The 56,317-nt window shown below is 60.4% G+C and carries 57 protein-coding genes and 2 tRNA genes (1 of these 59 cut by a window edge); 29 read left to right on the top strand and 30 right to left on the bottom strand.

From position 1 onward, the window contains the following. Nucleotides 1-742, top strand: partial view of a 30S ribosomal protein S2 gene (gene rpsB, locus U1A24_RS17985; RefSeq protein WP_322323359.1) — the 3' portion only. It extends 17 nt beyond the left edge of the window; only the last 742 of its 759 coding nucleotides appear in the window; its start codon lies beyond the left edge, outside the window; the stop codon is at nt 740-742. 88 nt (nt 743-830) lie between these two features. Continuing rightward, nucleotides 831-1,727, top strand: coding sequence for a translation elongation factor Ts (gene tsf, locus U1A24_RS17980; protein WP_322323358.1), 897 nt, complete (start codon nt 831-833; stop codon nt 1,725-1,727). A 442-nt stretch (nt 1,728-2,169) separates the two neighbouring features. Here tsf and U1A24_RS17975 read toward each other — a convergent pair whose 3' ends face one another. The 13 genes from U1A24_RS17975 to U1A24_RS17915 form a co-directional block, all read right to left on the bottom strand. Beyond that, nucleotides 2,170-2,961 (bottom strand): helix-turn-helix transcriptional regulator, encoded by a 792-nt coding sequence (locus U1A24_RS17975; RefSeq protein ID WP_322323357.1) that lies wholly within the window; start codon nt 2,959-2,961, stop codon nt 2,170-2,172. A gap of 88 nt (nt 2,962-3,049) precedes the next feature. Beyond that, a complete protein-coding gene (rpe, locus tag U1A24_RS17970; protein ID WP_322323356.1) occupies nt 3,050-3,733 on the bottom strand; it encodes a ribulose-phosphate 3-epimerase in 684 nt (227 codons plus the stop codon). 158 nt (nt 3,734-3,891) lie between these two features. Next, nucleotides 3,892-3,968: transfer RNA gene (locus U1A24_RS17965), tRNA-Arg, on the bottom strand. 44 nt (nt 3,969-4,012) lie between these two features. Continuing rightward, nucleotides 4,013-5,233 carry a cysteine desulfurase gene (locus tag U1A24_RS17960; protein WP_322323355.1) on the bottom strand — a complete coding sequence of 407 codons (1,221 nt, stop codon included), beginning with the start codon at nt 5,231-5,233 and terminating at the stop codon, nt 4,013-4,015. 2 nt (nt 5,234-5,235) lie between these two features. Then, nucleotides 5,236-5,811: a Yip1 family protein gene (locus U1A24_RS17955; RefSeq protein WP_322323354.1), complete on the bottom strand. Its 576-nt coding sequence runs from the start codon at nt 5,809-5,811 to the stop codon at nt 5,236-5,238. Beyond that, nucleotides 5,801-6,289, bottom strand: a complete 489-nt coding sequence (locus U1A24_RS17950; RefSeq protein ID WP_322323353.1) for a Yip1 family protein — start codon at nt 6,287-6,289, stop codon at nt 5,801-5,803. The genes U1A24_RS17955 and U1A24_RS17950 overlap by 11 nt, the downstream gene beginning before the upstream one ends. After that, nucleotides 6,290-7,576, bottom strand: a complete 1,287-nt coding sequence (gene sufD / locus U1A24_RS17945; RefSeq protein ID WP_322323352.1) for a Fe-S cluster assembly protein SufD — start codon at nt 7,574-7,576, stop codon at nt 6,290-6,292. Next, a complete protein-coding gene (gene sufC / locus U1A24_RS17940; protein WP_322323351.1) occupies nt 7,576-8,331 on the bottom strand; it encodes a Fe-S cluster assembly ATPase SufC in 756 nt (251 codons plus the stop codon). The genes sufD and sufC overlap by 1 nt, the downstream gene beginning before the upstream one ends. Nucleotides 8,332-8,355: 24 nt before the next feature. After that, complete coding sequence (locus U1A24_RS17935) at nt 8,356-8,952, bottom strand: hypothetical protein (RefSeq protein WP_322323350.1); 597 nt, start codon at nt 8,950-8,952, stop codon at nt 8,356-8,358. After that, the gene (locus U1A24_RS17930; protein ID WP_322323349.1) at nt 8,949-9,722 is read right to left on the bottom strand and encodes an FkbM family methyltransferase; all 774 of its coding nucleotides are present in this window, start codon (nt 9,720-9,722) and stop codon (nt 8,949-8,951) included. Before U1A24_RS17930 ends, U1A24_RS17935 begins: the two co-directional genes overlap by 4 nt. Beyond that, complete coding sequence (gene sufB, locus U1A24_RS17925) at nt 9,719-11,233, bottom strand: Fe-S cluster assembly protein SufB (protein WP_416173504.1); 1,515 nt, start codon at nt 11,231-11,233, stop codon at nt 9,719-9,721. Before sufB ends, U1A24_RS17930 begins: the two co-directional genes overlap by 4 nt. 40 nt (nt 11,234-11,273) lie before the next feature. Further along, nucleotides 11,274-12,317 (bottom strand): cysteine desulfurase family protein, encoded by a 1,044-nt coding sequence (locus U1A24_RS17920; RefSeq protein ID WP_322323347.1) that lies wholly within the window; start codon nt 12,315-12,317, stop codon nt 11,274-11,276. Next, a complete protein-coding gene (locus U1A24_RS17915; RefSeq protein WP_322323346.1) occupies nt 12,314-12,790 on the bottom strand; it encodes an Rrf2 family transcriptional regulator in 477 nt (158 codons plus the stop codon). The genes U1A24_RS17920 and U1A24_RS17915 overlap by 4 nt, the downstream gene beginning before the upstream one ends. A gap of 160 nt (nt 12,791-12,950) precedes the next feature. Here U1A24_RS17915 and U1A24_RS17910 point away from each other — a divergent pair, with 160 nt between their 5' ends. The 7 genes from U1A24_RS17910 to U1A24_RS17880 all read left to right on the top strand — a co-directional run bounded on the left by U1A24_RS17910 (nt 12,951) and on the right by U1A24_RS17880 (nt 19,341). Next, a complete protein-coding gene (locus U1A24_RS17910; RefSeq protein WP_322323345.1) occupies nt 12,951-13,610 on the top strand; it encodes an alpha/beta hydrolase in 660 nt (219 codons plus the stop codon). Next, entirely contained in the window at nt 13,611-13,871 is a 261-nt protein-coding gene (locus U1A24_RS17905) for a hypothetical protein (RefSeq protein WP_322323344.1), read from the top strand. Beyond that, on the top strand, nt 13,868-14,467 hold the full coding sequence (locus U1A24_RS17900) for an HD domain-containing protein (RefSeq protein WP_322323343.1): 600 nt from the start codon (nt 13,868-13,870) through the stop codon (nt 14,465-14,467). Before U1A24_RS17905 ends, U1A24_RS17900 begins: the two co-directional genes overlap by 4 nt. A gap of 96 nt (nt 14,468-14,563) precedes the next feature. Continuing rightward, a complete protein-coding gene (locus U1A24_RS17895; protein ID WP_322323342.1) occupies nt 14,564-15,778 on the top strand; it encodes an NADP-dependent isocitrate dehydrogenase in 1,215 nt (404 codons plus the stop codon). A gap of 97 nt (nt 15,779-15,875) precedes the next feature. After that, a complete protein-coding gene (locus U1A24_RS17890; RefSeq protein ID WP_322323341.1) occupies nt 15,876-16,478 on the top strand; it encodes a YitT family protein in 603 nt (200 codons plus the stop codon). 75 nt (nt 16,479-16,553) lie between these two features. After that, nucleotides 16,554-18,371, top strand: a complete 1,818-nt coding sequence (gene typA, locus U1A24_RS17885; protein WP_322323340.1) for a translational GTPase TypA — start codon at nt 16,554-16,556, stop codon at nt 18,369-18,371. A gap of 121 nt (nt 18,372-18,492) precedes the next feature. Further along, nucleotides 18,493-19,341 carry a glycosyltransferase family 2 protein gene (locus tag U1A24_RS17880; protein WP_322323339.1) on the top strand — a complete coding sequence of 283 codons (849 nt, stop codon included), beginning with the start codon at nt 18,493-18,495 and terminating at the stop codon, nt 19,339-19,341. 9 nt (nt 19,342-19,350) lie between these two features. On the opposite strand, the gene U1A24_RS17875 is transcribed toward U1A24_RS17880, so the two are convergent. The 6 genes from U1A24_RS17875 to U1A24_RS17850 all read right to left on the bottom strand — a co-directional run bounded on the left by U1A24_RS17875 (nt 19,351) and on the right by U1A24_RS17850 (nt 28,209). Further along, on the bottom strand, nt 19,351-20,178 hold the full coding sequence (locus U1A24_RS17875) for a class II glutamine amidotransferase (RefSeq protein ID WP_322323338.1): 828 nt from the start codon (nt 20,176-20,178) through the stop codon (nt 19,351-19,353). A gap of 106 nt (nt 20,179-20,284) precedes the next feature. Continuing rightward, nucleotides 20,285-20,578 carry a DUF1330 domain-containing protein gene (locus tag U1A24_RS17870; RefSeq protein WP_322323337.1) on the bottom strand — a complete coding sequence of 98 codons (294 nt, stop codon included), beginning with the start codon at nt 20,576-20,578 and terminating at the stop codon, nt 20,285-20,287. Between the two features lies 1 nt (nt 20,579). Beyond that, nucleotides 20,580-23,234, bottom strand: coding sequence for an alanine--tRNA ligase (gene alaS, locus U1A24_RS17865; RefSeq protein ID WP_322323336.1), 2,655 nt, complete (start codon nt 23,232-23,234; stop codon nt 20,580-20,582). A 136-nt stretch (nt 23,235-23,370) separates the two neighbouring features. Then, nucleotides 23,371-24,438, bottom strand: a complete 1,068-nt coding sequence (gene recA, locus U1A24_RS17860) for a recombinase RecA (protein ID WP_322323335.1) — start codon at nt 24,436-24,438, stop codon at nt 23,371-23,373. Between the two features lie 205 nt (nt 24,439-24,643). Next, nucleotides 24,644-26,833: an ATP-binding protein gene (locus tag U1A24_RS17855; protein ID WP_322323334.1), complete on the bottom strand. Its 2,190-nt coding sequence runs from the start codon at nt 26,831-26,833 to the stop codon at nt 24,644-24,646. Nucleotides 26,834-27,054: 221 nt separating this feature from the next. Continuing rightward, on the bottom strand, nt 27,055-28,209 hold the full coding sequence (locus U1A24_RS17850) for an RsmB/NOP family class I SAM-dependent RNA methyltransferase (RefSeq protein WP_322323333.1): 1,155 nt from the start codon (nt 28,207-28,209) through the stop codon (nt 27,055-27,057). A gap of 124 nt (nt 28,210-28,333) precedes the next feature. Between U1A24_RS17850 and U1A24_RS17845 the strand changes: the two genes are divergently transcribed. Further along, the gene (locus tag U1A24_RS17845) at nt 28,334-28,942 is read left to right on the top strand and encodes an exopolysaccharide biosynthesis protein (protein ID WP_322323332.1); all 609 of its coding nucleotides are present in this window, start codon (nt 28,334-28,336) and stop codon (nt 28,940-28,942) included. A 47-nt stretch (nt 28,943-28,989) separates the two neighbouring features. Here U1A24_RS17845 and guaB read toward each other — a convergent pair whose 3' ends face one another. Then, entirely contained in the window at nt 28,990-30,438 is a 1,449-nt protein-coding gene (gene guaB / locus U1A24_RS17840; protein WP_322323331.1) for an IMP dehydrogenase, read from the bottom strand. 139 nt (nt 30,439-30,577) lie between these two features. On the opposite strand from guaB, the gene U1A24_RS17835 reads away from it, so the two are divergent. Next, nucleotides 30,578-31,273 carry a type 1 glutamine amidotransferase gene (locus U1A24_RS17835; protein WP_322323330.1) on the top strand — a complete coding sequence of 232 codons (696 nt, stop codon included), beginning with the start codon at nt 30,578-30,580 and terminating at the stop codon, nt 31,271-31,273. A 214-nt stretch (nt 31,274-31,487) separates the two neighbouring features. On the opposite strand, the gene U1A24_RS17830 is transcribed toward U1A24_RS17835, so the two are convergent. Then, the gene (locus tag U1A24_RS17830) at nt 31,488-32,492 is read right to left on the bottom strand and encodes a tellurium resistance protein (RefSeq protein ID WP_322323329.1); all 1,005 of its coding nucleotides are present in this window, start codon (nt 32,490-32,492) and stop codon (nt 31,488-31,490) included. A 165-nt stretch (nt 32,493-32,657) separates the two neighbouring features. Next, nucleotides 32,658-33,443, bottom strand: coding sequence for a phytanoyl-CoA dioxygenase family protein (locus U1A24_RS17825; RefSeq protein ID WP_322323328.1), 786 nt, complete (start codon nt 33,441-33,443; stop codon nt 32,658-32,660). A gap of 87 nt (nt 33,444-33,530) precedes the next feature. Between U1A24_RS17825 and U1A24_RS17820 the strand changes: the two genes are divergently transcribed. The 3 genes from U1A24_RS17820 (at nt 33,531) to U1A24_RS17810 (ending at nt 36,651) form a co-directional block, all read left to right on the top strand. After that, nucleotides 33,531-34,442 (top strand): LysR family transcriptional regulator, encoded by a 912-nt coding sequence (locus tag U1A24_RS17820; protein ID WP_322323327.1) that lies wholly within the window; start codon nt 33,531-33,533, stop codon nt 34,440-34,442. A 162-nt stretch (nt 34,443-34,604) separates the two neighbouring features. Then, nucleotides 34,605-35,633 (top strand): LacI family DNA-binding transcriptional regulator, encoded by a 1,029-nt coding sequence (locus U1A24_RS17815; RefSeq protein ID WP_322323326.1) that lies wholly within the window; start codon nt 34,605-34,607, stop codon nt 35,631-35,633. Between the two features lie 49 nt (nt 35,634-35,682). Further along, a complete protein-coding gene (locus tag U1A24_RS17810) occupies nt 35,683-36,651 on the top strand; it encodes an ROK family protein (RefSeq protein WP_416173503.1) in 969 nt (322 codons plus the stop codon). Here the strand turns inward: U1A24_RS17810 and U1A24_RS17805 are convergent. After that, on the bottom strand, nt 36,648-37,307 hold the full coding sequence (locus U1A24_RS17805; protein WP_322323325.1) for an alpha/beta hydrolase: 660 nt from the start codon (nt 37,305-37,307) through the stop codon (nt 36,648-36,650). The genes U1A24_RS17810 and U1A24_RS17805 overlap by 4 nt on opposite strands. Continuing rightward, on the bottom strand, nt 37,304-37,933 hold the full coding sequence (locus tag U1A24_RS17800) for a DNA-3-methyladenine glycosylase 2 family protein (protein WP_322323324.1): 630 nt from the start codon (nt 37,931-37,933) through the stop codon (nt 37,304-37,306). The genes U1A24_RS17805 and U1A24_RS17800 overlap by 4 nt, the downstream gene beginning before the upstream one ends. Nucleotides 37,934-38,014: 81 nt before the next feature. Here U1A24_RS17800 and U1A24_RS17795 point away from each other — a divergent pair, with 81 nt between their 5' ends. Both U1A24_RS17795 and U1A24_RS17790 read left to right on the top strand, forming a co-directional pair. Beyond that, the gene (locus U1A24_RS17795; protein ID WP_322323323.1) at nt 38,015-39,223 is read left to right on the top strand and encodes an MFS transporter; all 1,209 of its coding nucleotides are present in this window, start codon (nt 38,015-38,017) and stop codon (nt 39,221-39,223) included. A 3-nt stretch (nt 39,224-39,226) separates the two neighbouring features. Next, nucleotides 39,227-39,679, top strand: coding sequence for a GNAT family N-acetyltransferase (locus U1A24_RS17790; protein WP_322323322.1), 453 nt, complete (start codon nt 39,227-39,229; stop codon nt 39,677-39,679). Between the two features lie 69 nt (nt 39,680-39,748). Here the strand turns inward: U1A24_RS17790 and U1A24_RS17785 are convergent, their stop codons facing one another. The 3 genes from U1A24_RS17785 to cysS are packed head-to-tail and all read right to left on the bottom strand — an operon-like array spanning nt 39,749 to nt 43,592. Continuing rightward, nucleotides 39,749-40,510, bottom strand: a complete 762-nt coding sequence (locus U1A24_RS17785; RefSeq protein ID WP_322323321.1) for a squalene/phytoene synthase family protein — start codon at nt 40,508-40,510, stop codon at nt 39,749-39,751. After that, the gene (gene cimA / locus U1A24_RS17780) at nt 40,507-42,129 is read right to left on the bottom strand and encodes a citramalate synthase (RefSeq protein ID WP_322323320.1); all 1,623 of its coding nucleotides are present in this window, start codon (nt 42,127-42,129) and stop codon (nt 40,507-40,509) included. Before cimA ends, U1A24_RS17785 begins: the two co-directional genes overlap by 4 nt. Further along, a complete protein-coding gene (cysS, locus tag U1A24_RS17775; protein ID WP_322323319.1) occupies nt 42,126-43,592 on the bottom strand; it encodes a cysteine--tRNA ligase in 1,467 nt (488 codons plus the stop codon). The genes cimA and cysS overlap by 4 nt, the downstream gene beginning before the upstream one ends. 228 nt (nt 43,593-43,820) lie before the next feature. On the opposite strand from cysS, the gene U1A24_RS17770 reads away from it, so the two are divergent. The 3 genes from U1A24_RS17770 to U1A24_RS17760 are packed head-to-tail and all read left to right on the top strand — an operon-like array spanning nt 43,821 to nt 46,560. Further along, entirely contained in the window at nt 43,821-45,206 is a 1,386-nt protein-coding gene (locus U1A24_RS17770) for a pyridoxal phosphate-dependent decarboxylase family protein (protein ID WP_322323318.1), read from the top strand. Beyond that, nucleotides 45,207-46,064, top strand: a complete 858-nt coding sequence (locus U1A24_RS17765) for a TPM domain-containing protein (RefSeq protein WP_322323317.1) — start codon at nt 45,207-45,209, stop codon at nt 46,062-46,064. A 25-nt stretch (nt 46,065-46,089) separates the two neighbouring features. Further along, entirely contained in the window at nt 46,090-46,560 is a 471-nt protein-coding gene (locus U1A24_RS17760; protein WP_322323316.1) for a hypothetical protein, read from the top strand. On the opposite strand, the gene U1A24_RS17755 is transcribed toward U1A24_RS17760, so the two are convergent. From U1A24_RS17755 to U1A24_RS17745, 3 genes are all read right to left on the bottom strand, one after another. After that, complete coding sequence (locus tag U1A24_RS17755) at nt 46,557-48,368, bottom strand: ABC-F family ATP-binding cassette domain-containing protein (RefSeq protein WP_322323315.1); 1,812 nt, start codon at nt 48,366-48,368, stop codon at nt 46,557-46,559. The two genes, U1A24_RS17760 and U1A24_RS17755, sit on opposite strands and share 4 nt — an antisense overlap. A 99-nt stretch (nt 48,369-48,467) precedes the next feature. After that, nucleotides 48,468-49,217 carry a GNAT family N-acetyltransferase gene (locus tag U1A24_RS17750; protein ID WP_322323314.1) on the bottom strand — a complete coding sequence of 250 codons (750 nt, stop codon included), beginning with the start codon at nt 49,215-49,217 and terminating at the stop codon, nt 48,468-48,470. A 61-nt stretch (nt 49,218-49,278) separates the two neighbouring features. Beyond that, nucleotides 49,279-49,791 carry an outer membrane protein assembly factor BamE gene (locus U1A24_RS17745; protein ID WP_416136332.1) on the bottom strand — a complete coding sequence of 171 codons (513 nt, stop codon included), beginning with the start codon at nt 49,789-49,791 and terminating at the stop codon, nt 49,279-49,281. Nucleotides 49,792-50,026: 235 nt separating this feature from the next. Between U1A24_RS17745 and U1A24_RS17740 the strand changes: the two genes are divergently transcribed. The 10 genes from U1A24_RS17740 to U1A24_RS17695 form a co-directional block, all read left to right on the top strand. Beyond that, a complete protein-coding gene (locus U1A24_RS17740; protein WP_322323313.1) occupies nt 50,027-50,599 on the top strand; it encodes a DUF177 domain-containing protein in 573 nt (190 codons plus the stop codon). A 174-nt stretch (nt 50,600-50,773) separates the two neighbouring features. Beyond that, on the top strand, nt 50,774-50,977 hold the full coding sequence (rpmF, locus tag U1A24_RS17735) for a 50S ribosomal protein L32 (RefSeq protein ID WP_054006057.1): 204 nt from the start codon (nt 50,774-50,776) through the stop codon (nt 50,975-50,977). A gap of 24 nt (nt 50,978-51,001) precedes the next feature. After that, on the top strand, nt 51,002-52,123 hold the full coding sequence (gene plsX, locus U1A24_RS17730) for a phosphate acyltransferase PlsX (RefSeq protein WP_322323312.1): 1,122 nt from the start codon (nt 51,002-51,004) through the stop codon (nt 52,121-52,123). Beyond that, nucleotides 52,120-53,091 carry a beta-ketoacyl-ACP synthase III gene (locus tag U1A24_RS17725; protein WP_322323311.1) on the top strand — a complete coding sequence of 324 codons (972 nt, stop codon included), beginning with the start codon at nt 52,120-52,122 and terminating at the stop codon, nt 53,089-53,091. Before plsX ends, U1A24_RS17725 begins: the two co-directional genes overlap by 4 nt. 101 nt (nt 53,092-53,192) lie before the next feature. After that, entirely contained in the window at nt 53,193-53,492 is a 300-nt protein-coding gene (gene ihfA, locus U1A24_RS17720) for an integration host factor subunit alpha (RefSeq protein ID WP_054006177.1), read from the top strand. A 12-nt stretch (nt 53,493-53,504) separates the two neighbouring features. Next, nucleotides 53,505-54,278 (top strand): MerR family transcriptional regulator, encoded by a 774-nt coding sequence (locus U1A24_RS17715; RefSeq protein ID WP_322323310.1) that lies wholly within the window; start codon nt 53,505-53,507, stop codon nt 54,276-54,278. A gap of 63 nt (nt 54,279-54,341) precedes the next feature. Further along, a tRNA-Pro gene (locus U1A24_RS17710) sits at nt 54,342-54,419 on the top strand. Nucleotides 54,420-54,480: 61 nt separating this feature from the next. Further along, on the top strand, nt 54,481-55,563 hold the full coding sequence (locus U1A24_RS17705) for a 2'-deoxycytidine 5'-triphosphate deaminase (protein ID WP_322323309.1): 1,083 nt from the start codon (nt 54,481-54,483) through the stop codon (nt 55,561-55,563). Between the two features lie 2 nt (nt 55,564-55,565). After that, a complete protein-coding gene (locus U1A24_RS17700; RefSeq protein WP_322323308.1) occupies nt 55,566-56,015 on the top strand; it encodes a hypothetical protein in 450 nt (149 codons plus the stop codon). A gap of 27 nt (nt 56,016-56,042) precedes the next feature. Further along, nucleotides 56,043-56,317, top strand: a 275-nt coding sequence (locus U1A24_RS17695) for a CoA transferase (RefSeq protein WP_322323307.1), incomplete at its 3' end; no start/stop codon positions are given.

The following is a 56,317-nucleotide window of genomic DNA, read 5'->3' as shown; positions in this document are numbered from 1 at the left end:
CTCCATGCGTCAGCTGCTTGAAGCAGGCGTTCACTACGGCCACCAGACCGCACGCTGGAACCCCAAAATGGGCCCGTATATCTACGGCGACCGCAATGGCATCCACATTCTCGACCTGACGCAGACCGTCCCGTTGCTGGATCAGGCGCTGAAAGTCGTGCGCGATACCGTCGCTAAAGGCGGCCGTATCCTGTTCGTCGGCACCAAGCGTCAGGCACAAAAGCCGGTCGCAGAGGCCGCTGAGCGTTGCGCACAATTCTACATGAACCACCGCTGGCTGGGCGGCACGCTGACCAACTGGAAAACCGTTTCCCAGTCGATCGCGCGTCTGAAAACCATCGACGAACTCTTGGGCGCAGGCGGCGAAGGCCTGACCAAGAAAGAGCGTCTGATGATGGAACGCGACCAGTCCAAACTGCAAGCCTCGCTTGGCGGCATCCGTGAAATGGGTGGCACCCCGGATCTGATCGTTGTCATTGATGTTGGCAAAGAAGATTTGGCGATCCTTGAAGCGCAGAAACTGGGCATCCCGGTCGTCGGCATCGTCGACACCAACAACTCGCCCAAAGGCGTGGATTACGTGATCCCCGGCAACGATGACGCGGCGCGCGCGATCCAGCTTTATTGCGAGCTGATTGCTAAGGCAGCTTTGGACGGTATGTCGGCACAAATGGGCGCCGCTGGTATCGACCTTGGCGCTTTGGAAACCGCACCGGAAGAAGAAGCCATCGCTGACGCCTAAGCGGCTGTTACGCGACTGATATACGGCGGGGATACGGCTTTGGCCCGGTTCCCGCCGCACTCATTTCTTGAATTTCAGGAGACACGACATGACCGTCACCGCACAAATGGTGAAAGAACTGCGCGACAGCACCGGCGCAGGCATGATGGACGCGAAAAAGGCCTTGGTGGAAACCGAAGGCAACATGGAAGCCGCCGTCGATTGGCTGCGCACCAAGGGTCTGGCGAAAGCCGCCAAGAAAGCTGACCGTGTGGCCGCTGAAGGTCTGGTTGGCGTCGCCGTTTCCGGTGGCCGTGGCGTGGCTGTCGAAATCAACTCGGAAACCGACTTCGTTGGCAAAAACGCTGACTTCCAGGCGATGGTGCACAACATCACCAAAACCGCCTTCCGCGCGCATACCGTGGAAGAGCTGAAAAACGCTGACCTCGCTGGCCAGCCGGTGCATGTCGTGATCGCGGAAGCTGTGGCTACCATCGGCGAGAACATGAACCTGCGCCGCATGGCTGCGATCGAAGGCGATCACGTTGCAGCTTACGTTCACAACTCGGTTGCTGACGGCCTGGGCCGCATCGGCGTTCTGGTTGCGATCAAAGGCAGCGAGCATACCTTCGCCAAGCAAGTCGCGATGCACGTTGCAGCAACCAACCCGCTGGCACTGTCCGAAGCTGATCTTGACCCGGTTGTGGTCGAACGTGAATTGGCTGTGCAAACCTCGAAAGCACTGGAAGAAAACGCAGCCTCGGCCAAGCCGAAGCCCGATGCGGTGATCCAGAACAACATCATTCCCGGCCGGATGAAGAAATTCCTCGCCGAGAACACCCTGATGGGCCAGATGTTCGTGATGAACCCGGAAATCACCGTCGCCGAAGCTGCAAAGCAGGCTGGCGTTGAGATCCTCGGCTTCGTCCGTATGGGCGTCGGCGAAGGCATTGAGAAGAAAGAAGAAGATTTCGCAGCAGAAGTTGCGAAGATGGTTTCGGCCTGATCTTCTGACGATCTTTAGGGCAGGGGGCTGGTGGCAACACCGGCCCCTTTGCTTTTTTGGATGATTCTGCGGGCTGGCTAACACCGCTTTCGCGCCGCTTGGCGCAGCACAACATAGGCACGCAAACATAGGGGGCAATATGGCCCCTCACAGTGGTAAACCCTCATTTTTATATGACTTAAAAGAAAAGACGGCACAGCTCCGGGGGCTGTGCCGTCTTGCGCCGCACCACGGGGATGAGGATCAGCGCAACTCGTGACACCACAGCCTGAATAAGCCGCAGCGCCAGTCTCGGGCCGGGGGAGGGGCCCCCAATCTGTGCAGGGATGTCCTGTCTGAAAATGCAAACCGACATCGCCTGCTGTCCCAAAGGCTTAAGCCTCCACTCACGGAACAACACTAGAATGTCAGGTTACGCAGCGTCAGCCTAGTCGGGGAATCCTTACCTTGCGGCGACGGGAATATGGCTGGCGTCTTGCGGATTACGCTGAAAAATCAAATTCATAAGCGCCGCCTTCGCGACGGCCTGAGCCGTTGTATCCACCGACAAGGTTTCCCGTGCCAGTCGCAAATGCTTTTCGACCATCGCCGCAGAAACTCCCATCAACAGGGCGACATCCTGACTGGTCTTGCCATCCGCAACCCATTCCAACGCCTCGCGCTGCCGGGTGGTCAGCGCGCGCCTGCGGTTGGAAAACGGCAGTTGGATCAAGCGCAAATGCAACATGTGCGCGACCGCCAGCAGCTCATCGCGGCGGTCGGCAAACAGCTGATCAACCGCCTCAGAGCTGATCCCGGCATCCGCGATCAAGCCAAGCGCCCCCTTGGCCCGCGCCGAAGTTTCTGGGAAACTGACGGAAATTCCAGCGGTTATTCCCATCGCGATGTTGTGCTTGACCGTCTCAACTTCCTCAGCGCTCAGCTTGCCTGCCAGCATCGCCTCACGCACCCAAGACCAGGTGCAAGCGCCTTCGTTGTTCTGTGCCCAGCGAAACGCCGGCGTCTTGGCATAGAATCCATTGCGAAAGTAGCTGGTGGCATAGGCTTCAGACCCGGTGGTCAAAAACAGCGCATCATCCGGGTCGCCAATCGTGCGGGTGGACCGGAAGCGGGTGAAGCCATAGTTCACCAGCCCAAAGCCCAGCGAGGCAAAGTATCGCGTCGACAGCCGCCAGACATCGTCAGCACTGGTGCTTTGCGCAATATTCACCAACAGCGGATAAACTGCTGTCACGATCTGTCCCTGTTTTTCTATATCCCCGCTGTGATCCATAGGCGCGAATCCGCCGCAAGTCGAGAAGAATACAGGGCAGGGTTGTAGCCTAGCGCGCTGCCGCGGCCCGGATCGCCGCGATATTCACGCCGTAAGGTGCAGGATTGTCCACCGAGCCACCCTTGAACACCGCAGAGCCCGCGACCAATACATCCGCGCCCGCCGCCACAACCAGCGGAGCGGTCTCCACAGTCACGCCGCCGTCAATCTCGATATGGATCGGCCGATCGCCGATCATCTGGCGCAACGACCGCACTTTATCCAGTTGCGAGTGGATAAACTTCTGCCCGCCAAAACCCGGATTGACCGTCATCACGCAGACCAGATCCACCAGATCCAGCAGATGCGCCACAGCGTCAATCCCAGTGCCCGGATTGATCGCAAGACCAGCCTTTTTTCCCGTGGCGCGAATGGCTTGCAGCGTGCGGTGAATGTGCGGCCCAGCCTCCAGATGCGCCGAGATCAGATCGGCGCCAGCCTCGGCAAAGGCCTCAATATAGCTGTCGACCGGAGCGATCATCAGATGCACATCCATGAAGCCCTTGATATGCGGCCGGATCGCAGCACAGGTCGCAGGCCCAAAGGTGATGTTCGGCACGAAATGCCCATCCATCACATCGACATGCACCCAATCCGCACCTTGGGCCTCAATGGCGCGACATTCCGCACCAAAGTTGGCAAAGTCGGCCGCAAGGATAGAGGGCGCAATCTTGATCTGGCGGCTGAAGGTCATCGCAGGTTCCATCTGTGGCAATTTGCGGGTTCATAGGCGGTTTGCCAGCTTTGGTCCAGTCCTACATCGCATTAATATTACATAATATTGATTATAGGATATATGGCATAGCACTACAGACCCGCACCCTGCCCAATAAAATCATTATTCTAGGGAAATGGTGCACCCAGCACGATTCGAACGTGCGACCTTCGCCTTCGGAGGGCGACACTCTATCCAGCTGAGCTATGGGTGCCTGCGACTGCTATAACGGTTACCGCCTTGGGCTGCAACGCGAAATCAACCGAAAAGTTCGTGACATAGCTCCAAAGCCGAGATCAGCGCGTCAACTTCCTCACGCGTGTTGTAAAGCCCGAACGAGGCCCGGCACGTCGCCCCGACGCCAACGTGCTGCATCAGCGGCATCGCACAATGCGTGCCCGCCCGCACCGCAATGCCGCGCTTGTCGAGCACGGTAGAGATATCATGCGCATGTGCTTGACCTTGCAGCGTAAAAGAGAAAATCGCACCCTTGGTTTCTGAAGTTCCCTGCACCGTCAGCCAGTTCAATCCCGCCAGTTTCGCACCGGCATAATCGCGCAAACCGCGCTCATGAGCGGCAATATTGGTCATCCCGAGACCTGTCAGATAGTCCAGCGCCACGCCCAACCCGATCTGCTGCACGATGCCCGGTGTGCCAGCCTCAAACTTCATCGGCGGATCGTTGTAGGTGACGGTATCGCGGGTCACTTCGCGGATCATATCACCGCCACCCAGGAACGGCCGCATCTCGGCCATGCGGTCGGCCTTGATGAAGATCGCGCCGGAACCACTTGGCCCGTATAGCTTATGTCCAGTGATCGCATAGAAATCGCAGCCAATCGCCTGCACATCCACCGGGCCATGCACAGCCGCCTGACTGCCATCAACCAGCACCGGAACCCCCCGCGCCTGCGCACCCCGGCAGATCGCTGTCACATCAACAACGGTGCCCAACACATTGGACATATGGGTGATTGCAATCAGCTTCGTGCGCGGCGTGATCGCATCCAACACCGCTTGCGGATCCAGATCGCCCTTGGCATTAACCTCGACCCATTTCAACACCACTCCCAGCCGTTCGCGCAGAAAATGCCACGGCACGATATTGGCGTGATGCTCCATGATCGACAGCACGATCTCATCCCCGGCCTGAAATCGCGGTGCCGCCCAAGCGTAAGAGATCAGATTGATGGCTTCTGTGGTCCCGGTGCTAAAGACAATCTCATGCTCGGAACCCGCATTCAGAAACCGTGCAATCTTGCCGCGTGTGGCCTCATACTTGTCAGTCGCAAGGTTGGAAAGGTAGTGCAAGCCACGGTGAACATTGGCATATTCCATCGAATAGGCTTGGTTCACTGCATCAATCACCACTTGCGGCTTTTGCGCAGACGCCCCGTTATCAAGGTAAACCAGCGGCTTGCCGTTGACCTGCCGCGACAGGATCGGGAAATCGCTGCGAATTTTTGCAACATCATACATGATCAGCCTTTCATTCCCACCAGCGCAACCGTCGCCACTGCCATAACAAATGCCACGGCGAGCACCGTCGCGATGATGCCAACCAGCACCTTTCCCGCCGAGGCAAAGCGGTGCATCTCGGCGACAAAGTTCGATAGAATCCACAGAAACAACACGATACCAAACATACCCAAGGCTGCGGCCAAAGATGGTGACAGCAGCACCAACACGATTTGCCCAAGCTGTAGCAGGCTCAGCAGCGCCTCGGTCCAGGCGATCAGCACCAGCGCGTCCGCAAACCTGCCGCTGCCGCCGAACATCCGTCCCACGCCCTGCGCCAACATGGCCATGACCACCATCGCCACACCTTGCAGCACCGCGACTTGCAGCGGATTCTTGAACATGGCCAAGAAGTTAGGCTCTACCTGATCTGGCGCGATCTGCATCGACACCCCGGTCAGTGCGGCAGAAACCACCGCCATCAAAGCCAGCGCCAGCAAAATGGTGGAAAGCGGCAATTGCCGATCCAGCAGATGCCGGGCCGCCGCGCGCGGATTTTGCAACGTCAGTTGCAGCACATGTGTCAGTTCAGCTTGCATCGCCGCGCTCTGCCTCCCGCAGCATCGAAAGCCAGATCCACAGAAATCCCAAACCCACCAGCGCCGCCACCAGATTGGCTTGCAGGCCCGGCCCGATCATCCCCGCAACCAAGCCTTGCAGCAGCATCCCTGGCGTCACCGCCAAAAGCGCCGCAAACAGCGCCAACCGCGAGGCGTAGTAACTGCCCTGCCCGCCCATTGCCTTTGCAATCCAACGACTTACGCCTGCCAGCAGATACCAGAACGGGATCGACGCCAGCAGCGCCAATCCTGCCGCCACCAACCGCTGCACCATCGGCACCTCGGGTTGCAGCACGGTTTGGCGCGACAGGAACGGCCAGAGTGACACGAAAGCCAGCACCAGAAATGCCACCAGCAGGCTGAACGCAAACGGCTCAGACTTCGGCCGCTGCAGATGCCGCCGCATCACCGCTTTCGGCTGCCGCCACGCCTGCACGATATCGGTTGTGACTGACATTCAACGCTCGTGACGCGCCAGCCAGCTTTGTAGACGCTGCCGGATGTCTTCGGAAATCACCTCATTCTCGATCTCCGTGATCGCCTCGGCCAGGAATGCCAGCACCAGCAAGGATTGCGCTTCCCGTAACGGCACCCCGCGCGAGCGCAGATAGAACAAAGCGGTTTCATCAATCGCGCCCGAGGTCGAGCCGTGGCTGCATTTCACGTCATCGGCGTAGATTTCCAGCTCGGGCTTGGCCAGGAACTGGCTGTCGCCGTCCAGCATCAGCGCTTGGCTGATCTGATAGCCATCGGTCTTTTGCGCGCCCTGTTTCACCAGAATCTTGCCCTGAAACACCCCGACCGCGCCGTTTTTCAGCACTTTCTTGAACACCTGACGGCTTTCGCAGCGTTCGGCGGCATGGGTGATGAACACGGTGTCATCATGGTGGAAATCGCCGTCGCCCAAAGCTGCACCCGCGATATGCGCCACAGAATCTGCGCCCAGCAGTTCCAGTACCGCGTCGTTGCGGGTCAGGCGGCCATTGGCGGTCAGCGTGAAGGATTTGAACGCGGCATTGCGACCAATACGGGCAAACAGATGGGTGGCGGCTTGCCGTGTATGCGCCCGCCCCTGCGCCCGGATGTGGTGAAAGCGCGCGCCATCGGCGACCTCGATCTCCATCACATGGTTAAACCGCGCAGCCGCGGCACCGTTCTCCAGAATGGTGACTTCAGCACCCGACTCAATCTTGATGCAGTTGTGCAAGATAACGTCAGAACTCTCTGATTTATGATGATAAATCAGAGAAATCGGCATCGACGGCGTCTGCGTCACGCGGATCAGCACGCCCTCATCGGCAAAGGCCGAATTCAGCGCAGCCAGTGGCCGCTGCACCGGATTTTGCCCACGCGCTTCCAGCACACCATAAAGCCCGCTCGCCCAGTGAATATCGGCAGCAGCCGCATCAGTCAGCCGCTCGATTTGCACGCCTTCCAACGTCAGCGCGTCAGACTGGCTGGCATCAAAAACCCCATCGACGAAGACGATCTTCAACCGGTCCAGACCATTGAACGGCGCAGGCTCGTCACCCGGATCAAACAGGCTGACCGGAGCGGCCTCAACCGCAGTCAACCCGGTCGGATCGGTGTAGCGCCAGTATTCATCGCGCTTGCCGGGCAGACCCATCGTGGTCAGCCGCGCCAAAGCTTCGGTGCGGGCGGCACCCAACCAGCCCTGCGGGTCGAATGCCAACCCGGCAATCCGCGCCTGCAACGCATCTTGCTTTGATTGCAGAACGGCCATCAGACATCCTCCGCCAAAAGATCCGCATAGCCGTTGTTTTCCACTTCAAGCGCCAATTCCGGCCCGCCGGTCTTGATGATGCGACCGGCTGCCATGATATGCACGAAATCAGGTTTGATATGGTCCAGAAGCCGTTGATAATGCGTGATAACCAAGAACGAACGCCCTGCCCCGCGCAAAGCATTCACGCCCTCCGCAACCAGCTTCATCGCATCAACGTCCAGCCCGGAATCGGTCTCATCCAGAATGCACATCTTCGGTTCCAGCATCGCCATTTGCAGGATTTCGTTGCGCTTTTTCTCACCGCCCGAGAAGCCGACATTGACCGGACGCTTCAGCATCTCAGCGTCGATTTTCAGGGTTTTCGCCTTTTCCCGCACCAGTTTCAGGAAGTCACCGGCCGAGATTTCCGCCTCACCGCGCGCCTTGCGCTGCGCATTCACCGCCGTGCGCAGGAAGGTCATGTTGCCGACACCCGGGATCTCCACCGGGTATTGGAACGCCAGAAACAGCCCGGCAGCAGCCCGCGCTTCGGGCTCCATCTCCAGCAGTTCTGCGCCCTCCAGCTTGGCGGAACCATCGGTTACCTCATAGCCATCGCGGCCCGACAGCACATAAGACAACGTCGACTTGCCCGAGCCATTCGGCCCCATGATCGCATGCACTTCACCGGCACCAATCGACAGGTTTACACCGCGCAGGATCACCTTGTCTTCTTCTTCAAGTTTCACATGCAGGTTGTTGATTTCCAGCATTTTTTTTCCTTCAGGCAGGGCGCGTCAATTGACGCGCAAATAGGTTTGCAAAATCCACAACAGCCGATCGGCTGGAATGGGTGTCGGGGTCAGCTCAAAACGCGCCATGCGACCGATCATTTCAAACGGTTTGGCCAGCGCTTCGACCTCGTGATAGGCGGGTCTGTCGATGTAATCATCCCACAACACGGTGGTGGGTTGAGTGATTTTGAACAGCACAGACAGGAAGCAGGCCGCACGGAAACGGCCGTCAATCAGAACGACATTCGGATGAACAAATTCGGGCAAGTCCCAGACAGACAAAGGATATCTCGGCCACTTCCGGAAATGTTCTTCGCTTTGAGGAAAGCCCCAGGCCTTGGTTCGCCCGACCTTGCCGTGGTGCATGACCACGGGCGAAGCGGTCTTGTTGGTGTCAAAATAGCTCTGCATCCCTGCCAACCATTTCACATCGCTTTCCACCGAAAAAATCCGCTTGCCCGGCAGTTCCGCTGCGATCACGGTGGAGCCGCCCGAGCCATATTCCAAGATCACCCGCGCCCGGCCATAGTGCTGCCGCACCGCCGCTTCTTCATCAGCGGGCAGAGTCAGAACGGGACGGGTGATGGTAGTTTGGGTCATCTTGGCGTTTCGGTGTCTTGGTGCGCCTTTTCAGACGGCACCAGCAGGAAGTTTTCATTCACCGCATAACGGCGATAGGTGGCGCGCACGGCATAGCCTGCCTCAGCGACCCAAGCGAGGAATTCGGCGCGATTTGCTTCATCGACTTCGATGAAAAACACCGGTCGGCTGGCCGCGATGGTCTGCGCAAGGCCGCGCAGCACACGCATTTCCATGCCCTCAACGTCGATCTTGATGAAATCGACATGGGTTCCGGCCAAAGCATCATCGCCCCGGATCACCGCCAGATCGCCGCCCTCAACCAAGCGCCCGCCGCCAAGGTTTTTGTTGGGTTGATCCAACTCAATCTGCAATCCGGCCTGCGCCATATCCGAAAGACCAAAGCCCAGATGCGTCAGATCACAGCGGTGCAACTCGCCGTTCAGCGCCAGATTCGAGGTCAGGATATCAATCGCCACCGGGTTCGGCTCGAACGGGATCAGTCGCGCGACATGTAGGAATTTCAGCGCGAAAAGCGAGTGATTACCTATGTTTGCGCCAATATCAGCGAATACTGCGCCCGGCGGGCACCAGCGCCGAATGATCTCAAGCTCTTCAGGCTCGTAGAATTCGCCGCTTTGGTGTTTGCGCTGAATCACGTCTTTTGGATTGGTCAGGGTGAAATACACCGGCTGCCCCCAGATCACCGTGCGCACAACCCGGCAATCCGGCGTGATTGTGACCGAACCAAGGTACTGCCCCGGCTCTGCGTTGCGCCGATTGTTCTTCACCCAACCGATCCTTCCAGTGAAATCGCGACCAGACTCTGCGCTTCCATCGCAAATTCCATCGGCAGCGCCTGCAGCACTTCTTTGCAGAAGCCGTTCACCACCAAAGCCACCGCTTCTTCCTCATCCATCCCGCGCGAGCGGCAATAGAACAGTTGATCGTCGTCCACTTTGCTGGTCGTCGCCTCGTGCTCCACCCGGCTGGAATTGTTCTTCACCTCGATATACGGCACCGTATGCGCGCCGCATTTATCGCCGATCAGCAGGCTGTCGCACTGGGTATAGTTGCGGCTGTCGGTGGCTTTTGGGTGCATCGACACCAGCCCACGATAGGTATTCTGCGCCCTGCCCGCCGATATACCCTTGGAAACAATACGCGATTTCGTGCGCTTGCCCAAATGCACCATCTTGGTGCCGGTATCCGCCTGCTGCGCGTTGTTGGCAATCGCGATCGAGTAGAACTCACCTTGGCTGTCATCGCCACGCAGAATGCAGGATGGGTACTTCCAGGTGATGGCGCTTCCGGTTTCCACCTGCGTCCACATCACCTTCGCCCGATCACCCCGACAATCGGCGCGTTTGGTCACGAAGTTATAGATCCCGCCAAGGCCGTTCTCATCGCCCGGATACCAGTTCTGCACCGTCGAGTATTTCACCTCGGCATCTTCCAAAATCACCAGTTCGACCACCGCCGCATGCAACTGATTGGTGTCACGTTTTGGGGCAGTGCAGCCCTCCAAGTAGCTGACATAGCTGCCTTTATCGGCAATGATCAGCGTGCGCTCAAACTGCCCGGTGTTCTCGGCATTGATACGGAAATAGGTCGAAAGCTCCATCGGGCAGCGGGTGCCCGGCGGGATGTAGACAAACGAGCCATCGGAAAACACCGCTGAATTCAGCGTCGCAAAGAAGTTATCCGACTGCGGCACCACCGATCCGATGTATTTCTTCACCAGATCCGGGTGATCCTTGATCGCTTCGGAAATCGAGCAGAAAATCACCCCGGCTTTCGCCAGTTCCGCCTTGAACGTGGTGCCCACCGACACAGAATCGAACACCGCATCAACCGCAACCTTGCGCTCGCCCATGGTTTCAGCACCTTCGACGCCAGCCAGAATAAGCTGCTCTTTCAAAGGGATGCCAAGCTTTTTATAGGTCGCCAGAATCTTCGGATCGACCTCGTCCAAAGACTTCGGCTTTACCGCCATGCTTTTCGGTTTGGCGTAGTAATACTGATCCTGATAGTCGATCTTGGGGTAGTTCAGCATCGCCCAACGCGGTTCTTCCATCTGCACCCAGCGGCGATAGGCCGCCAGACGCCATTCCAGCATCCACTCGGGTTCCTCGTTTTTCGAGGAAATCAGCCGCACGATGTCTTCCGATACGCCTTTCGGCGCATAATCCATCTCGATCTCGGTCGACCAGCCGTATTTATAGGTGCCAGACATCGCGTGGACGGTCTCAATGGTCTCGCGGTCCACGCCGTCGCGCACTTCCAGATCCTGTTCGGCCATCGTCATATTCCTTATATCCCAAGGCGTTGCCGCCAAAAGTTCACGCAACGCGCGAACGTATCCGCTTATAATCCCGCGCCCACGCTTCAGCAAAGCGCAGCACTTGGGTCTCTGTCACATCTGGCCCCAGCGAGATGCGGATCGCCTGACCCGCCGCCTCGTCACCGTAGCCCATCGCCTTCAGCACCCGACTGGCCCGCACCTTGCCGCTGGAACAAGCCGAGCCTGCTGAGATCGCAAATCCCGCCAGATCCATCGCCATCACCTGCGTCTCACCCTTCCAGCCGGGGGCAATCAGGTTCAGCGTGTTCGGCAAACGTTTCACTTTATTCCCGACTGAAATAATCTCAAATCCCATGGCGGACAATGCTGAATCTAGAATATTTCTAATTTCAGCCACACGGTCCCAAACCCCATCCGCCAGATCGCGTGCCGCAGCCTCTGCCGCCGCCGCAAACCCGGCGATGCCGATCAAATTTTCGGTGCCCGCCCGCCGCCCCATTTCCTGCCCGCCGCCCTTCAACTGCGAGGCCACATCCAGCCCCCGCCGCAGCACCAAGGCGCCCACGCCCTTCGGCCCACCCAGCTTGTGCGCCGCGATCAGCCCCATCTCGCAGCCGAGCCAGTTGAACGCCAACGGCAGCTTGCCAAAGCCTTGCGTCAGATCAGAAACTGCCAGACCGGCTGGCAAATCCTGCACCACCCCGGTTTCCGAATTGGCCAGTTGTAGCGCGCTGCGCGCCGGATCCATCACCGTCACCCGACCATCCGCATCCACCGCCAAACCATCCTCACACCAAGCCGAAACCGCCTCATGTTCCACCGCCGCACATCTCAGCCCACGCCCGGCGCAGGCCAAAGCCGCCGCTTCGGTGGCACCCGAGGTGAACACGATATCCGCACCCTCGGCCCCGAGTGCGCTTGCGATCTTGCTGCGCGCCCGTTCCATCATTGCCTTGGCCGCCCTCCCCTCGGCATGCACCGAAGACGGGTTGCCCACTACCTCCATCGCCGCAATCATCGCCGCGCGCGATTCAGGGCGCAGCGGCGTGGTCGCGTTCCAATCGAGGTAAATCCGGCTCATTCGTCCACCACATCCACCACACGGAACAGCGCGGGCACCGCAGGGCATGGCGTCATCACGTTGCCGATCACATCCGACAGCCGGGTCTGGTGCAAAAACACATAAACATGCGCCGAAAGCCCCTCCCACAGCCGATTGGTCAGGCTTTGCGCCCGGCTGCCCGACACGCCACCAGACGCCCCGGCGCCCGAATGCATCGCATCGACGTTCTCCTCAACCGCTTCCATTACCTCGGAAATCCGGATCGAATCCGGGCTGCGAGCCAAGCGATAGCCGCCGCCCGGCCCGCGCACCGCTTCGACCAGCCCGGCGCGGCGCAGTTTGACGAACAACTGCTCCAGATAGGGCAACGACAGATCCTGCCGCTTGGCAATCGCCGCCAGTGACATCAATTCAGCGGTCGATTTTGCCTCTGCCAGCGCCAGATCGGCCAGCGCCACCATCGCGTAACGTCCCTTGGTCGATAGTTTCATACGCAGCACCCACCCAATTGCGTGACTTTCCATTGACGTCGGGGGTGCGTCCGCTTAACTCAACCCCAGTCCATGAGCGGCTTCAACCGCTTTAGAATGGTTCTAGTATATCCGAGCGAATTCGTCAACAATTCGTTCAGAAAACAGGCACGGAGCTTACATGCCCGAAGTTATTTTCGCCGGCCCAGAAGGCCGCCTCGAAGGCCGTTACCATCCGCAGAAAGAGCGCGATGCCCCCATCGCCATCGTGCTGCACCCGCATCCGGCTTACGGCGGCACGATGAACAACAAGGTTGTCTATAACCTGCACTATGCGTTCTATAACCTTGGCTTCACCGTGATGCGGTTCAACTTCCGCGGTGTCGGGCGTTCGCAGGGCGAATATGACATGGGCATTGGCGAGCTGTCGGATGCGGCCTCTGCGCTCGACTATCTGCAATCGATGAACCAGAACGCCAAGCATTGCTGGGTGGCCGGGTTTAGCTTTGGCGCGTGGATCGGCATGCAACTGCTGATGCGCCGCCCGGAAATCACTGGCTTCATCTCGGTCGCCCCTCCGGCGAACCTGTATGATTTCAGCTTCCTCGCACCCTGCCCGGCTTCCGGTCTAATCATCAACGGCACCGCAGACAAGGTGGCACCGCCGAAAGATACCATCAACCTCGTGAACAAACTGCACGAGCAGAAGGGCATCACCATTACCCACACGCAAGTGGAAGGCGCCGATCACTTCTTTAAGGATGAAGAAGCGCATATGAAGCCGATGATCAACACCGTCTCGGGCTATGTGAAGCGTCGTCTGACGGAAGTGACCCGCTAAATGGGCGTCGTCGAGGATATGGGCGATGCGCTGGCGCGTGACGTGATCGCCGCAATGGAAGAACTCGACGACCACCGCTTGCCGGATAAGGTCTCCAAAGTGCTGCTGGATGCCTCGCCCACCATGCAAGAGGCGTTCTTGACCGCCTACCGCGTCCGTGTTGCCGAGCAGCGCGGGCGCAAATTCGTCGAGGCTTTGCTGAAAGCCAAGCGCGACGGCACCGCCCCACCGCCCGGCCCGCATATGCAGAGCGGCCATTGAGCGCCAATGCCAGGGATGCGCGGCTGGAAGCGCAATTTGCGTTTCTGAATGAGGCAGATCGCCTGAAATCCGTGCTGCGCGCCACCACCTTGTGCGATGGCTCGCGGGTTGAGAATTCTGGTGAACATAGCTGGCATCTGGCGCTTTACGCGCTGGTGCTGGCCGATCAAGCCGCCCCCGGCGTCGACATTTCCCGCGTGATCAAGATGCTGCTGGTGCACGATCTGGTGGAAATCGACGTTGGCGACGTGCCGATCCATTCTGCCAACGGTCTGGCGCACGCCAGCACCGACACCCAAGCCGCCGAATCCCGCGCCGCGGATCGGATCTTCGGCCTGCTCCCCGATGACCTCCGCTCTGATCTCCGCGCGATTTGGGACGAATTTGAAGCGGCCGAAACCCCCGACGCCATCTTCGCCAAATCCCTCGACCGCGTGCAGCCCGTGATGGCCAACCTGCAATCCGGCGGCGGCACTTGGATCACCTACAACGTCACGCCTGAGCAGCTGGAATCTCGTGTTGGCAGCAAAATCGCCAAGGGTGCGCCGCGCCTGTGGGATTGGGTGCGCGAAAAGACGCACAGCTTCTTCAAATAAGCCGCGACATTTCGGTATACCGTCGCATACCATCTTCCCTTTCACACGAATTTCACCTAAACCCTGCACAAGCACAACCAACCATAAGGGGCCGACATGACCAAGATTAAGGTAGCGAACCCCGTCGTCGAACTCGACGGCGACGAGATGACCCGGATCATCTGGGACTTCATCAAGCAAAAGCTGATCCTGCCCTACCTCGACATTGATCTGAAATATTACGATCTGGGCATCGAAGAGCGTGATCGCACCAATGACCAGATCACCATCGATTCCGCCCATGCGATCCAGAAATACGGTGTCGGCGTCAAATGCGCCACGATCACCCCGGATGAGCAGCGGGTTGAGGAATTCAACCTCAAGCAAATGTGGAAATCGCCGAACGGCACCATCCGCAACATCCTTGGCGGCGTGATCTTCCGCGAGCCGATCATCTGCAAAAACGTCCCCCGTCTGGTCCCCGGCTGGACCCAGCCGATTGTGGTTGGCCGTCATGCCTTTGGCGATCAATACAAAGCCACCGATTTCCGCTTCCCCGGTGCTGGCAAACTGACGATGAAATTCGTCGGCGACGATGGCACAGTGATCGAGAAAGAAGTCTATAACGCGCCGTCCTCGGGCGTTTACATGGGCATGTATAACCTTGACGACTCTATCCACGACTTCGCGCGCTCATCGTTCAACTATGGCTTGCTGAAAGGCTGGCCGGTGTATCTGTCGACCAAGAACACCATCCTGAAAGCCTATGACGGCCGCTTCAAAGACATCTTCGCAAAAGTCTATGCCGAGGAATTTGAAGATCAATTCAAGGCCAAGGGCATCCATTACGAACACCGCCTGATCGACGATATGGTGGCTTCCGCGATGAAATGGTCGGGCGGCTATGTCTGGGCCTGCAAAAACTACGATGGTGACGTGCAGTCGGATACCGTCGCACAAGGCTTCGTCTCGCTCGGCCTGATGACCTCGATCCTGATGACACCCGATGGTCAAACCGTTGAGGCTGAAGCCGCCCATGGCACCGTCACCCGCCACTTCCGCGAGCATCAGAAAGGCAAGGCGACCTCGACCAACTCGATCGCCTCGATCTTCGCCTGGACCGGTGGTCTGAAGCACCGCGCGAAACTCGACAGCAACGAGCAACTGATGCGCTTTGCCTCGACGCTGGAAAAGGTCACCGTTGATGCGGTCGAAGATGGCTGGATGACCAAGGATCTGGCTTTGCTGGTCGGCCCCGATCAGAAATGGCTGACCACGATGGGCTATCTGGAAAAGGTTGACGAGTATCTGAACAAAGCCCTGCAAGGCTAAGCGACAAAGGCCCGGACGATTGCTCCGGGCCTTTTTCCTATGGCGATTATAGGTCAGCATTATTGACTTAGACGCACCCCGCATGCTACGCGGCGGCATGAGCCCCTCCAGCCGCCATTCCGCCATTGAAGACGCCCAAGGCATCGCCTTTGGGGTCTGCATGGCTGCGGTCGGCATGCACATCCTCACCTACATGGGCTTCATCGCCGGCCAAACCACCGGGGTCGCCGCGCTGATCAGCTATCTCACCGGCTGGCCGTTCTCGGCGGTGTATTTCGCCATCTCACTGCCGTTCCTGTGGTTCGGCTACAAACGCATGGGGCTGGCCTTCACCCTGAAAACCTTCCTCTGCGTCGCTTTACTGTCGCTCGCCATCGCCATCCTGCCGCGCTGGCTGTCCTTCGCGCACATCCAGCCCGCCTTCGCCGCCATTCTGTTCGGCATCCTGTTCGGCATCGCAGCCCTTGCCGTCGTCCGCCACGGTGGCAGCTTTGGCGGCATCTCGATCCTCTGGCTGATCCTGCAAGACCGCACCGGGTTCCAGGCGGGCTACGCACAACTTATATTCGACGCCGTGCTGTTCGCTGTCTCATTGCTGTTTCTTGATTGGCATATCTTGGGCTGGTCGTTCCTCGGCGCCGCCGTTTTCAACATTTTCCTCGCAATCAACCACCGCCGCGACCGATACATCGCAACCTGACAAGGTTCCTCTGGCCTTTCCGGCCTATCTAGGCTATCGCCGCGCCAAAGCTGACAAAAGAAAGAGACCTCCCCGATGGAGCTTCGCAACATCGCCATTATCGCGCACGTCGACCATGGCAAGACCACCCTCGTAGACGAGTTGCTGAAACAGTCCGGTTCGTTCCGCGACAACCAAGCCGTCGCCGAGCGCGCGATGGACAGCAACGACATTGAACGCGAGCGTGGCATCACCATCCTTGCGAAATGCACCAGCCTTGAATGGGGCGGCGCGCGCATCAACATCGTCGACACCCCCGGCCACGCCGACTTTGGTGGCGAAGTCGAACGCATTCTGTCGATGGTTGACGGTGTGGTGCTGCTGGTCGACGCCGCCGAAGGCCCGATGCCGCAAACCAAATTCGTGACCTCGAAGGCGCTGGCCTTGGGCCTCCGCCCGATCGTGGTGCTGAACAAGGTCGACAAGCACGACGCCGAACCGTCCCGCGCACTGAACGAAGTCTTCGATCTGTTCGCCAACCTTGGCGCCGATGATGACCAGCTTGATTTCCCGGTGCTCTATGCGTCGGGCCGCTCTGGCTGGGCTGACGTTGAACTTGACGGCCCGCGCAAGGATCTGACCGCACTTTATGATCTGGTGATCAAGCATGTGCCGGAACCCAAACAAATCGCCCGCCGCGCTGAACCGTTCCAAATGCTGGCGACCACCTTGTCGGCTGACCCGTTCATCGGCCGCATCCTGACCGGCCGTGTCGAAGCAGGCACCCTGAAAGCTGGCGAAACCATCAAGGCCCTGTCGCGCGATGGCGAAAAGCTGGAGCAGTTCCGCGTCTCGAAAGTCCTCGCTTACCGTGGCCTTGTGATGACCCCGATTGATGCCGCCGAGGCTGGTGATATCGTCACCCTCGCGGGCATGACCAAAGCCACCGTGGCTGACACGCTCTGCGCGCTGGAAATCGAAACCGCGATCCCGGCACAACCGATTGATCCGCCGACAATCTCGATCACCTTCGGCATCAATGACAGCCCCTTGGCTGGCAAAGAAGGCTCAAAGGTTCAGTCGCGCGTCATCCGCGAGCGTCTGATGAAAGAAGCCGAGATCAACGTCGCGATCAAAGTCACCGACACCCCCGGCGGCGACGCCTTCGAGGTTGCCGGTCGTGGCGAATTGCAAATGGGCGTGTTGATCGAAAACATGCGTCGTGAGGGCTTCGAGCTTTCGATCAGCCGCCCGCGCGTGCTGTTCAAAGACGTTGACGGTGTGAAATCCGAGCCGATCGAAGAAGTCACCATCGACGTTGATGATGAATACACCGGCGCTGTGATCGAAAAGCTGACCGGCCCGCGCAAGGGCGATCTGGTTGAGATGAAACCGGCAGGCGCAGGCAAAACCCGCATCATCGCCCATGTGCCGTCGCGCGGTCTGATCGGCTATCACGGTCAGTTCATGACCGACACCCGTGGCACTGGCGTTTTGAACCGCGTGTTCCACGATTGGGCACCGCACAAGGGCGCTATCGAGGGCCGTCGTCAAGGCGTTCTGATCTCGATGGAATCCGGGATTTCGGTCGCCTATGCGATGTGGAAACTGGAAGATCGCGGCCACTTCTTCATTGGCGTGCAGGAACCCGTCTACACCGGCATGATCATCGGTGAACACAGCCGTGACAATGATCTGGAAGTGAACCCGCTGAAGGGCAAACAGCTGACCAACGTGCGCGCGTCGGGCACGGATGAAGCCGTCCGCCTGACCACCCCGGTCAAGCTTTCGCTGGAACAGTGCATCGCCTACATCGACGACGATGAATTGGTCGAAGTCACGCCGAAATCGGTGCGGATGCGCAAACGCTTCCTTGATCCGAACGAACGCAAACGCAACTCGCGCTCGGCCTGAACCACAAAGACCCGCCGAAAGGCGGGTTTTTTCATGCCCCACAGGTTCATCTTTAAAGCGCTGAATATTGTCGTGCGCTTTGTCTTCGCGTATAAAAATCCCTCTGAGACCGTTCACAGGGATGTCGAAGTTGCTGGTTAATCTGACAAACAAGCTCCGCACATGGAACCGGTTGCGTATCGAGCGGCGGCGTGCTGACCGTGCCGCCAAAGCGGCGCATGAATTCACCTTGGGCGTGCTCGGCATCATGAAAAATGAGGGCGTGAACATTGACGAATGGGTGCAGCACTACCTCTCGGTGGGTGCCGGGAAAATCTTTCTGATCGACAATGGCAGCACCGATGACAGCGTTGCCAAAGCCAAGGCTTGGGTCGCCAAAGGCGTTGTTGAACTGGTCGAATATCCCCAGCCGCATCGTCAAAGGCGGCATTACTGGACAGCCTTTAACGAGTTCAAGATCGCGCGCCGGTGCCAATGGCTGATCATCGCCGACCTTGACGAGTTCTGGTATTGCCCCACCGGCGAGAAGATTTCCGACCAGTTCAAGGATTATCGCGATATCGACGTGATTTATGGCAACTGGCGGATGTTTGGCAGCAGCGGCTTGATCAAACACCCCGCCAGCATCCGGCAGGCTTTTACGCTGCGCAACCCGAAACTGCACTTCCATACCGGGCGCAAATACATGTGCCGCACCTCGGTGATAAAATCGGCGCAAACCATTGGAGTGCATGTGTTAAATGGCGCGCGCTCTGAACGCACCGTGTCAGACAATGAGAGGTTTCACCTCAATCACTACCCGATTCAAAGTCTGGATTACTTTCAGACCTACAAAATGACCCGTGGTGCCGCCAGCAAGATTGACCGGGATGGCTCGCGGAACATGCAGTATTTTGAGAATTTCGACGCCCCCGCCACCCAGCCGGATCATGTGCTGGCGGATCTCGTGGCAAGCGGCAAGCTCAAATAGGCTGCCGCCTCACTCCGCCGCCAGATCCGACGCCGCACTCTGCTGATACTGATCCACCAGCTTGCAGGGCATAAACGCTTCCACCCGCACGTCTGTACCATCAAAGGTGCAGAAGGTGTTTGAGGCAATCTGGTTCCAACCGCCCTCCTCCGCCTCCAAAGGTTCCGACACCACCGCCATACCGCCGCGTGTGTCAGACCAGCGGTAATACAGGCTGGGGGCGGCATCATCCGTGGCATAGCGCACTGCATAAAGCCGCTTGCCGTCCGACAAAGCCGCCGTCATCCGCAGATGCGGGGCTGCCCCCTTGGCGCGTGCCACCGCAATGAACCGCGCCGAAGCCCGTTCCAACGCCCCACGCGGATCGGCGTCAAGGCCCTCCGCCAAAGCCACCAGAAACAGCGCTTCGGAATCGGTCGCGCCCTTGCGCGCCGCATAAAACCCATCGGGGATCATCATATCGGCATCGCGGCGAAACTGCTCATAACCGCCGACCTGACCATTATGCATGAACGACCAGATCCCATGCACAAACGGATGACAGTTGTTGCGGCTGGTCGCGGTGCCGGTCGAGGCCCGCACATGCGCCAAAAACAGCCCCGATTTCACCTGCGCGGTCAGGCTACGCAAGTTCGGGTCACTCCAAGCGGGCAAGACATCGCGGTAAAGCCCCGGCTCAGCTCGATCACCATACCAGGCCACACCAAAACCATCGGCGTTGATCGACGAATGGCACTGCGTCGCACCATGGCTTTGGTGGATCAACGAATGTCCCGGACGGCTGATGATCTCATCCAAAAAGATCGGCGCGCCCGCGTAAGCTGCCCAACGGCACATGTTCTGCCCTCACATTCCCGGACCTGACTGGCCTCTTAAGGAAAACATACCATAAACCGCATCTATTGCAGCACATTTTTCCGCAAGATTTACGTTAGGCGAGACATTATTCGCCCAACTCCTCCACCACCACCAGATCGCGGTGTGACGCGCCCTTGGCGTGCAGCAGCGCCGCTTGATAGGCGTCGGAATGATAGCATTCCACCGCCGCCTCAACACTGGGGAACCGCGCCACCACATTGCGGGCGCGGTCATTGCCCTCAAGCTGCACATAACGCCCTGATCTGGCGAGGAATTTCCCACCAAACGAGGCCAAAACCGGCCCCGCCAACACGGCATATTTGCCGTAAGCCTCGGCGTCGATCACCTCAACATGCGCAATCCAAAGTGCCGTCGCCATCTCACACCTCCAAAGCGGCATGCACCGCCGCAATCGCTGCATCCGCCAGCGCGATATCCGCGCCGCCACCCTGCGCCATATCCGGGCGACCACCGCCACCCTTACCGCCCAAGGCCGCGACAGCCGCTTTCGCCAAAGTCACCGCCGAAATCCGCGCCACCAGATCCGCCGTCACCCCCGCCGCCACCGCAGGTTTCGCCCCGGTATCGGCAATCAGCACAATCGCACCCGAGCCGATCTGCGCTTTCATGTCGTCAATCAGCCCCGGCAGATCCTTGCCCGATACCCCGGAAAGCACTTGCGCAATCAGCTTTACCCCGTTGATTTCCTTGATCTCCGGCCCACCTGACTTGCCGCCCATCGCCAACTCGCGCCGCAGTTGCGCCACTTCATTGGCCAGCGCCCGACGTTCATCTTGCAGAGCTTTCACCCGGTCCAACACATCGCCCGGATGGGTTTTCAGCGCCAATGCCACCGTCGCCAAGCGCTGGTCCTGCGCGCGCAGATGATCCAGCGCCGCTTGCCCCGTCAAAGCCTCAATCCGCCGCACGCCCGAGGACGAGGCGCTGTCCGACAACAGCACAAACGCCCCAATATCCCCGGTGCGGCCAACATGGGTGCCGCCGCAAAGTTCCAGCGAATAGGTCCGCCCTTCGCTGCCCTTGCCCGAACCATCAAGCAGGCCCATCGAGACAACCCGCACTTCCTCGCCATATTTCTCGCCAAACAGAGCCTGCGCACCCAAAGCGCGCGCGTCATCCGGCGTCATGATCCGCGTATCGACAACCGAGTTTTGCCGAATGAATTCATTGACTTCCGCCTCGACGCTGCCTTGCTCCGCCTCCGACATCGCTGCCGAATGGCTAAAGTCAAACCGCAAGCGATCCGCCGCGTTCAACGACCCGCGCTGTGCAACATGGTCCCCCAGCGCCCGCCGCAACGCCTCGTGCAGCAAATGCGTTGCCGAGTGATTGGCCCGGATCGCCCCGCGCCGCGAGTGCGATACCTCCAGCTTTGCCGGTTGTCCGCGGACAATCGTGCCCTCCAGCACGGTGGCGATGTGCATGAACACCCCTGCCGATTTGCGCGTATCGGTCACTTCCGCCAAACCAGTCTGGGTGCGGATCAAGCCGGTATCACCGACCTGCCCACCACTTTCGGCATAAAACGGCGTCTGATTCACCACGATCTGCACCGAACTGCCAACCTCGGCCGACCCGACCAGCGCGCCATCGCGCACCAGCGCGTCAATCTGCCCCTCAGCGGTTTCGGTGTCATAGCCGAGGAATTCGGTCACGCCATGCGCCTCGGCGATCTCAAACCAGATCTTCGCATCCGCCGTGCCGCCCGCACCCGACCACGCCGCCCGCGCCTTGGTTTTCTGCTCTTGCATGGCGGCGTCAAAACCCGCCACATCCACTGCGCGGTCCTTTTCACGCAGCACATCTTGCGTCAGATCCAGCGGGAAGCCATAGGTGTCGTAAAGCTTGAACGCCACGCCGCCCGGCAACTCGCCACCTTCCGGCAGGCGATCCAACTCGTCATTCAGCAGCCGCAAACCGCGATCCAAGGTGGTTTTGAACCGGGTTTCCTCCAGCAGTTGGGTTTCTTCGATCAGACTTTGCGCGCGTTGCAACTCTGGGTAGGCCGCGCCCATCTGCTGCACCAGCGCGGGCACCAACCGGTGCATCACCGGATCCTGCGCGCCCAGCATATGCGCATGCCGCATCGCGCGACGCATGATCCGCCGCAGCACATAACCACGGCCCTCATTGCTGGGCATCACGCCATCGGCGATCAGGAACGAGGTCGAGCGCAAATGGTCGGCAATCACCCGGTGGCTGGTTTTGCCCGGCCCATCCGGGTCGGAATGCGTCGCATGCGCCGAAGCCTCGATCAGCGCGCGCATCAAATCCGTGTCATAATTGTCGTGCTTGCCCTGCAGCAGCGCACCAATCCGCTCCAGCCCCATGCCCGTATCAATCGACTGCATGTCCAGCGGGCGCATCGTGCCATCGGCGAACTGTTCGTTCTGCATGAACACGTTGTTCCAGATTTCAATGAAGCGGTCGCCATCCTCTTCGGCGGAACCGGGCGGGCCGCCCCAGATATGATCGCCGTGATCGTAGAAAATCTCGGTGCACGGCCCGCAAGGCCCGGTCGGTCCCATCCGCCAGAAATTGTCATCGGTCGGGATGCGGATGATCTTGTCGTCCGACAATCCCGCGACCTTCTTCCAGATCGAGGCCGCCTCGTCATCGGTATGATAGACCGTAACCAGCAGCTTGTCTTTGTTCAGGCCAAAGTCTTTGGTCAGCAATTCCCAAGCGAAAGCAATGGCTTGATCCTTGAAGTAATCGCCAAAGCTGAAGTTGCCCAGCATTTCGAAAAACGTATGATGCCGCGCGGTATAGCCGACATTGTCCAGATCATTGTGCTTGCCGCCCGCCCGCACGCATTTCTGCGCCGTTGTGGCCCGTTTGTAGTCGCGGGTTTCCACCCCGGTGAAGCAATTCTTGAACTGCACCATGCCCGAATTGGCGAACATCAGCGTCGGATCGTTGCGCGGCACAAGCGGAGAACTGTCCACCCGTTTATGGCCATTGCGCACAAAAAAATCGAGATAGGTCGAGCGGATGTCATTCAACGAAGCCATAGGCTTGGGCCTCCAAAAAGCGGGAAAACTCTGGTTCCGCCCCGTTTATCCGCCCCTGCGGGGGCTGTCCACTGTCGAAGCAAAAAGGCCGGAAACTTGACGTTTCCGGCCCCATTTTCAACCGCTTGATCAAAGATCAATCGTCCAGAACCGGGCCTGCATCCGGGCTGACCGAGAAATCCAACCCATTGGCGGCGCGGATCCGGTCTTCAATATCCAGCGCCATCGCCGGATTCTGCTTCAGGAAAGTTTTGGCGTTCTCACGCCCTTGCCCGATCCGCTCATCCTTATAGGAATACCAGCTACCCGATTTCTCAACCACGCCGGATTTCACACCAAGATCGACCAATTCGCCCACCTTGGAAATGCCTTCGCCATACATGATGTCGAATTCGACTTCCTTGAAAGGCGGTGAGACTTTGTTCTTCACCACTTTCACCCGCGTCGCGTTGCCGACAACCTCGTCACGGTCCTTGATCGCCCCGGTGCGACGGATGTCCAGACGCACGCTTGCGTAGAATTTCAACGCATTGCCGCCGGTGGTGGTTTCCGGCGAGCCGAACATCACGCCGATTTTCATGCGGATCTGGTTGATGAAAATCACCATGCAGTTCGATTTGCCGATGCTGCCTGTCAGCTTGCGCATCGCCTGAGACATCAGACGCGCCTGTGAGCCCATCTGCATATCGCCCATATCGCCTTCGATTTCCGATTTCGGCACCAAAGCCGCCACCGAATCGACCACGATCAGGCTGACAGCGCCCGAGCGCACCAGGGTGTCGACAATCTCCAACGCCTGTTCGCCGGTATCGGGTTGGCTGATCAACAGCTCATCCAGATTGACGCCCAGCTTCTTGGCATATTGCGGATCGAGCGCGTGTTCAGCATCGACAAAGGCGCAAACGCCGCCTTTTTTCTGCTGTTCCGCCACCACATGCAGCGTCAGCGTGGTCTTGCCCGAGCTTTCCGGCCCATAGATCTCGACAATCCGGCCCTGCGGCAGCCCGCCGATACCCAAAGCAATATCCAGCCCCAGCGATCCCGTCGAGGTCGCCTCGATATCCATCACCGGATTGTCTTGGCCGAGCTTCATGATCGAGCCCTTGCCGAACTGCCGTTCAATCTGTGCCAGAGCGCTTTCCAGCGCCTTTGCCTTGTCCATATCGCGCTTCCCGTTCAACTCGATCAGATTTGCCGCTGCCATTGCTTTGCCCTTATCCCATGGTTGTCTTCAGGCGGCAATCGCCCAAGATGTTCTGCGTTTGTTTACCCTGTATGGGGGTAAAGCGGGAACATTTCAATCGAATTGTCGCAAGCCCAGCTTTTCGCACCATGATTAAGAAATGATTACCGCAGAACAGGAGCAGAACATTTTTTTGCGGCCTGCCGAGGATTCGCAGCGCGCCGTTTCAATGCAACTGCTCTTGCACCGTTGCAGTCAGATCGCTCAGCGAAAACGGTTTCGGCAGGAAGGTTGAATTCGGGATCCGCGCCTGGCCTTCCGACAACGCCTCTTCGGCATAGCCCGAGACGAAGATCACCTTCACATTCGGGCGCGTCCGCAGAGCTTGCCGCACCCAACTCGGGCCATCCATGCCTGGCATCACCACGTCGGTGACGAAAATATCCACCTCCAGACCGGGGTCTTCCAATTGTTTTAGCGCATCTTCGGCATTTTCGGCCTCAAGCACCGTATAGCCGCGCATCCGCAGCGCCCGGCTGGCAAAAGCGCGCACCGGGGCCTCATCTTCGACCAGCAACACCACGCCTTCGCCCTGTCGCAGCACGAGTTTTTTCGGCAAAGGCGCGGCAATCTCAGCCGATGCCGCTCCGGCAAAGATCGGGAAGTACAGTTGGAACACCGAACCCTCGCCCTCAGTCGAATCCACGAAGATAAACCCGCCGGATTGTTTGACGATGCCGTAAGCTGTCGACAGCCCCAGCCCTGTGCCTTCTCCCGAGCGCTTTGTGGTGAAAAACGGCTCAAAGATCTTCTGCAGCCGCTCTGGCGGCATCCCAACGCCAGAATCGCTGACCCGGATCAGGGCATATTCGCCCGCAGGCACAATTGCGCGGTCACGCCGCATCTCGTCACGCAGGGTAAGCGCCTCGGTCTCAATCCGAATCGTGCCGCCCTCAGGCATCGCATCGCGTGCATTAACCACCAGATTCATGATCACCTGCTCTAGCTGACGCTTGTCGGCCCGGATCGGCCCCAGATCGGGGGCATGGGTCAGCCGCAAACGCACCCGCTCTCCCACCAGACGGTTAAGCAGATGTGCAAGATCTGACAGCACATCCTGCAGCTCAATCCGTTCGGGTTTCAGGGTTTGTTTGCGTGAGAACGCCAACAACTGCCCTACAAGTGCCGCAGCGCGGTTGGCGTTCTGATGGATCTGGATCAGATCGGCATAGGCCGGATCACCGCTGTTATGGCGCAGCAGCAGCAGATCGCAGTGACCCGAGATCGCCGTCAGCAAGTTGTTGAAATCATGTGCAACCCCGCCTGCAAGTTGACCAATCGCCTGCATTTTCTGGCTTTGCACAAACTGCGCCTCCAGCGTCTTCAGTTCGGTGGCGTCCTGCAACACCGCCAGCACGCCAGGGCGACCTTGATCGACGATGCGGCGCAGTGTGACCTGCAAAAATACCTCCCCCCCAAGACGGCGTGCGCACAACACCTCGGCACCGCCGACAATCCGCTCGTTCACCACATCTGAAAGCCAATCCGACACCGGGCGGCCTAGTCCTTCGAACAAATCATGCAGCATCTCGGGCGCACCATCGAGATGCAGCAGATCGCGCGCCGCCTTGTTGGCCTGTCGCAAAGCCCCATCTGTCTCAAATTTCAGCAACGCTACCGGCACATGCTCAAAATCCGCCGACATGCTGTCATCACTCGCGCGCCGCGCCACCGGCAGCAGGTAGATCTCGCGCCGCTCACCCAAACCTTCAACCTCGGCGAGAATCGCGCGCACTGGGCCGGTTGCCGCTGACACCTCAACCTCTTCCCCGGAATGCAGGATGGGGGAGGTGAACACCCGGTCCAACCGCTTTGGTCGCCCGCCTAGCAGCCTGCGCATCGCCTCATTGGTGAACAACACCACCCCGGCCTTGTTGGCCGTCAGCATCGGCAGACTGAGCATTTCCGCCCCACGCCCCGCCGCCGCGCGGTCCTGAAATTCTTCCAGTCGCCATAAATAGCGCACCTGCGTCAACCGATGCACTGACAGGCGCAGATGCCCCCGCCTTGTCGCCACATCTTCGCGCGCAGAACCGCTGTGGCTGGCCCGCGCCTGCAACCGATACAGCACCGCTGCAGGGGCTGCAAAATGGTCCTTCAGGGCTGACATAAGCGTGGCCCCTGGCATCGCCCCAAAGCGTTGCGCGGCTGCCGCGTTCTGAAATCCGATCTGGCCCTGTATATCCGAGGTAAAACAGGGCACTGCATCAAGGCCCACTAGGGCGATCAGTTGCGCCTCAAGCCGCTTTTGAGCGCGCGCAGCCCACCAGCCAGCGCCTTGTTGCAGCATCGCCAGCGCGACAAAGGTCAGTCCAGCCGCCAAAAACATCAGCTGCGTCACAAGTTGCGACGACATCATGATGCCTAGGGCACAACAACTTGCAGCGGCAATCATCGCCCAAAGGCCAAATTGCTTGTTCTTGCTGGGCGCAAAGACCTTAGCCAAACTTGTCGTCGAACTGGTCACTGCGCCCTCCGATCCGGGATTCGTTTCCGTTCATTTGGCTGGCAAAGTGTTAAGGCTGGCTTAACCGCATCACTTACAAAGCGAAAATCCCGCCCAATTTGTGTATAAAGTCATGCTTCACGCGTCAACAGCGCCACAAAAAACCCGTCCGCGCCCTGCAAGGGCGAAAAGCGGCGCTGCAAGGGGTTGCTCCAACCTCGATGGCGTTCCAGAAAAGCTGCGATCTGATGCTCATTCTCGGCGCCCAGCATCGAGCAGGTGGCATAGGCCAACGTGCCAGTCGGGCCCAAAAGCCCCGCTGCGCGGTCGAGAATATCGGCCTGAATCTGACACAACGCGGTGAGCCGCGCCTCAGTCAGCGCCCATTTTCCCTGCGGATCACGGCGCCAGCTGCCCGATCCAGAACAGGGCACATCTGTGAGGATCAGATCATAACCCTTTCCAATATCTTGGGTTTCTGTAACTGCTATACTCACCCCGGCCCGCGCCGCCCGTGCCGGAATATCACGCATCCGTCGCGGATCGGCATCATGCGCCACCAGTTTCACCTGCGCCTGTGCGGCCATCGCCAAGGCCTTGCCACCGCCGCCGCTGCAATAATCCAGAACGCGTTGACCATCCGCCAAGGGCAAGGCCTCAATGACCGCTTGGCTGGCGGCATCCTGCAACTCGACCAAGCCGCCAAGATAGGCTTGAGAATTCTGTATTTTCCTTGCATTATCTGTGACTTCCAAGGCAGTCTTTGCAAGTTGGTTTAACTGACAGACAATTCCCTCGGCTGCCAAAGTTGACATGGCCTGCGCAACGGATGCTTTTGCCAAATTCACCCGCAAAAACACCGGGGCGCGCCGCCGCAGCGCCTGCATCACGGCCGCAAAATCCGCACCCAAGGCGGCCTGCAACGGTTCGGCCAACCACTCGGGGCAATCCAAGGCCACATTACCTGCGGGCGTGAAGCCCGTATCGCCATCACACAAAACGCTGGGCGCATGACCCTCACCGGTGAACCATTCCGCCGGATCGAAACCCCGATCCCGCAGCCCACCAAGGACCAGCCCGCGCCCGCTTAATGCGCCGCCCAAGGCCGCATAAGACCGCTTGCATCGCAAGGCGTCAAACACCAGATCGCGCAGTGCCGCTCGGTCGCCCGAGCCTGCAAAGCGGCTGGCCCGCCCCCAATTGGTCAGCGCCTGCTCGGCCGAAGCGCCTGCCAAAATCCGGTCCAGCACTTCGATCGCGGCGGAAAGCCTTGCTTGCGGTGTCATGGCGCTGTCCCTGTCACTTGATCGAACCCTTCCCTACAATGCGCGCGGAAATCCCGCAACCAAGGCCGCCGCCTCTGGCAATTTCGACCAGCCCGCCCCATCTTGACCGCAACATCGAGGTGACATGTCCGACCCTATCCCGCTTTCTCAACAACTGCTGCGGCTTGTCCACAATGGTGACAGCGAGCGCGTCAGCCTGGGCGATCTGGTGAACGGGATCAAAACCCACGCCCGCGCTACCCTGCTGATCCTGTTCGCGCTGCCCAACCTGCTGCCCGGCCTGCCGGGTACTTCGGCGGTGACGGGCCTGCCCTTGGTGTACCTCACCTTCCAGATGATGCTGGGCCGCGAGGCCTGGCTGCCCGGTTTCATCGCCAATCGTTCGCTGTTGCGCTCGAACCTGCTCGCGCTTCTGACCAAGGCCGAACCCCACCTGGCCCGCATCGAGCGCGTCCTGCATCCCCGCATGGCTGCCTTGAGCAGCGAGAACGCCCAGCGGATACTCGGCGGCATCGGCGTGCTGCTGAGTGTGCTGGTGATGCTGCCGATCCCCTTGGGGAATTTCCTGCCCGCCTTGGCCATCCTCATCGCCGCCCTCGGGCTGTTGGGCAATGACGGCTACTTCATCCTTGCCGCAGCCGTTGTCGCAGTGACCGCAGTCATAGTTTTGGTCGGCGTCTACTGGGCGGTGATCACCGCCGTGATCTATATGGCGTTCAGCACCCGCGCCTGAATGCAAAATGGCCCCACGAAGGGGCCATTGTCGTCGATGCAATCACCTCAACCGACCCGATAATTCGGGCTTTCGCGGGTGATTTGCACATCATGCACATGGCTTTCTTTCAGCCCTGCCCCGGTGATTCGCACGAACTGACAGTTCGCGCGCATCTCGGCCACCGTCGCACAGCCAGTATAGCCCATCGCCGCCCGCAAGCCCCCAACCATCTGGTGAATAACCTGCGCCGCCGTGCCCTTATACGGCACCTGGCCCTCGATACCTTCCGGCACCAGCTTATCGCTGGCCGCATCCTTCTGGAAATAGCGATCCGCCGAGCCGCGCGCCATCGCCCCCAAAGACCCCATGCCACGGTAGGATTTATAAGACCGCCCGTTAAACAGGATCAACTCACCCGGAGACTCGTCCGTCCCCGCAATCGCAGAGCCCACCATCGCGCAAGAGGCCCCCGCCGCAATCGCCTTGGCGAAATCGCCCGAGAACTTTATCCCACCGTCCGCAATAATAGGCACATTGCCAGCAGCCCCAGCCGCATCCATGATTGCCGTCAGTTGTGGCACGCCCACACCCGCGACAATTCGCGTCGTGCAGATCGAACCGGGGCCAATCCCGACCTTCACCGCATCCGCCCCGGCGCCAATCAGCGCCCGCGTGGCTTCCGCCGTAGCGACGTTCCCCGCCACCACCTGCACCGTGTTCGAGGCCTTCTTGATCCGCTCCACCGCCAGCGCAACGCCCGCCGAATGGCCATGCGCGGTATCAATCACCACCATATCCACCCCGGCCTCGATCAGCGCCATCGACCGCTCGAACCCAGCATCGCCAACAGTAGACGCCGCCGCCACCCGCAGCCGCCCCATCTCATCCTTGCAGGCCTGTGGGTTCAGCACCGATTTCTCGGTATCCTTCAGCGTCAACAGCCCGGTCAGCTTGCCCGCGCCATCGGTCACCAGCAGCTTTTCAATCCGCCGCGCCTTCATCAGCGAAATCGCCTCATCACGGTCAATCGGCTCACGCAGCAGCGCCAGATTTTCAAACGACATCATCGCATGAACCGGGGTCTTGTCATCCGACGCAAACCGCATGTCACGGTTGGTCACGATGCCCAAAACCCGGCCCTCTTTATCCACCACCGGGAAACCGGTGATCTGATAACGCTCCATCAAAAGCTTGGCATCGCCCAAGGTCTGATCCGGCGTCAAAGTGATCGGCTGATACACCACGCCGCTTTCAAACCGCTTGACCCGAGATACCTCGCGCGCCTGCGCCTCAAGGTCCAGATTGCGGTGAATAACCCCAATACCGCCCGCCTGCGCCATCGCAATCGCCATCCGGCCTTCGGTCACCGTGTCCATCGCGGATGACAGCAGCGGAATGTTCATCCGAATGCTTTGGGTGACAAAAGTAGAGGTATCAGCCTCACTCGGCAGCACCGAGCTTGCAGCCGGCACCAGCAAAACGTCATCAAATGTGAGCGCCTCGCGAATCTCCATGTTCACCTCCAACGGGGTCTAAGGGGAGTGTTCGTTTGACACGTCCCACTTTCACGGGCAGCAGCGATTGGCAAGGGTGAAACGGCGCTTGCAGCTAAAATCCCACTTCGGCATGGTGCGGCCAAATCCGGGGGAATCCATGCGCGTCGCCATCATCGAAAACACTGCCATCACCCATCACGGTCAGGTCGGCGTGGCTTTGCACGAAGCCGCCGCCACCATCGACCTCTATAAACCGTGGCTGGATGGCCGCTTGCCCACACCCTCCAGCTTCGATGCGCTGATCTCTTTTGGCGGCGAACAGACCGCTTTATCCGATCACAGCCACCCCTATCTGCCCGACCTTGCCGCTTTGCTCTATGACACCGCCCTCAGCGGCAAAGCCACCCTCGGCATCTGCCTTGGCGCGCAAGCCCTTGCGCGCGGTGCAGGCGCTGAAAACACCATCGGCAGCAATCCCGAGTTCGGCTGGTGCAAGATCGAGTTGACCGATCAGGGCCGCGCCGATCCGGTATTGGGCCTGTTGCCCAGCAATTTTCCGATCTTCGAATGGCACTCCGATCATTTCACCCTACCGCCCGAAGCGGTGCATCTCGCCACCAACCCCGCCGCCACGGTTCAGGCCTACAAAGTCGGTCGCGCAGGCTATGCCACGCAGTTCCATTTTGAGGCCAGCCGCGCCGTCGTCGCCGATTGGGCCCGCCGCTTCCCCGAGGTGATCGAGGCGCAAAGCCCCGGCTTCACCGCCGCCCTCGCCGCTGCAGCCGAGCGCCACGGCCAAGCCGCCGACGCGCACGGCCTCGCCATCGCGCGAGCATGGGTGGCGCTGATCTGATCTGGCTTTGAGCCGAAAGAAAACGCTCCGCTGGAGCGTTTTCCGGTTCATTGCTCACAAGGCGGAATGCCGTTGAGCAAGGGGTGTTGTGCCGCAAGCCGCCGCTATGAAAATCGGGGCGCGCCTGACTGGGCTGGCGCGGCAACGCGCCTGCCAAGGGCCAGGCAGGCGCGGCCCGATTTGTTTTCGAACAAATCGGGCAAGACCCCCATCCTCACGCCTCGGCTGCGTTGGTCTTGGCCGCCAATTTCCCCGTCGGCCACATCGCAATCACCTTCCAGGCAATCGTCACAACCACAACCACTGCAGCCGCCAGCAACCCCAGCCCGATCTGCTCCATCTGACCGCCCAACCCGATCAGTGCCGCCGCATAGCTGACCAGCGGAAAGGTGAAGCTGCCCCACAACGCCGAAAACCCCGCCACCGTCACCCAGCGCAACCCCAGCAGCAGCGCCAGAAAAATCACCGCCCCAAAAGCCGCAAAACTCTGTGCCAGCACCATCTGCCCCAAGCCCGTCGCGACCAGCGTGAACAACGCCGCAGGTGCCAAATGGATCGCCAGCAAGGGCCGCAGCGGCGCAGGCGGTATCCGCCCAATCAGTTGCGCCAGCGATGCGCCCCAGATCAGCCCCGCAATCGGCATCGCTCCCCACAGCAGGCCCTGCGCCAGTTCCATCCGCCCCAAAGCCAGCGCCGGAATCGCCGCCACAATCGTGCCTACAAAACTCAGATGCCACGCCGGATTGACCACGCGCTGCTCTTTCGGCGAGCGCAGCAGGCTCCAGATGATCAGCCCCGCCAGCCCGCCATGCACCGCAAGTGCTGCCACCATCAGCCCATAAGCCACCTGCGGCGCGTAGGGCACCAAAATCGCCGCCGCCAACATCGCGCTCATGCTGCACGCCGCCATCCCGGCCCGTCCCGGCAATATCTTCAGATCCTCCAGAAGCACCGCAGGCCGCCGCGCGATCTTCGAGAGCAGCGCGAGCGTGGCAAACGCCCAGAACGCCAGCACCGCGCCCAAAGCCGCCTCTACCACGCCGCCCGGCAGCCCCAGAACCTCCGCCGCGCGGCGCAAAGCCAGCCCAAGCCCCAGCATCCCCAGCACCACCGGAAACACCGCAGGCGGCATCTTGGCGAACAGCTTGGGTTTGCGCGGCGGAAACTCCGGCGGCGGATAGGCTTTCGGGCGGCGCTGAACTTTCGGGCTTTGGGTCATGGCAATCTCCTTGCCCTCTTGTCCCACCGCGCGCGCCGCCCCACAAGCCTGATCGCAGAGACCAATCAGCGCAGCCAAAGCTTAACAGATCCTGAACACCTCTGACTAACCCTATGATCTAGAAAGGTTCCAGAAATGGTCCCAACGCGGGACCACCCCAAACCCTCACTTCAAAAACGGAAACCAATCCTCCCGCAACACCTGCCCCGCCACCATCTCATGCCCCGGATAGGGCGGCGAGGTCCGCCCCGGCCGCTCCACATACCGGGCATCATCGCCCAAAACCCGCAGCGAAAACGCCCGCCGCCGGGTGCCCGCCTCATTCCCCCGCGCGCCATGCAGGGTGCGATAATTGAACGCCACCGCGTCGCCTGGCTCCATCTGCCACTCCCGAACCGGCATCCCTTCGGCATCCGGGTCCGGCACCGGCATGTAAAGCTCGGGGTTCGGATAAAACGAGGTTTCCGCCAACCACCGCGTCGGCAGCACCTCTTTCGGCCACAAATGCGACCCCGCCACACAGCGCAAACTCGCCTCTTTCACCGGATCGAGCGGTGACCAGAACGACACATTCTGCCGCCCCTCCACAAAGTAATACGGCCCATCCTGATGCCACGGCGTCGCCCGAGACGTCCCCGGTTCCTTCACCAGCACATGATCATGAAACATCTGCACCCGATCAGACCCCATCAGCTTAGCCGCCACATCCGCGACCTCAGACTGCTTGATCACCCGCTCAAATTCCGGGATGCGATCCCAGTTGCAATAATCATCAAAGAACCGCCCCGCCTCACCGGGCTTCAAATTCTCCGCCGCAAACGGCCCCGGCTCGGCCATATTCCGCGCCACTCCGGCCTGCAACTCCTCGACCCAATCCGCCCACAGCCCCTTCACCAGCACCACGCCATCGCGCTGATACGCCTCAATCATCTCATCGGTTACGTCTACCATGCTGGCCTCCTGATTTCGCTTGGATTGCAGAATGGCGAGGCTTAATCATAGCCGCAAATAATACCTTTCAATGCAGGTCATAATCTAATGCTATCCCTTACCCTGCGCCAGTTGGAGTATGCCACCGCCGTCGCGCGTCACGGCGGCATGACGGCTGCAGCCGAAGTGCTGCATGTCAGCCAGCCCGCACTGTCGGTGGCCCTCGCCCAGCTCGAATCCCTGCTGGGCCGCCCGCTGTTCCTGCGCCGCGCCGGAGGCCGCCTGACCCCCACCGCCTTCGGGCGCGGCTGGCTCGATCTGGCTGAGGCGCAACTGACAGCCCTGACCCGACTGACCGACCCGAATGCCGCCGCCGAAGATATCCGTCTTGCGGTGTTCGAAGACCTTGCGCCCAGCTGCCTGGCCCCGATCCTGACTTGGGCGGAAACCCGTGCGCCTCACTTGAAGATCACGCCGCAAGTGATGGATTTTGAAACGCTTTCCGATGCCCTGCACAAGGGCAAAGCCGATCTTGCCCTGACATGGGATCTCGGCCTGCAATCCGACATTGCCCGCCAGACTCTCGCCCGTATCGCCCCCCACGCCATTCTACCGCCAGATCACCCCCTCGCGCGGCACACATCCCTGACCCTGATCCAACTTGTCCCCGAACCGCTGATCCTGACCGATCAGGGCCTGTCGCTGGGCCATATGCGCGGGCTGTTCGCGCAAGCGGGTCTGACGCCACAAATCCACCACCGCACCGCCTCGCTTGATCTGATGCGCAGCTATGCCGCCAACGGTTTGGGCATCGGCCTGTCCTATACCAACCCCGCCGCCCGTCTCAGCCCCGATGGCAAACCGCTGGTGACCCGCCCGATCCGCGATGCCGGGGCCGAGCCGCTGATCCTTGCCCATCTTGCACAGAACCCGCCCTCTGCCGCAGCGCAGCAACTGAGCGCACTGATTCCGCAAGCTCTGCCAGATGCCTTAAGCCGCGAATCAACCCTTGGCATTTGATACCGCTTTGAACTTGCAACCATTCCCGCAACCCTCTGATAAATAAGCACACCCAGAAAAAACTGTAACGATTACGCAAATCAGGCCTCAAACACTTTGACCACCCCGGCGCGCGCGGTTAGTGTCCCTGCGCAACCTGACCCTATGGGCACCCAAACCCCGATGAACCTTAAAGAACTGGCGCAAAAGCTGAACCTCTCGCCTACAACCGTCAGCCGCGCGCTGAACGGCTACCCGGAGGTCAATGACGTGACGCGCGAGCGTATCGTCGCCGCTGCCAAGCGCTACAATTACCGCCCCAACACCCGCGCCATCCGGCTTGCAACGGGCCGCGCTATGGCGGTCGGCCATGTGTTTCCTGTGGCGACGAAATCCGAAATCATGAACCCGATCTTCGCCGATTTTATCGCCGGCGCTGGCGAGATCTATGCCGCCAACGGCTATGACATGCTGCTTTCGGTCGTGGCCGACGATGCCGAAGCCGCCGCTTACCGCGATCTGAAATCGCGCGGGGCTGTCGATGGCGTCATTGTGCATGCCGTGCGCACCTATGATCCGCGCATCGCCAGTCTGCAAGACTTGGGCCTGCCCTTTGTGACGCATGGCCGCGCCACCGGGATTGAAACAGATTATTCTTGGGTTGATGTCAACAACCGCCGCGCCTTCCTGCGCGCCACCGAATTTCTGCTTGATCTGGGCCATAGCCGCATCGCTTTGGTCAATGGCAAAGAGGATATGGATTTCGCCATTCGCCGCCGCACCGGCTATGTGGATGCGCTGGCGGGCCGTGAGATTGCCCCCGATCCCGCTTTGATGACCAGCGACGAGATGACCGAGCTTTCCGGCTATCGCGCGGCCAAGCGCATGCTTTCACTAGAAAATCCGCCCACCGCCTTCGTTGCAGCCTCGATGCTATCGGGCATGGGCGTGCGCCGCGCGATTGAAGGTCAGGGGCTGAAACTCGGCCGCGATGTCTCGGTGATCATCTTTGACGATGAGCTCAGCTATCTGCGCAACGGCGACGATGTGCCGATTTTCACCGCAACCCGGTCTTCGGTGCGCGATGCCGGACGGATTGCTGCCGAAATGCTGCTGGCCCTGATCGCAGACCCGACCCAAGGCCCCTTGCATCGCCTGCTGGAAGCCGATCTTATCCTCGGCCAGTCCACCGGCCCTGCCCCGCGCAAATAAGCCTGAAATCAAATGCCTGCGGGCCAAAGCTAAGAAAAAGAGGTCACTGATGCCGAAGCCCCTCGCCCTCGTTGCCGATATCGGTGGCACCAACACCCGCGTGGCTTTGGCCGATGGCAAAGTGGTGCGCCCCGCCAGCATCCGCCGCTATGCCAATGCCGAATTCACCAGCCTGGAGCCGGTTCTGACCCGTTATATGGCCGAAGAAGGTCTGAAATCGGTCGATGGTGCTTGTGTGGCTGCCGCTGGCCCGGTCCGCGATGGCGTGGCGGTGATGACCAACCTGTCCTGGGTGATCGACGCCGCCCTGCTGATCCGCGCGACGGGGGCCGCGCAAACCGCCATTCTGAACGATCTGCAAGCCCAAGGTCACGCTTTGGGCCATATCGCGCCGGAACATCTGCGCCCGCTGATCCCCGGCACCCAAGTGGCAGGCGCCGCGATGCTGGTGGTCGGCGTCGGCACCGGCATGAACGCAGCCCCGGTGCATGATACCGCCCAGGGCCGTCTGGTTGCGGCCTCGGAATGTGGTCATATCGCGATGCCGGTGCAGACCGAGCAAGATTTCCGCCTGTCGCGCTTTGTTGCCACCAACGGGGCCAATGCCCACGGCTACGCCGGGGTTGAAGACGTCCTCGCAGGGCGCGGGCTGGAGCGGGTGCATGCGTTCATCTGTGCCGAGGCAGGCCAACCGCAAGATCTGAAAGCTGCCGAGATCATGGCGGCGCTGGCCGCCAATGATCCACTAGCACGCGAAACTGCCAAGCTTTACATGCACTTGCTGGGTCAAGAACTTGGCAACCTCGCGCTGATCCACCTGCCCTTCGGCGGCATCTACCTGATTGGCGGCGTCGCCCGCGCGATGGTGCCCTATATGGACGAGATGAATCTGGCGCAGGCCTTCCGCACCAAGGGTCGATTCGCCGAATTCATGCAAGGCTTCGCGGTTTTCGCGGTGGAGGACGATTTTGCCGCCCTCACCGGCTGCGCCGCCTACCTCGCCAGCGGTGGCAATTAAACCCCCAACCGATCGGCGATAAAGCTCAAAGCCACCTGCAAGCCATCCGGCGCAATCCCATGCCCGGTGCCCTGCATCACATGACCATAGGTGGCAAATCCCGCCGCCACCAAAGCATTGCCCGCCGCCTGCATTTCGCCGAACGGCACCACCGGATCCTGATCGCCATGTATCAGCATAACTTCAGGTTTAACCTTAGCTTCTACCGGCAAAGCCTCAGGAAACATCAGTTTTCCTGAAATCGCGACAACTCCGGCAATCGCCACCTCTCGCCGCGGCGCTACATGCAGGCTCATCATCGCGCCCTGCGAAAACCCGACCAGAACCAGCGCCTCTGGCCCCAGACCTTCCGCGGCCAGCCGCGCATCGAGAAACCCGTTCAGATCCTCTGCCGCCCGCGCTAATCCGGCCTTCGCATCCGCCTCGGTCGATCCATCAAACCGCGGAATGCCAAACCACTGCCGCCCGTAAGGATTGCCCGCGCAAGCCTCGGGCGCATCCGGCGCATAGAACACCGTATCCGGCAAATGCGGGGCCAAAGCATCCGACAGCCCCAGCAAATCCGCGCCATCCGCGCCATAGCCATGCACAAACACCACCATCGAGCGCACAACACCCGACCCAGACGCCGCCCGCCCGAACTTCAACTCTCTCATCGAATGCCTTCCCGCGATTTTGCCACATGGTAGTAGGCCCAAAGCACCCGCGCCGCAACCGCACGCCATGGGCTCCAGGCTTCCGCCATCACCCGCAACGCCTTTTCCGAGGGCCGCGCCTCCAGCCCGAACAGCAGCTTCGCGCCCTCTTGCAGCGCCAGATCACCCGGCGCAAACACATCCGCCCGCCCCAGCGCAAACATCGCGTAGATCTCGGCCGTCCAGCGCCCAATCCCCGGCACCGCCACCAGTTCCGCGATCACCACCTCATCCGGCATTCCCCGCAGGGCCATGAAATCAATGCCAGACGCCGCCAGCGCCCGCGCATAGCGCGCCTTCTGCCGCGACAGCCCCGCCGCGCGCAAATCCTCATCCGAGGCCGCCAGCACGCCCGCCTGATCCACCACCCCGGCCGCCTCCATCCGCGCCCAGATCGCATTGGCGGATGCCACCGAAACCTGCTGCCCGACAATCGCATCCAGCAAAGCCGTGAAGCCATCGGCATGTCGGCGCAGCGGCAAATCCCCCACCAAAGCCAAAGCCCCGGCGAACCGTGCATCAGAGGCGCTCAGCCAGGCCGCCCCCTCTGCCACACAGTCCAAACTCTCAATAATCCGCCCGACCATCACCCCTCCACGCCCGCGTAATCCATAAGGCCAGAGCGAATCCCCCTTGCCCAGCCCGAAACCGCCGCCTACCGATGGCACATGATGACCCAGCAAGACAGCCTCGCCCGCCGCAACGTGTTTGTGCTCGTTGCTTCCCAAGCCATCCTTGGCGCGCAACTGCCGATGATTTTCATCATCGCGGGGCTTGCCGGTCAAAGCCTTGCGCCCAACCCGTGCTGGGCCACCCTGCCAATTTCCGCGATGGTGATCGGCTCGATGCTGACGGCGACACCGATTTCCGCCTTCATGGCGAAGTTCGGCCGCCGCGCGGGTTTCATAGTCGGCACTTTGGGCGGCACTTTGGGCGCAGCGATTGGCGCTTTGGGTCTGCATATGGGGTCATTCAGCCTCTTCGTGCTCGGCGCGTTTTTCTCGGGTATCTACATGTCCGCGCAAGGCTTTTACCGCTTTGCCGCTGCCGACACCGCCTCCGACGCCTTCCGCCCCAAGGCAATTTCCTGGGTAATGGCAGGCGGCTTGCTGTCCGCCATCGTCGGGCCGGAATTGGTAAAACTGACCAATGATCTGATGGTGGTGCCGTTCCTTGGCACTTACCTCACCGTCATCGCGCTGAATTTCTTTGGCATTTTTCTGTTCGGCCTGCTCAATATCCCAAAGCCGCCCGCGCCGGTCTTGGGCTCTGACCAAGGCCGCAGCCGCGCAGAGCTGATCCGCACCCCCGCCATTGCCGTCGCCGTCATTGTGGCCACCGTGTCCTATGCCTTGATGAACTTGGTGATGACGTCCTCACCACTGGCCGTCGTCGGGTGCGGCTATGCCAAATCTGACGCCGCCAATGTGGTGATGGGGCATGTGCTGGCGATGTATGCGCCGTCTTTCGTCACCGGCCATATCATCGCGCGCTTTGGCGCTGAAAAGGTCATGGCGGTTGGTCTGGTGATCCTTGCCGCCGCCGGAGCGGTGGCGATGGCCGGGGTCGATCTGATGAACTTCTTTACCGCGCTGATCCTGCTCGGCATCGGCTGGAACTTTGGCTTCATCGGGGCGACCACGATGCTGACCGCCGCGATCCAGCCGAACGAGCGTGGCCGGATGCAGGGCCTGAACGACCTGATCGTGTTCGGTGGCGTCACGGTGGCAAGCTTCTCGTCGGGCGGGTTGATGAACTGCTCGGGCGGCTCGGTGCAGGCCGGCTGGCAAGCGGTGAACATGGCGATGCTGCCGTTTCTGGTTCTGGCAGGCGGCGCACTGATCTGGCTGGTGCTGCGCCCGAAAGAGACGCGCTAAACCATGATCCGCCCTGCGACCCCCGCTGATCTGTCGCAGCTGTGCAAGATGGTGCACGCCCTTGCCGCGTATCACGGCGACACCGCAACGGCGACGGTTGCCAACCTGCAACGCGATCTGTTTGGCCCCTCGCCTTGGCTGCACGCGCTGGTGTTTCAGGGCCCGCGTCGTCTGCAAGGCTATGCCGCCCTCACCCAGTTGGCACGAGTGCAATTCGGCCAGCGCGGCATGGATCTGCATCACCTGTACGTTTGTACCGATGCGCGCGGCGACGGTATCGGCAAGGCGCTGCTGGCCGCCAGCCTCGATTACGCCCGCAGCAAGACTGCAAGCTATGTGACGGTTTCAACCCTTCCGGGAAACGCCATCGCACAGGCGTTTTATCTGGCACAAGGCTTCCAACCGGCCCCGGTTGCGGGCCTGCGCTATGCGTTCGATCTTGTGGGCAAACCTTAACAGATCCTTACCGAGGGCATGCTAAGCCATTGATTTATTGTGCTGGAAATCCTGTCCACACGTGGACACTCACCACCGCCCGGTAAATCCCTGCCACAGCAACCGCCCCCGCCGCCCAAACTCCGACAGCCCCATCCGGCCCTCCGCGACCACCATCGGATTGGCAAAAACCTGCCGCAAAAGCGCCTCCGCCTGCCAGCCCGCCAACAAAGCAGGGGCAGCCTTGCCGACCAGATGACGCCCCGCCCGCGCCTTGGAAATCTTCTCCACCCCCCGCGCCGCCAAATCCCGCACCGCCCCCGGCCGCCCATCCACCAAAGGCCGCCGCCCGCGTTCTTCCAAGCTCGGCACCGCCCGCAAATACGCCGCCAATCCCGCAGCCCAGCCATAGGCCCGCACGGTTTCCTCAGCCTGATCCGCAGCCCCGCAAGCCTGCGCCGCGAGCCACATCAACCCAGCGGACGTCTCCTCCAGATACAAATCAAACGCCGCCTGATCCTCGAACGGCTCCGAATACACATCCCAGATCCGCGCCGCCGACATCCTGTCCAGCACGCCCAGATCCAGCCCCGCCGCCCCAATCAGATCGTGCAGCGGCCCCGCCACCTCATGCGCCCGAGGTGCCGCTTCCGCCACCACATCGCGCCACCATTGCAGCCGCATCTCCGCGATCATCGGCTCTTTCGTCACCCAAGGAGCGCGGGCGATCTCCAGATTGAACGCATAAAGCGGCCACAGCCGCGCCCGCAACGGGGCTGGAGCCGCCATCACCGCCGCGAACCGATCCGGGTCGCCGCGTTCCACCAGATCGGCGCAGGCAGTCAGGCTCACACCGGGGCCCCGATATCGCGGATCAGTTTCCAGTTGATCGCATCCAACAGCGCCTCAAAACTGGCATCCACGATGTTGGCCGAAACCCCCACGGTGGACCAGCGCCGCCCTTGGGCGTCTTCACTGTCAATAATAACCCGCGTCACGGCCTCGGTGCCGCCTTGGGTGATCCGCACCTTGAAATCGACCAGCCGCAGATCGTCAATCACACCCTGATAAGGGCCGAGATCCTTCGCCAAGGCTTTCGAAAGTGCGTTCACTGGCCCGCGATCAGTGCCAGTTTCATCCATGCTTTCGCTGACCGACAGCATCTTCTGATCGCCGATTTTCACCACCACCACAGCCTCGGACAGACTGACCATCCGGTCGTATTTGTTCTTGCGCCGCTCTACCGTCACACGGTAGCGCTTGACCTCGAAAAACTCTGGCAGCAGGCCGAGTTCCTTGCGCGCCACCAGCTCGAAACTGGCCTGAGCGCTGTCGTAAGCGTAGCCCTGATCTTCGCGTTCCTTGATGATCTCCAAGATGCGACCGAGACGCGGATCGCCTGCGGCCACCTCGATGCCCGCCGAGATCAGACGGGCGCGCAGGTTGGATTGCCCGGCTTGATTGGACATCGGGATGATGCGTTCATTGCCGATCAGCTCGGGCGGGACATGTTCGTAAGTGCTTGGATTCTTGAGGATTGCGCTGGCATGCAGACCTGCCTTATGGGCAAACGCACTGGCCCCGACATAAGGTGCAGCGCGGTGCGGCACACGATTCAGGATATCATCGAGCATGCGGGACAGGCGTACAAGGCCCGCCAAAGCTTCGGTTGAGACGCCACATTCAAGCTGGCTTGCGAAGGGTTCTTTCAGCAGCAAGGTTGGGATCAGCGTCACCAGATTGGCGTTGCCGCAACGCTCTCCCAGCCCGTTCAACGTGCCTTGAATCTGCCGCGCTCCCGCCTCTACTGCCGCCAAGGAATTGGCGACGGCATTGCCGGTATCGTCATGGCAATGGATGCCCAAGCGATCACCGGGGATGCCAGCGGCGATCACTTCGGCCACCACGCGACCGACTTCCGAGGGCAAAGTGCCGCCATTGGTGTCGCACAAAACGATCCAGCGCGCACCTGCATTCAAGGCCGCACGCAGGCAAGACAGCGCGTAATCGGGGTTGGCGCGGTAGCCGTCGAAGAAATGTTCGGCGTCAAACAATGCCTCGCGCCCCTTGGCGGTGACGTGTTTGAACGAGGCTGCGATCGCCTGACGATTTTCCTCTAGGGAAACACCCAAAGCGGTAGTGACGTGAAATTCATGGGTCTTGCCGACCAAACACACCGCGGGCGTGCCCGCATCCAACACCGCCGCCAGCACATCGTCATTCTCAGCCGAGCGCCCGACCCGCTTGGTCATGCCAAACGCCGTCATGGTGGCGCGGGTGTTCGGCGCATTGGCGAAAAACTCCGAGTCGGTCGGGTTCGCCCCCGGCCAACCACCCTCGATATAATCCACCCCTAACGCATCGAGCGCCGAGGCGATCTGGCGTTTCTCCGCCGTGGAGAACTGCACGCCTTGGGTCTGCTGGCCATCGCGCAGTGTGGTGTCGAAAAGGTAGAGGCGCTCGCGGGTCATTTGAGGGACTCGAGTTTGGCGGGATCGAATTCTGCCGTGGGCAGTAAGCTAACTCCAGATTTTGACATCTGAACTTCAATGCCCGCCGCCTGCAAATCTGCTTTAAGGGCATCAACGGCTTGAAAGTTTTTGCTGGCCATCGCCGTAGCGCGCAAATCCTGTAGCCGCTCAGACAAGACCTGAAGGTCAAACTCCACTGTCGCGTTTTCGATGGCAGTCCGCCTGAGAGCCTTTTGGGTATCAAGTTTTACGAAGCCTAAAAAGGCCAAGCTATCAAAAAAAACAATCGTTTCATCACTATCCAGTTTCGAATTTGACGCGCTTGCAACCTCGTTGGCCATCCTAAAGATGTGTGTCATCGCGAGGGGCGTGTTCAAGTCATCTTCCAATGCAGCCAAAATCTCCGGTGCGACGCGTGAGCCGTCAAAATCTCGAGCGGGGTCGGAGAGTCTGTGCCGCTTTATCCTATTCCAATTTTCTAAATGGTGGACCGCAACTTCCCGTTCACTTTCGGTCCAATCAGTTGGTTTCCTGTAGTGAGTCTTGAGGAAGACAAATCGTATCACCTCGCCAACAACGCCCTGCTCTAGCAAATCCCGCACCGTAAAGAAATTGCCCAAGCTCTTGGACATCTTTTTTCCCTCGACCTGCAGCATCTCATTGTGCATCCAGACGTTGGCGAAACTCGCCTTTGGATGGGCGCAGCAGCTTTGGGCGATTTCGTTTTCGTGGTGAGGAAATTGCAGATCCAAGCCGCCGCCGTGGATGTCGAACGACGGCCCCAGCAATTCAAAACTCATCGCCGAGCATTCGATATGCCAGCCGGGACGGCCCCGGCCCCAAGGGCTGTCCCAGCCCGGCTCGTCGCCCGAGGACGGTTTCCACAGCACGAAATCCATCGGATCTTCTTTATAGGGTGCCACCTCGACCCGCGCGCCGGCGATCATATCGTCGATGGAACGGCCCGACAGCGCGCCGTAGTTCTTGTAGGACCGCACGCGGAAAAGCACATGGCCTTCAACGGCATAGGCATGGCCAGAAGCGATCAGGCCTTCGATCATCGCAACCATCGGGCCGATATATTCGGTCGCGCGCGGTTCAAAATTCGGTCGCAGCGCCCCCAAAGCGTCCATATCGTCGTGATACCACTGGATGGTTTCTTCGGTGCGCTCGCGGATCAGCGCCTCCAGCGGGCGCGCATCACCGGCCTGTTGCCGGGCCAAAGCGGTGGCGTTGATCTTGTCATCGACATCGGTGAAATTGCGCACATAGGTGACATGATCCGCGCCATAGACGTGGCGCAAAAGCCGATACAGCACGTCAAACACCACCACCGGGCGGCCATTGCCCAAATGGGCGCGGTCATACACCGTCGGGCCGCAGACATACATCCGCACATTATCGGGATCAATCGGGGTGAAGATTTCCTTCGCCCGCGTCTTGGTGTTGTGCAGTTTGATCATCGCAACCCTCGCCCCTTAGCGCTCGCATTTGCCTGCGGCGGGTCTATCAGCTTGATCCTGTTGAGGGAATGAGGTGATGGCCCGCCTGACGATAAGTCAGCAGGTAATGCAGCAAATGATGATGCCCATCGTGTTCATGGCGCTGTCATAGCGCCGATTTGGCCGCGCGCCAAGCCTCTTGTTCCGGGCGGGGTGGCGCTTCATTCTGCAGCAAAGGGAGCCTTCGTGATGAACCATGACGATCTGAACCACTGGTCCAAGCGCGCTGCCGATTGGGCGACGGCTTATCACAAGGGGTTGCGCGACAGGCCGGTGCGTGCAGCGCTGGTGCCGGGGGCTATTGCGGCGCAACTGCCCGCCACCGCCCCGGAAGCACCCGAACCGATGGAGGCGATTTTCGCCGATTTTGAAGCGATTGTGCCCGAGGGCATGACGCATTGGCAGCACCCGCGGTTTTTCGCGTATTTTCCGGCCAATGCCTCACCTGCGTCGATGCTGGCCGAGCAGTTGGCCAATGCGATGGCCTGCCAGGGCATGCTGTGGCAGACCTCTCCGGCGGCGACGGAAATCGAGCAGGTGATGATCGGTTGGATGCGGGAGGCGCTGGGTCTGCCCGAGGGATTTACCGGCACGATCCACGATTCGGCGACCACCGCGACCCTGTCGGCGATCTTGACGATGCGTGAGCAAGCGACGGCGTTTCAAGGCAATATCAAGGGGTTGAATGGGATGGCCCCGCTGCGCATCTATGCTTCGGCACAGACGCACTCCTCGGTGGATAAAGCGGTGCGGGTGGCGGGGATCGGGCAGGATAATCTGGTGAAAATCCCGACCGATGCCAGCTTTTCGATGCGGCCAGAGGCATTGCGGGCAGCGATTGAAGCGGATCAGGCGGCGGGGCTGCTGCCTGCGGGCGTGGTGCTTTGTGCCGGGGGTACCTCGATCGGGGCGTTTGACCGGATTGCGGAGTGTATTGCGGTGGCGAAGGCATATGGTTTGCCGGTGCATGTCGATGCGGCTTGGGCGGGGTCTGCGATGATCTGCCCCGAGTTTCGGCATATGTGGCAAGGCGTGGAAGGCGCTGATTCTATTGTGTTTAATCCGCACAAATGGCTGGGCGTGCAGTTCGATTGCGCCATCCAGTTTTTGCGCGATCCGGGCCCGCAGGTCAGAACGCTTGGCCTGCGTCCAAGCTATCTGGAAACCGCCGGGCGGGAAGAGATCGTGAATTTCAACGAATGGACAGTGCCGCTGGGTCGGCGGTTCCGGGCGTTGAAGCTCTGGTTCACCTTGCGGGCCTATGGGCTGGAGGGGCTGCGCGGGCGCATGCGCAACCATGTGCAATGGGCGCAAGACTCGATGGAAGAGTTGACGAAGATTCCTCAGGTGAGGATTACCACGCAACCCATTCTGTCGCTTTATACTTTCGCGCTAGAGGATGATGCAGCGACCGAAAATCTGCTGAATCGCATCAACGATGATGGCCGGATCTATCTGACGCAGACCCGCCACGAGGGTCGCTATGTGATCCGGGTGCAGATCGGTCAGTTTGACTGCACCCGCGCCGATGTCATGATGATCCCGCAGATTGTTGCGGAACTGATTGGACAGTGAATGATTCGAGGACTGATTCGTGCCCTGCTGTTGCTGCTGTTTTTGCCCGCCACCGCATTGGCGCAGGGGATGCCGCAGCCGTTGTCGGATACTGTGTCGGATTTCGCAGATGTGCTGACGCCGCAGCAGGAAATCACGCTGAGCGACACGCTGCAAAAGGCCCGCGACGAAACCGGCGTGCATATTGCTTTGGTGGTGCTGGATTTCCGCGCCAAATACGGTGGATCCGGGCAAAGTATTGAGACATATGCCAAAAACCTGTTCAACGCCTGGGGCATCGGCGACAAGACCCGCCATGACGGCATTCTGATCCTTGTGGCGCAGGGTGACCGTGAGATGCGGATCGCCCTTGGGGCGGGGTTTGACGCGGTCTATGATGGCTTGGCGCAGCGGGTGATTGACCGTGAGATGTTGCCCGCCTTTCGCGACAACCGTTATGCCGAGGGCATCCAAACCGGGACGCAAGCGGTGATCGACCGTCTGGCGCGCCCGTTTGCCAGCCGCAATCCGCCAAAGGTCGAGCGGGATTATACCGGCCTGCTCTCGGCGCTGCCGTTCGTGTTGTTCTTCGGCGTGTTCGCAGCGGCGGTTCTGCGTCGGCAGATTGGCGATGTGGCCACGCGGTTTCGCGCCTGTCCGACCTGTGGCCGCAAGACGCTGCGCCGGGACCGGGTTGTAGACACTGCCGCCAATACCACGCAGGCAGGCCGCGGCACACAGACCACGCGGTGCAGCGAATGTGACTATTCGCGGCGGGATTCCTACGAAATCCCGAGGATAACCAAGTCTTCATCGGGTTCCTCTGGCGGATTTGGCGGTGGGCGGTCTTCGGGTGGTGGCGCGTCCGGGCGATGGTAGGCATTTTAGTTTCAGGGTAAGAGACATGCGCAAACTGATTGGAATGCTTGTGCTTTTGCCAATGCCGGTGCTGGCTCAGGTCGCCGCTACGGCGATGTTTCCAGCCGAGGCATCCTGCTTTCAACGCCATTATGATGCCGCACATCTGGCACAGCATCCGCAGCAAAACATCACCAACATTTCGCTCACCCCCGCCGAAGGTCAGCAGGTCAGCACCTCACTGGTGGTGGATATCGCGGTGCATCTGCGCGGCAAATCCGACAGCTACGTCGGCAGCGCCTATTGCGAGCCTGATGCCGCAGGCCTGTTCTGTGGCATGGAGGGCGATGCGGGGGCCTTCACGTTGACCCTGCGCGACGGCGGCGCATTGCTGCTGAAGGTCGATCCGCGCGGGATGAGTTTTGAAGGTGATCAGGATTTTCTGACCGTCTCGGGCACCAGCGGCGATGATCGGGCGTTCCTGATGTACCCCGTCGCCGCCGCTGATTGCTTCTAAGCCCGTTCGGCCAGCGCCAGCCATTCGGCCTCGGCGGCACTCAGCTGCGCTTGGCGTTCGGACAAAGCGTCCCCTGCCTTGCGGAATTTCACCGGCTCTTTGGTGAACATCAGCGGGTCGGACAGCAGGTCTGACACCTTGCCAATCTCGGCTTCCAGCTTTTCGATGATGCCGGGCAGAGCCTCCAGCCGCTTGCGTTCGGTGAAGGTCAGGCCTTCGGCCTTCTTCGCATCCGACTTGACTTGTGTCGCCGAACCAGCTGATTTTGCGGAGTTATCCGCCGTCAGCGTGCCGCCAGAAACCACGCGTTGGTTCTGATAATCCGTCCAGCCGCCCGGATAGACGGTCGCGCGACCGCGACCTTCCAGCGCCACGGTCGAGGTGGCAATCCGGTCGATGAAATCACGGTCGTGGCTGACCAACAGCACGGTGCCATCGTAATCGCCCAAGATATCCTGCAACAGATCCAACGTTTCCACGTCGAGATCGTTGGTCGGTTCGTCCATGATCAACAGGTTCGACGGCAGCGCCATCAGTTTCGCCAGCAGCAGACGCGCCTTTTCACCCCCCGAAAGTGAGCGCACCGGCGCGCGGGCTTGCGCTTCGTCGAACAAAAAGTCTTTCAGATAGGCCACGACATGCTTGGGATTGCCGCGCACCATCACCTGATCAGAGCTGCCCGAGACCGCCATCAGCGGATCATTGGTCAGGCTGTCCCACAGGGTTGCATTGGGGTCGAGCCTTGCGCGAGCTTGGTCGAACACTGCGATTTCCAGATTTGTGCCAAGCTGCACGGTGCCGGAATCAGGTTGAAGTTCACCCGTCAACATCTTGAGCAGCGTAGTTTTCCCGACCCCATTGGGGCCAACAAACGCCACCCGGTCGCCGCGCTGCACCCGCAGATCAAAGCCCTGCACGATGGTCTTGTCGCCGAAGATCTTGGAAATCCCCTTCGCCTCGATCACCCGCTTGCCCGATTGCGTGCCCGAATCCAGTTCCAACTGCGCCGTGCCTTGGCGACGGATCTGGCTGCTGCGTTCATCGCGCAAAGCCGCCAGCGCACGCACCCGGCCTTGGTTGCGTTTGCGACGAGCCGAGATGCCCTCAACCGCCCATTTCGCCTCGGCTTTGATCTTGCGATCCAACTTGTGGCGGGCGTCGTCTTCTTCGGCCCAAACGGTTTCGCGCCATTCTTCAAAGCCGTCAAACCCGGCCTCGCGGCGTTTGATCTGGCCGCGATCGATCCACAAAGTCGCGCGGGTCAGTGCGCGCAAGAAAGCCCTGTCGTGCGAAATCAGCACGAAAGCAGTGCGGGTGCCTTTGAGTTCTTCTTCAAGCCATTCAATGGCTTGGATATCAAGGTGGTTGGTCGGCTCGTCCAGCAGCATCAGTTCTGGCGCTTCGGCCATCAGCTTGGCCAAGGCAGCGCGGCGACGCTCGCCACCGGATGCCGTAGACACCGGCGTCTCGGGGTTGAACTTCAGCCCCTCGGCCACCATCGCCACTTTATATTCTTCGCCCTCGGGCAGCATCGAAGCAGCGTAATCGCCCAAGGTTTCAAACCCCGACAGATCCGGGTCTTGCTCCATATAGCCGACATGCACGCCGGGCGGCACCACGCGGATGCCTTTATCGGGTTCAACCAGCCCCGCCATCACCTTCATCAAGGTGGATTTGCCAGAGCCATTGCGGCCGACCAGCGCCACCCGGTCACCGGGTTGGACGACAAGATCAAGCTCGTCAAAAACAGGATTGCCGCCGAAAGTCAGCGAGATGCCAGAAAGCTGGAGAAGGGGTGCGCGTGCCATGCCCGCCTGCTAGGGCACCTTTCGGGCGGCGTCAATCGGCGATGGCGCGCAAAGCCCGCGCATAGCTATTCCGCAATTGCACGCAAAGCACGCGCCGGTCTATTCCGCGATTGCGCGCAAAGCACGCGCGCGGGCGGGCGGAATTTTCGCAATCTCGACGGCGGTGAAGACATGCAGCGTGTCCAACTGCCGATCAATCACCGCATGATCGCTGACCCAACCGGCCATCGCGAGATAGGTGCGCAGCAAGGGCGGCAGGCTTTGCAGCGCCTCACGCAGATCGAAGGGCAGATCGCGCAGCGTGTCGGCAAAGCCAAACACCTCGGGGGCTTTTCGCGCAGGCCCCCAAGGTTCGGGCGCCAGATGGCCGCGCAGCAAGGCCAAAGCCTTGGCATGCGCTTGCCATTCCGCGCCCTCGAACGATGAACAGCCGAACAGCAGCTTGACCTGTTGCGCATCGACGATCTGCGCCATCGCCCCCCAGGCCAGCCGCAGAATATCCGGGTCGTGCCAATCGGGATCAAGGCAGAAGCGCCCCAGCTCCAGCTTGGCCCCCGCGAATCCATCAAGGGCAGAAAGCCCGTAGACCTGGGCGGAATAGCTGTCGGTGATCGATACATCCGCCGCAAAGGACATCAGCCGATAACAGCACACCAACTGCCCGCTTGCGGTTTCTTCGACCAGCACATGCTGGCACAGGGCATCAAACCCATCCGCATCGCGCGCCGCAGCCAAGCCGATGCCGCGCCGTGCCAGAAAGCTGCGGTGGCGCAGACCCTGCGCGCGGGCAAGATCAGCCTCTCCCAGTGCCAAGCGGGCCTGATATTTGCCTCTGACCAGCGCAACCATCACGGACCTCGCGAAAAGCGGCAACAGGAGGGGCCGCAGCCCAGATCACGTCAACCCAAGCTTACCTCAGCAGTTGCTCCGCACTCAGCCCACCAATGTTGCCGAACAGCTGTTGCAACAGGCTTGCGCCCTTGACGTTGGATGTGGTCACCCGGCGCGACAGCGGCACGATCTGGCCTTTTTCAAGCCCGAACCGCTCAATATTCTCGACCACACCGGCTTCGGTGAAGGTGATCGCCACAACCTCGCGGTCGATCTCTTTGGGCGGCAGCGCGCCGGTGGTCTTGAAGCGGCTCTCGACATAATACCAGCCGACATCATTCAGCAGCCCCGAAGCCGAAGGCCGCCCGACCTTGACCGCCACAGATTCGCGGGTGTCCTCGCCCACCGACAGCAGCGCCAGTTCTTCTTCCGTCGGAATATAGCCGTGATCGCGGTAGATCGGCGAACATGCCGTGATCAGCACCATCGCCGCCGCGATCATCCAGGCCCGAACGCCCAAAGCTTGCACGCCCAAAGCCCGGACGGGGCCGCCAGAGGCGATCCGAGCCGATTTACCGAAAAGCTGCGCCATTCCTGCCCTCATCCTCGTGGTCTTGCCCCCGCCGCTGCCCCACCAAGGCCTTGCGCCAGCCGTTGGAGGCCAGTATCGCAAGGGGAAAGGCGGCGGTTGCCAAGGCCCGTTGCATTTGGCTTACAGAAGGACGCGGCTCTGTTCAAGAATGGAACGCGGATGCGACCGAAAACACCGACAAAACCGCATGACTGGGCGGGATGCGCCGGGAAAGATCACGATAGGGGAAATCTCGATGACCGATGCAAGTGCTTCCAAACCGGGCTTGCCCACCCAACCCTACCGCTCTGCCCTGGTGTCGGGGCGCAAGGCGCTGCGGTTCAGTTTCGCGCCTGATGAAGCCGCCCGCCGCCAGATCGCGGCCGCGCTGGATCTGATTGACCTGCCAGAATTCAGCTTCAAGGGCGAGTTGACCCCCTTGGGCCGCGCCGATGTGATGCTGCGCGCTGATCTGACTGCATTGGTGATCCAGCCGTGTTCCGTCACGCTTGCCCCGGTGCGCAGCCGTCTCGCCGACACCACCGAGCGGCGTTATGCCTATGATTACGCCCAGCCCGACGCGGATGAGCTGGAAATCCCCGAGGATGATGTCGAGGCGCTGCCGGAAATCATCGACATCGCCGCCGTGGCAATCGAAGCGCTCGCGCTTGCCCTGCCTTTATATCCCCGCGCGCGCGGTGCCGAGTTTGCCGAGACTGCCTTTGCGGCCCCCGGCGTGGCACCTTTGCAATCGGCTGATCTGAAGCCTTTTGCCGGGTTGGCGGGCCTCGCCGACAAGCTGAAAAAGCCCGAAGAGCCAGAGGCTTAGTCTGGGGTTTGACCCGATCCGCTGGTGATTGCAGAAAGGGGCTTGCGCGTGGCGGGAATCTGACTATGTTCCGCGCCTCATTGAGAGCTTTGTTGCGCAGCCGTTCTATGTGTAATAAGGCTCTGAAATCAAACTAAAATCCGGGGCCTGTCCCCCACTATCCGAGGTCGTGACATGGCTGTCCCGCAGAACCGCACCACCAGCTCCAAGCGCAACATGCGTCGCTCGCATGACGCATTGGTCGCTGGCAACCCGCAAGATTGCACCAACTGCGGCGAGCTGAAGCGCCCGCACCACGTTTGCCCGTCTTGCGGTCACTATGATGCCCGTGAAGTTGTAGCCACCAAAGCCGTGGAAGTTGACGAGGACGCGGCGTAAGCCGCCCCTTGCATCGCTTGCCCCGTGGGAACCGGAACAGAAACTCCGTCTGACCTTGGTGCAAGCGGCATCGTCATTTCTGTTGATGCGATGGGATCAGATCGCGGACCGGGGGCTGTTGTCGCCGGTCTAGTGCTGTCTGCGGCCCAACTCCCCGATGCCAAATTCCTGCTGCATGGTGATTCTGCGGTGCTTTCGCCGCTGCTCGCCCGTCATCCCGAATTGGCCTCTCGTGTCACTTTGCGTCACACCGACCGTGTGGTGACAATGAACGACAAGCCGTCTCAGGTGATGCGCAACGGCCAAGGCACCTCGATGTGGTCCTGCATTGATGCGGTGAAGAACGGCGAGGCGACGGTTGCCGTGTCTTGCGGTAATACCGGGGCCTTGATGGCGGTGTCGATGATCCGCCTGCGCAAGCTGCCCGGCGTCAACCGTCCGGCGATTGCCTGCCTGTGGCCCTCGCGCAATCCCGGCGGCTTCAATGTCATGCTGGATGTTGGCGCTGATATCAAAGCCGAAGCGGCGGATCTTTTGCAATATGCCGCGATGGGCGCGTCTTATGCCCGCAACGGCATGAAACTGACCCGCCCACGCGTCGGTCTGCTGAATGTCGGCACGGAAGAACACAAGGGCCGCGCCGAGTTGAAAGAGGCCAACGATCAGTTGGCCATCGCTGCCGAAGCAGGTGGCTATGAATATATCGGCTTTGTCGAAGGCGGCGATCTGCCGTCTGACCGGGTGGATGTGATCGTCACCGATGGGTTTACCGGAAATATCGCGCTGAAAACCGCCGAAGGCACCGCCAAGCTGATTTCCGACTTTATGAAAGAAGCGTTCAACGCCGGGATCCTGTCGAAGTTCGCGGCGCTTTTGGCGCTGAACTCGCTGAAGCGCCTGCAACGCCGGATGGACCCCCGCCGGGTCAATGGCGGGATTTTTCTGGGGCTGAATGGCACCGTGATCAAATCGCACGGCTCTGCCGATGAAACCGGGGTCGCGGCGGCCATCACGCTGGCTTATCAGTTGTCCAGCGCGGGCTTCCTCGAACGGCTTGCGGCACGGGTTGCATCGACTGTGCGCGCGGGGCAGGATGCTGTCGCTGAGATCGGCGCAGATGGGGCGGAGGCAAAGTCCAACGAATGACAATACGCGCCGTTGTAAAAGGCGTTGGGCATTATCTGCCCGACCGGATCGTGCCGAATGCAGACCTGGAAGCTTTGGTTGAGACCACCGATGAGTGGATCAGAACGCGCTCGGGTATCGAGCGCCGGCATTACGCCGCCGAAGGTCAGACCACCGCAGATCTGGGCACACGCGCAGCACAGGCAGCTCTTGCCGATGCAGGCCTGCAAGCCACGGATATTGATGCGATTATCGTCGCAACCTCGACCGCTGATTTCACCTTTCCGTCCTGCGCCACCACGATCCAGGCCAGTATTGGCATGACCAAGGGCTTTGCCTTTGACGTGCAGGCCGTCTGTGCGGGTTTCGTGTTTGCCTTGACCAACGCCAATGCGTTGATTCTGACGGGCCAAGCCAAACGCGTGTTGGTGATCGGCACCGAAACCTTCAGCCGCTTGATGGATTGGAAAGACCGCTCGACCTGCGTGCTGTTTGGCGATGGCGCGGGGGCTTTGGTGCTGGAAGTGGCCGAGGGCACAGGCGAGAACACCGACCGCGGCATTCTTTCGACCGATCTGAACTCGGATGGTCGTTACCGCAATCTGCTTTATGTTGATGGCGGCAGTTCGACCGGCACCACTGGCCATCTGCGGATGGAGGGCAAAGAAGTTTTCCGCCACGCCGTCGAAAAGCTGGCTGAAACCGCCCATACCGCACTGGACAAAATCGGCCTCACCGGGGGCGATGTTGATTGGATCGTGCCGCATCAGGCCAACATCCGCATTATCGAGGCCACCGCCAAACGCATGCAGGTGCCGATGGATCATGTGGTCGTCACCGTGCAGGATCACGGCAATACCTCGGCCGCATCGATTCCCTTGGCGCTGTCGGTTGGCAAGGCACGCGGCCAGATCAAGCAGGGTGATCTGCTGGTTACAGAGGCAATCGGCGGCGGTTTGGCTTGGGGCTCGGTGGTTCTGCGCTGGTAACGCGCTGAAATGTGCTTTTAAGAACGCCTTCCAAGTCACTGTTATTGACTCGCAATTTTATCCGACGCATCCTTTCCCGATAACCTCGGGGGAGTATGAAGATGAGCGAAAAGACTCTGACGCGGATGGATCTTTCCGAAGCCGTGTTCCACGAAGTCGGCCTCAGCCGCAATGAATCGTCCGAACTGGTCGAATCCGTGCTGCAACATATGTCGGATGCTTTGGCATCTGGTGAGACGGTGAAAATCTCGTCCTTCGGCACCTTCTCGGTGCGCGACAAGACGGCCCGCGTCGGCCGCAATCCGAAAACTGGCGATGAGGTTCCGATCTCGCCCCGCCGCGTTTTGACCTTCCGCCCCTCGCATCTGATGAAAGACCGCGTGGCGGCTGGCAAGAAGTAAGGATTGCAGCGGGTGGAGAAGTCACCAGACGCCTTCCGCACCATTTCCGAGGTGGCAGATGACCTTGAAACCCCGGCACATGTGCTGCGGTTCTGGGAAAGCCGTTTTCCGCAGATTCGCCCGGTAAAACGCGCGGGCGGGCGGCGCTATTACCGCCCCGCCGATGTGGCTTTGCTGACCGGGATCAAACGGCTGTTGCACGACGAAGGTCTCACCATTCGCGGCGTGCAGAAAATCCTGCGCGAACAGGGTGTGCGCCATGTGGCGGGCCTGTCCGGCCAACCTGTGCCAGACGACATCGACATGGATGCCGAAGCCGCTTTGGAAGCAGCACTGGCCTCCAACTTCGGGACGCGCGACGAGGCTGATCTGCCGCCTGAAAAGGCCAAGACCGCCACCATCGTGGCGCTGGAAACCGCGCTGCGCCGCAGTGAACCGAAATCAGAACCCGAGCCCAGCTTCAACTTCGCCGATCTGGTCGGGGATGAGGGCGATGCGGTTGAGGTCGAACTGCTGGAGGTTGAACCCGAAAGCGCCGAAGTTGTGACGCTGGTGACAACAACTATCGCGGTGGAAGCCATTGAAGACGTGGCAGAATCACCTACTCCAGCCAAGCCTCCGCTCTGGCCAGCCGATGCGCCGCTGATCCAACGCCTGCGCGCCCTTCCCCCGCATGCCTTGGCAGATCGTCAGACCGATCTGCATGTGTTGCGCGCCCGACTGCTGTCGTTGCGCGCGCGTTTGCGGGCCGCCCCGCGCTACCCTGCAACCCAACCCAAAACATAGCATTGATCGCCTTGTGCTTTCCTGCTTGCCCCCGCCCGGAATATCAGTATGAAGACCGCGTGTCGGGCCATAGCGCAGCCTGGTTAGCGCGTCCGTCTGGGGGGCGGAAGGTCGAGAGTTCGAATCTCTCTGGCCCGACCAAATCGAAAACCGCCCGCCTGCCAACCAGCAGCGCGGGCGTTTTCGTTTAGAGGATAAAGTGATGAGCCAACCCGGTGTGCTACCTGCCCAAGCCCTGCGCGGCCTGATCGAGTTGGGTGCCATCACGGCTAGCCCCGCGATCATCCCCGAGCAAATCCAACCCGCCAGCCTCGATCTGCGGCTTGGCAGCGTCGCTTACCGCGTCCGCGCCTCGTTCCTGATCGGCAAGGGTCGCAAAGCCGCTGACCGCATCGCGGAATTTGAGATGCACCGCATTGATCTGACCATGGGCGCGGTGCTGGAAAAGGGCTGTGTCTATGTGATCCCCTTGATGGAAAGCCTCGCGCTGCCGCAAGGCATCACCGCCGTCGCCAATGCCAAATCCTCCACCGGCAGGCTCGATCTGCTCACCCGTCTGATCACCGACGGCGGCACCGAATTCGACCGCATCGCCGAGGGCTACCATGGCCCGCTCTATGCCGAGGTTTGCCCGAAATCTTTCTCGGTGCTCGTCCGCGCCGGTCAACGCCTGAACCAGATCCGCTTCCGCCAAGGCCAGGCTGTGCTGTCAGATGCCGAACTGACCGACCTACACGCCCAAGAACCCCTCGTTTCCGGCGAAGCCCTGATCTCCGAAGGCCTCGGCTTCTCGGTTGATCTGAAACCCGCCACAGGCGATCTGGTCGGCTACCGCGCCAAACCCCATACCGGCGTCGTTGATCTCGACAAGATCGGCCACTACCCCGCACCGGAGTTCTGGGAGGAAATCCATTCGCAGAACGGTCGCATCATCCTCGACCCCGGCGCGTTCTACATTCTGGTGTCGCGCGAAGCCGTCACCATCCCCCCCGATTACGCCGCCGAAATGGCCCCGTTCCTAGCCATGGTCGGCGAATTCCGCGTGCATTACGCAGGCTTCTTCGATCCCGGCTTCGGCCATGCCGAGGCAGGCGGTGCGGGCTCGCGCGGCGTGCTGGAAGTCCGCTGCCATGAGGCCCCCTTCGTGCTGGAACACGGCCAGATCGTCGGTCGCCTCGTCTATGAAAAGATGGCCGAACGCCCGGAAACGCTGTATGGTCGAGAGATCGCCTCGAACTACCAAGGACAGGGGTTGAAATTGGCCAAACAGTTCAGAACCGATTAGCCATGCAGTCCGGGGCCGTGCTCATCGCACTTGCCCTCGCAACGCCCGCCCCGGCGCAGAGCATCATTGTGCAGCTTGTGCCCAACGCCGATCCAGATGCGGTGATCTACTGCGCGATACGTCTGCAAGATCGTCAGATCAGCACCGTTGCCACCAAGGGCCTCGGGTTTCAAAATCTGCGCCCCTATCACTGGTGGGCCAACCCCGCCGAAGATCGGGCGCTGCTGCACAGTGTTGCGAGCTTTCTGACCGGAGACATTCCCTCTGCCAACCCGCTGTCGCTGCCGCGCCTGCAACCGCCCTATCTGACGGTGGATTGGCGTGCGAATGTCGATGGCAGCCTCGCCTCGGGCCGCTATCAGGCGCAGGGCACCACCCTGCCCGCCCCCCTGCGACACCTGATCGCGACGGTGATGCCCGGCAGCTATTGCGCGCACGGCCTTAACGACTAACCTGCGCGCAACCACAGGAGTTGCCGCATGGCCCCGCTTTCCGGCGTTACCATTCTTGACCTCACCCACGTTCTCGCCGGGCCGTTTGCCAGCCTCAGCCTCGCCGATCTCGGGGCCAAGGTGATCAAAGTGGAACGTCCCGGCAGCGGCGATGACACCCGCGCTTTTCCGCCCTTCATCGAAGGGCAAAGCGCCTATTTCGCGGCGCTGAATACCGGCAAAGCCTCTATCGCGCTGGATCTGAAGGCAGAGGGTGACCGCGCAGTGTTTGAACGCCTGCTGGCGCGCGCCGATGTGGTGCT

This window comes from Cypionkella sp., assembly GCF_034376685.1.
GTDB lineage: Bacteria > Pseudomonadota > Alphaproteobacteria > Rhodobacterales > Rhodobacteraceae > Cypionkella.
The sequence above is the reverse complement of the archived record's forward strand: the minus strand, read 5'-3'. Positions and strand labels throughout refer to the sequence as shown.

Excerpts from the sequence above, each read along its gene's own strand:
- tsf (WP_322323358.1), top strand. The coding sequence starts at position 831 with ATGACCGTCACCGCACAAATGGTGAAAGAACTGCGCGACAGCACCGGC.
- rpe (WP_322323356.1), bottom strand. The coding sequence starts at position 3,733 with ATGACCTTCAGCCGCCAGATCAAGATTGCGCCCTCTATCCTTGCGGCC.
- U1A24_RS17960 (WP_322323355.1), bottom strand. The coding sequence starts at position 5,233 with ATGTATGATGTTGCAAAAATTCGCAGCGATTTCCCGATCCTGTCGCGG.
- U1A24_RS17955 (WP_322323354.1), bottom strand. The coding sequence starts at position 5,811 with ATGCAAGCTGAACTGACACATGTGCTGCAACTGACGTTGCAAAATCCG.
- U1A24_RS17950 (WP_322323353.1), bottom strand. The coding sequence starts at position 6,289 with ATGTCAGTCACAACCGATATCGTGCAGGCGTGGCGGCAGCCGAAAGCG.
- sufD (WP_322323352.1), bottom strand. The coding sequence starts at position 7,576 with ATGGCCGTTCTGCAATCAAAGCAAGATGCGTTGCAGGCGCGGATTGCC.
- sufC (WP_322323351.1), bottom strand. The coding sequence starts at position 8,331 with ATGCTGGAAATCAACAACCTGCATGTGAAACTTGAAGAAGAAGACAAG.
- U1A24_RS17935 (WP_322323350.1), bottom strand. The coding sequence starts at position 8,952 with ATGACCCAAACTACCATCACCCGTCCCGTTCTGACTCTGCCCGCTGAT.
- sufB (WP_416173504.1), bottom strand. The coding sequence starts at position 11,233 with ATGGCCGAACAGGATCTGGAAGTGCGCGACGGCGTGGACCGCGAGACC.
- U1A24_RS17920 (WP_322323347.1), bottom strand. The coding sequence starts at position 12,317 with ATGAGCCGGATTTACCTCGATTGGAACGCGACCACGCCGCTGCGCCCT.
- U1A24_RS17915 (WP_322323346.1), bottom strand. The coding sequence starts at position 12,790 with ATGAAACTATCGACCAAGGGACGTTACGCGATGGTGGCGCTGGCCGAT.
- U1A24_RS17910 (WP_322323345.1), top strand. The coding sequence starts at position 12,951 with ATGCCCGAAGTTATTTTCGCCGGCCCAGAAGGCCGCCTCGAAGGCCGT.
- U1A24_RS17905 (WP_322323344.1), top strand. The coding sequence starts at position 13,611 with ATGGGCGTCGTCGAGGATATGGGCGATGCGCTGGCGCGTGACGTGATC.
- U1A24_RS17895 (WP_322323342.1), top strand. The coding sequence starts at position 14,564 with ATGACCAAGATTAAGGTAGCGAACCCCGTCGTCGAACTCGACGGCGAC.
- U1A24_RS17890 (WP_322323341.1), top strand. The coding sequence starts at position 15,876 with ATGAGCCCCTCCAGCCGCCATTCCGCCATTGAAGACGCCCAAGGCATC.
- typA (WP_322323340.1), top strand. The coding sequence starts at position 16,554 with ATGGAGCTTCGCAACATCGCCATTATCGCGCACGTCGACCATGGCAAG.
- U1A24_RS17880 (WP_322323339.1), top strand. The coding sequence starts at position 18,493 with ATGTCGAAGTTGCTGGTTAATCTGACAAACAAGCTCCGCACATGGAAC.
- U1A24_RS17875 (WP_322323338.1), bottom strand. The coding sequence starts at position 20,178 with ATGTGCCGTTGGGCAGCTTACGCGGGCGCGCCGATCTTTTTGGATGAG.
- U1A24_RS17870 (WP_322323337.1), bottom strand. The coding sequence starts at position 20,578 with ATGGCGACGGCACTTTGGATTGCGCATGTTGAGGTGATCGACGCCGAG.
- alaS (WP_322323336.1), bottom strand. The coding sequence starts at position 23,234 with ATGGCTTCGTTGAATGACATCCGCTCGACCTATCTCGATTTTTTTGTG.
- recA (WP_322323335.1), bottom strand. The coding sequence starts at position 24,438 with ATGGCAGCGGCAAATCTGATCGAGTTGAACGGGAAGCGCGATATGGAC.
- U1A24_RS17855 (WP_322323334.1), bottom strand. The coding sequence starts at position 26,833 with ATGTCGTCGCAACTTGTGACGCAGCTGATGTTTTTGGCGGCTGGACTG.
- U1A24_RS17850 (WP_322323333.1), bottom strand. The coding sequence starts at position 28,209 with ATGACACCGCAAGCAAGGCTTTCCGCCGCGATCGAAGTGCTGGACCGG.
- U1A24_RS17845 (WP_322323332.1), top strand. The coding sequence starts at position 28,334 with ATGTCCGACCCTATCCCGCTTTCTCAACAACTGCTGCGGCTTGTCCAC.
- guaB (WP_322323331.1), bottom strand. The coding sequence starts at position 30,438 with ATGGAGATTCGCGAGGCGCTCACATTTGATGACGTTTTGCTGGTGCCG.
- U1A24_RS17835 (WP_322323330.1), top strand. The coding sequence starts at position 30,578 with ATGCGCGTCGCCATCATCGAAAACACTGCCATCACCCATCACGGTCAG.
- U1A24_RS17830 (WP_322323329.1), bottom strand. The coding sequence starts at position 32,492 with ATGACCCAAAGCCCGAAAGTTCAGCGCCGCCCGAAAGCCTATCCGCCG.
- U1A24_RS17825 (WP_322323328.1), bottom strand. The coding sequence starts at position 33,443 with ATGGTAGACGTAACCGATGAGATGATTGAGGCGTATCAGCGCGATGGC.
- U1A24_RS17820 (WP_322323327.1), top strand. The coding sequence starts at position 33,531 with ATGCTATCCCTTACCCTGCGCCAGTTGGAGTATGCCACCGCCGTCGCG.
- U1A24_RS17815 (WP_322323326.1), top strand. The coding sequence starts at position 34,605 with ATGAACCTTAAAGAACTGGCGCAAAAGCTGAACCTCTCGCCTACAACC.
- U1A24_RS17810 (WP_416173503.1), top strand. The coding sequence starts at position 35,683 with ATGCCGAAGCCCCTCGCCCTCGTTGCCGATATCGGTGGCACCAACACC.
- U1A24_RS17805 (WP_322323325.1), bottom strand. The coding sequence starts at position 37,307 with ATGAGAGAGTTGAAGTTCGGGCGGGCGGCGTCTGGGTCGGGTGTTGTG.
- U1A24_RS17800 (WP_322323324.1), bottom strand. The coding sequence starts at position 37,933 with ATGGTCGGGCGGATTATTGAGAGTTTGGACTGTGTGGCAGAGGGGGCG.
- U1A24_RS17795 (WP_322323323.1), top strand. The coding sequence starts at position 38,015 with ATGATGACCCAGCAAGACAGCCTCGCCCGCCGCAACGTGTTTGTGCTC.
- U1A24_RS17790 (WP_322323322.1), top strand. The coding sequence starts at position 39,227 with ATGATCCGCCCTGCGACCCCCGCTGATCTGTCGCAGCTGTGCAAGATG.
- cimA (WP_322323320.1), bottom strand. The coding sequence starts at position 42,129 with ATGACCCGCGAGCGCCTCTACCTTTTCGACACCACACTGCGCGATGGC.
- cysS (WP_322323319.1), bottom strand. The coding sequence starts at position 43,592 with ATGATCAAACTGCACAACACCAAGACGCGGGCGAAGGAAATCTTCACC.
- U1A24_RS17770 (WP_322323318.1), top strand. The coding sequence starts at position 43,821 with ATGAACCATGACGATCTGAACCACTGGTCCAAGCGCGCTGCCGATTGG.
- U1A24_RS17765 (WP_322323317.1), top strand. The coding sequence starts at position 45,207 with ATGATTCGAGGACTGATTCGTGCCCTGCTGTTGCTGCTGTTTTTGCCC.
- U1A24_RS17760 (WP_322323316.1), top strand. The coding sequence starts at position 46,090 with ATGCGCAAACTGATTGGAATGCTTGTGCTTTTGCCAATGCCGGTGCTG.
- U1A24_RS17755 (WP_322323315.1), bottom strand. The coding sequence starts at position 48,368 with ATGGCACGCGCACCCCTTCTCCAGCTTTCTGGCATCTCGCTGACTTTC.
- U1A24_RS17750 (WP_322323314.1), bottom strand. The coding sequence starts at position 49,217 with ATGGTTGCGCTGGTCAGAGGCAAATATCAGGCCCGCTTGGCACTGGGA.
- U1A24_RS17745 (WP_416136332.1), bottom strand. The coding sequence starts at position 49,791 with ATGGCGCAGCTTTTCGGTAAATCGGCTCGGATCGCCTCTGGCGGCCCC.
- U1A24_RS17740 (WP_322323313.1), top strand. The coding sequence starts at position 50,027 with ATGACCGATGCAAGTGCTTCCAAACCGGGCTTGCCCACCCAACCCTAC.
- rpmF (WP_054006057.1), top strand. The coding sequence starts at position 50,774 with ATGGCTGTCCCGCAGAACCGCACCACCAGCTCCAAGCGCAACATGCGT.
- U1A24_RS17725 (WP_322323311.1), top strand. The coding sequence starts at position 52,120 with ATGACAATACGCGCCGTTGTAAAAGGCGTTGGGCATTATCTGCCCGAC.
- ihfA (WP_054006177.1), top strand. The coding sequence starts at position 53,193 with ATGAGCGAAAAGACTCTGACGCGGATGGATCTTTCCGAAGCCGTGTTC.
- U1A24_RS17705 (WP_322323309.1), top strand. The coding sequence starts at position 54,481 with ATGAGCCAACCCGGTGTGCTACCTGCCCAAGCCCTGCGCGGCCTGATC.
- U1A24_RS17700 (WP_322323308.1), top strand. The coding sequence starts at position 55,566 with ATGCAGTCCGGGGCCGTGCTCATCGCACTTGCCCTCGCAACGCCCGCC.